At 46.5% G+C, this 57,671-nt stretch carries 58 protein-coding genes; 24 read left to right on the top strand and 34 right to left on the bottom strand.

Annotated elements, in window-relative coordinates:
- Positions 1-237: 237 nt before the first annotated feature.
- Together bamC and dapA are read right to left on the bottom strand one after the other, a co-directional pair.
- Positions 238-1,302, bottom strand: coding sequence for an outer membrane protein assembly factor BamC (bamC, locus tag EK374_RS08240; protein ID WP_164731842.1), 1,065 nt, complete (start codon positions 1,300-1,302; stop codon positions 238-240).
- 10 nt (positions 1,303-1,312) lie between these two features.
- Positions 1,313-2,194 (bottom strand): 4-hydroxy-tetrahydrodipicolinate synthase, encoded by an 882-nt coding sequence (gene dapA / locus EK374_RS08235; protein ID WP_127021868.1) that lies wholly within the window; start codon positions 2,192-2,194, stop codon positions 1,313-1,315.
- A gap of 142 nt (positions 2,195-2,336) precedes the next feature.
- Here dapA and EK374_RS08230 point away from each other — a divergent pair, with 142 nt between their 5' ends.
- The 9 genes from EK374_RS08230 (at position 2,337) to EK374_RS08190 (ending at position 10,419) form a co-directional block, all read left to right on the top strand.
- The gene (locus EK374_RS08230) at positions 2,337-2,864 is read left to right on the top strand and encodes a glycine cleavage system protein R (protein WP_127021866.1); all 528 of its coding nucleotides are present in this window, start codon (positions 2,337-2,339) and stop codon (positions 2,862-2,864) included.
- Between the two features lie 34 nt (positions 2,865-2,898).
- Complete coding sequence (gene bcp / locus EK374_RS08225) at positions 2,899-3,372, top strand: thioredoxin-dependent thiol peroxidase (protein WP_127021864.1); 474 nt, start codon at positions 2,899-2,901, stop codon at positions 3,370-3,372.
- A gap of 105 nt (positions 3,373-3,477) precedes the next feature.
- Positions 3,478-4,590 (top strand): PQQ-dependent sugar dehydrogenase, encoded by a 1,113-nt coding sequence (locus tag EK374_RS08220; RefSeq protein WP_127021862.1) that lies wholly within the window; start codon positions 3,478-3,480, stop codon positions 4,588-4,590.
- Positions 4,591-4,605: 15 nt separating this feature from the next.
- The gene (locus tag EK374_RS08215; RefSeq protein WP_127021860.1) at positions 4,606-6,636 is read left to right on the top strand and encodes a TonB-dependent receptor family protein; all 2,031 of its coding nucleotides are present in this window, start codon (positions 4,606-4,608) and stop codon (positions 6,634-6,636) included.
- A 302-nt stretch (positions 6,637-6,938) separates the two neighbouring features.
- On the top strand, positions 6,939-8,396 hold the full coding sequence (gene bepA / locus EK374_RS08210) for a beta-barrel assembly-enhancing protease (RefSeq protein ID WP_127021858.1): 1,458 nt from the start codon (positions 6,939-6,941) through the stop codon (positions 8,394-8,396).
- 20 nt (positions 8,397-8,416) lie between these two features.
- Positions 8,417-8,764 carry an arsenate reductase (glutaredoxin) gene (gene arsC, locus EK374_RS08205; RefSeq protein ID WP_127021856.1) on the top strand — a complete coding sequence of 116 codons (348 nt, stop codon included), beginning with the start codon at positions 8,417-8,419 and terminating at the stop codon, positions 8,762-8,764.
- Positions 8,761-9,348, top strand: a complete 588-nt coding sequence (gene wrbA / locus EK374_RS08200) for an NAD(P)H:quinone oxidoreductase (RefSeq protein ID WP_127021854.1) — start codon at positions 8,761-8,763, stop codon at positions 9,346-9,348. The genes arsC and wrbA overlap by 4 nt, the downstream gene beginning before the upstream one ends.
- Complete coding sequence (locus tag EK374_RS08195; protein WP_127021852.1) at positions 9,345-9,773, top strand: DUF2069 domain-containing protein; 429 nt, start codon at positions 9,345-9,347, stop codon at positions 9,771-9,773. Before wrbA ends, EK374_RS08195 begins: the two co-directional genes overlap by 4 nt.
- 55 nt (positions 9,774-9,828) lie before the next feature.
- A complete protein-coding gene (locus EK374_RS08190; RefSeq protein WP_127021850.1) occupies positions 9,829-10,419 on the top strand; it encodes an LON peptidase substrate-binding domain-containing protein in 591 nt (196 codons plus the stop codon).
- A 4-nt stretch (positions 10,420-10,423) separates the two neighbouring features.
- On the opposite strand, the gene queE is transcribed toward EK374_RS08190, so the two are convergent.
- Positions 10,424-11,089, bottom strand: coding sequence for a 7-carboxy-7-deazaguanine synthase QueE (gene queE / locus EK374_RS08185; RefSeq protein ID WP_127021848.1), 666 nt, complete (start codon positions 11,087-11,089; stop codon positions 10,424-10,426).
- A gap of 87 nt (positions 11,090-11,176) precedes the next feature.
- Here queE and queC point away from each other — a divergent pair, with 87 nt between their 5' ends.
- Entirely contained in the window at positions 11,177-11,854 is a 678-nt protein-coding gene (gene queC / locus EK374_RS08180; RefSeq protein ID WP_127021846.1) for a 7-cyano-7-deazaguanine synthase QueC, read from the top strand.
- Here queC and EK374_RS08175 read toward each other — a convergent pair.
- Both EK374_RS08175 and cysB read right to left on the bottom strand, forming a co-directional pair.
- Entirely contained in the window at positions 11,842-12,720 is an 879-nt protein-coding gene (locus EK374_RS08175; protein WP_127021844.1) for a LysR substrate-binding domain-containing protein, read from the bottom strand. The genes queC and EK374_RS08175 overlap by 13 nt on opposite strands.
- A gap of 187 nt (positions 12,721-12,907) precedes the next feature.
- On the bottom strand, positions 12,908-13,885 hold the full coding sequence (gene cysB / locus EK374_RS08170; protein ID WP_127021842.1) for an HTH-type transcriptional regulator CysB: 978 nt from the start codon (positions 13,883-13,885) through the stop codon (positions 12,908-12,910).
- Positions 13,886-14,043: 158 nt separating this feature from the next.
- Between cysB and EK374_RS08165 the strand changes: the two genes are divergently transcribed.
- Positions 14,044-14,736 carry a sensor histidine kinase gene (locus tag EK374_RS08165; protein WP_127021840.1) on the top strand — a complete coding sequence of 231 codons (693 nt, stop codon included), beginning with the start codon at positions 14,044-14,046 and terminating at the stop codon, positions 14,734-14,736.
- A gap of 87 nt (positions 14,737-14,823) precedes the next feature.
- Complete coding sequence (locus EK374_RS08160; protein WP_127021838.1) at positions 14,824-15,585, top strand: hypothetical protein; 762 nt, start codon at positions 14,824-14,826, stop codon at positions 15,583-15,585.
- A 220-nt stretch (positions 15,586-15,805) separates the two neighbouring features.
- Here EK374_RS08160 and topA read toward each other — a convergent pair whose 3' ends face one another.
- Positions 15,806-18,403 (bottom strand): type I DNA topoisomerase, encoded by a 2,598-nt coding sequence (gene topA / locus EK374_RS08155; protein ID WP_127021836.1) that lies wholly within the window; start codon positions 18,401-18,403, stop codon positions 15,806-15,808.
- Positions 18,404-18,766: 363 nt separating this feature from the next.
- On the opposite strand from topA, the gene astB reads away from it, so the two are divergent.
- Positions 18,767-20,110, top strand: coding sequence for an N-succinylarginine dihydrolase (gene astB / locus EK374_RS08150; RefSeq protein WP_127021834.1), 1,344 nt, complete (start codon positions 18,767-18,769; stop codon positions 20,108-20,110).
- An 87-nt stretch (positions 20,111-20,197) separates the two neighbouring features.
- Here astB and EK374_RS08145 read toward each other — a convergent pair whose 3' ends face one another.
- Positions 20,198-22,405, bottom strand: coding sequence for an Ig-like domain-containing protein (locus tag EK374_RS08145; RefSeq protein ID WP_127021833.1), 2,208 nt, complete (start codon positions 22,403-22,405; stop codon positions 20,198-20,200).
- A 167-nt stretch (positions 22,406-22,572) separates the two neighbouring features.
- Between EK374_RS08145 and EK374_RS08140 the strand changes: the two genes are divergently transcribed.
- Complete coding sequence (locus EK374_RS08140; protein WP_127021831.1) at positions 22,573-23,880, top strand: dicarboxylate/amino acid:cation symporter; 1,308 nt, start codon at positions 22,573-22,575, stop codon at positions 23,878-23,880.
- A gap of 54 nt (positions 23,881-23,934) precedes the next feature.
- On the opposite strand, the gene tmpT is transcribed toward EK374_RS08140, so the two are convergent.
- The 3 genes from tmpT to EK374_RS08125 all read right to left on the bottom strand — a co-directional run bounded on the left by tmpT (position 23,935) and on the right by EK374_RS08125 (position 28,101).
- The gene (gene tmpT / locus EK374_RS08135; RefSeq protein WP_127021829.1) at positions 23,935-24,585 is read right to left on the bottom strand and encodes a thiopurine S-methyltransferase; all 651 of its coding nucleotides are present in this window, start codon (positions 24,583-24,585) and stop codon (positions 23,935-23,937) included.
- Positions 24,586-24,588: 3 nt separating this feature from the next.
- Positions 24,589-25,572 carry a protease SohB gene (gene sohB / locus EK374_RS08130; RefSeq protein WP_127021827.1) on the bottom strand — a complete coding sequence of 328 codons (984 nt, stop codon included), beginning with the start codon at positions 25,570-25,572 and terminating at the stop codon, positions 24,589-24,591.
- Positions 25,573-25,665: 93 nt separating this feature from the next.
- Positions 25,666-28,101, bottom strand: coding sequence for a VolA/Pla-1 family phospholipase (locus tag EK374_RS08125; protein ID WP_127021825.1), 2,436 nt, complete (start codon positions 28,099-28,101; stop codon positions 25,666-25,668).
- Positions 28,102-28,321: 220 nt separating this feature from the next.
- Here EK374_RS08125 and EK374_RS08120 point away from each other — a divergent pair, with 220 nt between their 5' ends.
- Entirely contained in the window at positions 28,322-29,065 is a 744-nt protein-coding gene (locus tag EK374_RS08120) for a YciK family oxidoreductase (protein ID WP_206099309.1), read from the top strand.
- Between the two features lie 83 nt (positions 29,066-29,148).
- Here EK374_RS08120 and EK374_RS08115 read toward each other — a convergent pair whose 3' ends face one another.
- Positions 29,149-29,676, bottom strand: coding sequence for an H-NS family histone-like protein (locus EK374_RS08115; protein WP_127021823.1), 528 nt, complete (start codon positions 29,674-29,676; stop codon positions 29,149-29,151).
- 194 nt (positions 29,677-29,870) lie between these two features.
- Positions 29,871-30,776 carry a UTP--glucose-1-phosphate uridylyltransferase GalU gene (gene galU, locus EK374_RS08110; RefSeq protein ID WP_127021821.1) on the bottom strand — a complete coding sequence of 302 codons (906 nt, stop codon included), beginning with the start codon at positions 30,774-30,776 and terminating at the stop codon, positions 29,871-29,873.
- 188 nt (positions 30,777-30,964) lie between these two features.
- Between galU and can the strand changes: the two genes are divergently transcribed.
- A complete protein-coding gene (gene can, locus EK374_RS08105) occupies positions 30,965-31,621 on the top strand; it encodes a carbonate dehydratase (protein WP_127021820.1) in 657 nt (218 codons plus the stop codon).
- Positions 31,622-31,627: 6 nt separating this feature from the next.
- On the opposite strand, the gene EK374_RS08100 is transcribed toward can, so the two are convergent.
- Genes EK374_RS08100 through purU form a run of 3 tightly spaced genes read right to left on the bottom strand, consistent with a single transcriptional unit; the run spans position 31,628 to position 33,553 of the window.
- Positions 31,628-32,155 carry a hypothetical protein gene (locus EK374_RS08100; protein WP_127021818.1) on the bottom strand — a complete coding sequence of 176 codons (528 nt, stop codon included), beginning with the start codon at positions 32,153-32,155 and terminating at the stop codon, positions 31,628-31,630.
- The gene (locus EK374_RS08095) at positions 32,152-32,670 is read right to left on the bottom strand and encodes an acyl-CoA thioesterase (RefSeq protein WP_233280373.1); all 519 of its coding nucleotides are present in this window, start codon (positions 32,668-32,670) and stop codon (positions 32,152-32,154) included. Before EK374_RS08095 ends, EK374_RS08100 begins: the two co-directional genes overlap by 4 nt.
- A gap of 49 nt (positions 32,671-32,719) precedes the next feature.
- Entirely contained in the window at positions 32,720-33,553 is an 834-nt protein-coding gene (purU, locus tag EK374_RS08090; protein ID WP_127021816.1) for a formyltetrahydrofolate deformylase, read from the bottom strand.
- Positions 33,554-33,847: 294 nt separating this feature from the next.
- Here purU and tsaA point away from each other — a divergent pair, with 294 nt between their 5' ends.
- The 6 genes from tsaA (at position 33,848) to EK374_RS08060 (ending at position 39,650) form a co-directional block, all read left to right on the top strand.
- Complete coding sequence (gene tsaA / locus EK374_RS08085) at positions 33,848-34,597, top strand: tRNA (N6-threonylcarbamoyladenosine(37)-N6)-methyltransferase TrmO (protein WP_206099308.1); 750 nt, start codon at positions 33,848-33,850, stop codon at positions 34,595-34,597.
- Positions 34,545-35,624 (top strand): Kelch repeat-containing protein, encoded by a 1,080-nt coding sequence (locus tag EK374_RS08080; protein WP_233280372.1) that lies wholly within the window; start codon positions 34,545-34,547, stop codon positions 35,622-35,624. Before tsaA ends, EK374_RS08080 begins: the two co-directional genes overlap by 53 nt.
- An 87-nt stretch (positions 35,625-35,711) precedes the next feature.
- A complete protein-coding gene (locus EK374_RS08075) occupies positions 35,712-37,430 on the top strand; it encodes a proline--tRNA ligase (protein WP_127021810.1) in 1,719 nt (572 codons plus the stop codon).
- 186 nt (positions 37,431-37,616) lie between these two features.
- A complete protein-coding gene (locus EK374_RS08070) occupies positions 37,617-37,910 on the top strand; it encodes a DUF6170 family protein (RefSeq protein ID WP_127021808.1) in 294 nt (97 codons plus the stop codon).
- 24 nt (positions 37,911-37,934) lie between these two features.
- Positions 37,935-38,738 (top strand): TetR/AcrR family transcriptional regulator, encoded by an 804-nt coding sequence (locus EK374_RS08065; RefSeq protein WP_127021806.1) that lies wholly within the window; start codon positions 37,935-37,937, stop codon positions 38,736-38,738.
- A 159-nt stretch (positions 38,739-38,897) separates the two neighbouring features.
- The gene (locus tag EK374_RS08060) at positions 38,898-39,650 is read left to right on the top strand and encodes an MlaA family lipoprotein (protein WP_233280371.1); all 753 of its coding nucleotides are present in this window, start codon (positions 38,898-38,900) and stop codon (positions 39,648-39,650) included.
- 38 nt (positions 39,651-39,688) lie between these two features.
- Here the strand turns inward: EK374_RS08060 and EK374_RS08055 are convergent, their stop codons facing one another.
- From EK374_RS08055 to ccmA, 11 genes are all read right to left on the bottom strand, one after another.
- Complete coding sequence (locus EK374_RS08055; RefSeq protein ID WP_127021802.1) at positions 39,689-40,675, bottom strand: Kelch repeat-containing protein; 987 nt, start codon at positions 40,673-40,675, stop codon at positions 39,689-39,691.
- A 70-nt stretch (positions 40,676-40,745) separates the two neighbouring features.
- The gene (locus EK374_RS08050) at positions 40,746-42,164 is read right to left on the bottom strand and encodes a peptide MFS transporter (RefSeq protein WP_127021800.1); all 1,419 of its coding nucleotides are present in this window, start codon (positions 42,162-42,164) and stop codon (positions 40,746-40,748) included.
- Positions 42,165-42,407: 243 nt separating this feature from the next.
- Positions 42,408-43,634 carry a c-type cytochrome biogenesis protein CcmI gene (gene ccmI / locus EK374_RS08045; protein WP_127021798.1) on the bottom strand — a complete coding sequence of 409 codons (1,227 nt, stop codon included), beginning with the start codon at positions 43,632-43,634 and terminating at the stop codon, positions 42,408-42,410.
- The gene (locus tag EK374_RS08040) at positions 43,634-44,116 is read right to left on the bottom strand and encodes a cytochrome c-type biogenesis protein (RefSeq protein ID WP_127021796.1); all 483 of its coding nucleotides are present in this window, start codon (positions 44,114-44,116) and stop codon (positions 43,634-43,636) included. The genes ccmI and EK374_RS08040 overlap by 1 nt, the downstream gene beginning before the upstream one ends.
- Before the next feature lie 3 nt (positions 44,117-44,119).
- Entirely contained in the window at positions 44,120-44,689 is a 570-nt protein-coding gene (locus tag EK374_RS08035; protein WP_127021794.1) for a DsbE family thiol:disulfide interchange protein, read from the bottom strand.
- Entirely contained in the window at positions 44,682-46,658 is a 1,977-nt protein-coding gene (locus tag EK374_RS08030) for a heme lyase CcmF/NrfE family subunit (RefSeq protein ID WP_127021792.1), read from the bottom strand. The genes EK374_RS08035 and EK374_RS08030 overlap by 8 nt, the downstream gene beginning before the upstream one ends.
- A complete protein-coding gene (ccmE, locus tag EK374_RS08025) occupies positions 46,655-47,158 on the bottom strand; it encodes a cytochrome c maturation protein CcmE (protein WP_127021790.1) in 504 nt (167 codons plus the stop codon). Before ccmE ends, EK374_RS08030 begins: the two co-directional genes overlap by 4 nt.
- Entirely contained in the window at positions 47,159-47,359 is a 201-nt protein-coding gene (ccmD, locus tag EK374_RS08020) for a heme exporter protein CcmD (RefSeq protein ID WP_127021788.1), read from the bottom strand. It lies immediately after the preceding gene.
- Positions 47,359-48,111 (bottom strand): heme ABC transporter permease, encoded by a 753-nt coding sequence (locus EK374_RS08015; protein WP_127021786.1) that lies wholly within the window; start codon positions 48,109-48,111, stop codon positions 47,359-47,361. Before EK374_RS08015 ends, ccmD begins: the two co-directional genes overlap by 1 nt.
- A gap of 1 nt (position 48,112) precedes the next feature.
- Positions 48,113-48,778 (bottom strand): heme exporter protein CcmB, encoded by a 666-nt coding sequence (ccmB, locus tag EK374_RS08010; protein ID WP_127021784.1) that lies wholly within the window; start codon positions 48,776-48,778, stop codon positions 48,113-48,115.
- The gene (gene ccmA / locus EK374_RS08005) at positions 48,772-49,398 is read right to left on the bottom strand and encodes a cytochrome c biogenesis heme-transporting ATPase CcmA (protein WP_206099307.1); all 627 of its coding nucleotides are present in this window, start codon (positions 49,396-49,398) and stop codon (positions 48,772-48,774) included. The genes ccmB and ccmA overlap by 7 nt, the downstream gene beginning before the upstream one ends.
- Positions 49,399-49,570: 172 nt before the next feature.
- On the opposite strand from ccmA, the gene EK374_RS08000 reads away from it, so the two are divergent.
- Positions 49,571-51,643: a hypothetical protein gene (locus EK374_RS08000; RefSeq protein WP_127021780.1), complete on the top strand. Its 2,073-nt coding sequence runs from the start codon at positions 49,571-49,573 to the stop codon at positions 51,641-51,643.
- A 9-nt stretch (positions 51,644-51,652) separates the two neighbouring features.
- Positions 51,653-51,982 (top strand): EscU/YscU/HrcU family type III secretion system export apparatus switch protein, encoded by a 330-nt coding sequence (locus EK374_RS07995; protein WP_127021778.1) that lies wholly within the window; start codon positions 51,653-51,655, stop codon positions 51,980-51,982.
- Between the two features lie 12 nt (positions 51,983-51,994).
- Here EK374_RS07995 and EK374_RS07990 read toward each other — a convergent pair whose 3' ends face one another.
- The 8 genes from EK374_RS07990 to rnm form a co-directional block, all read right to left on the bottom strand.
- Complete coding sequence (locus tag EK374_RS07990) at positions 51,995-52,273, bottom strand: hypothetical protein (protein WP_127021776.1); 279 nt, start codon at positions 52,271-52,273, stop codon at positions 51,995-51,997.
- Between the two features lie 22 nt (positions 52,274-52,295).
- Entirely contained in the window at positions 52,296-52,988 is a 693-nt protein-coding gene (locus tag EK374_RS07985) for an aspartate/glutamate racemase family protein (RefSeq protein ID WP_127021774.1), read from the bottom strand.
- A gap of 112 nt (positions 52,989-53,100) precedes the next feature.
- A complete protein-coding gene (locus tag EK374_RS07980) occupies positions 53,101-53,295 on the bottom strand; it encodes a hypothetical protein (RefSeq protein WP_053424663.1) in 195 nt (64 codons plus the stop codon).
- Between the two features lie 159 nt (positions 53,296-53,454).
- Positions 53,455-54,396, bottom strand: a complete 942-nt coding sequence (rluB, locus tag EK374_RS07975) for a 23S rRNA pseudouridine(2605) synthase RluB (RefSeq protein WP_127021772.1) — start codon at positions 54,394-54,396, stop codon at positions 53,455-53,457.
- Positions 54,397-54,399: 3 nt separating this feature from the next.
- Positions 54,400-54,981, bottom strand: a complete 582-nt coding sequence (gene scpB, locus EK374_RS07970; RefSeq protein ID WP_127021770.1) for an SMC-Scp complex subunit ScpB — start codon at positions 54,979-54,981, stop codon at positions 54,400-54,402.
- A 163-nt stretch (positions 54,982-55,144) separates the two neighbouring features.
- Positions 55,145-55,966 carry a segregation and condensation protein A gene (locus EK374_RS07965; RefSeq protein ID WP_127021767.1) on the bottom strand — a complete coding sequence of 274 codons (822 nt, stop codon included), beginning with the start codon at positions 55,964-55,966 and terminating at the stop codon, positions 55,145-55,147.
- Positions 55,967-56,013: 47 nt separating this feature from the next.
- A complete protein-coding gene (locus tag EK374_RS07960) occupies positions 56,014-56,634 on the bottom strand; it encodes an L-threonylcarbamoyladenylate synthase (protein WP_127021765.1) in 621 nt (206 codons plus the stop codon).
- Between the two features lie 58 nt (positions 56,635-56,692).
- A complete protein-coding gene (gene rnm / locus EK374_RS07955) occupies positions 56,693-57,556 on the bottom strand; it encodes an RNase RNM (RefSeq protein WP_127021763.1) in 864 nt (287 codons plus the stop codon).
- Between the last annotated feature and the right edge of the window lie 115 nt (positions 57,557-57,671).

Genomic DNA, 57,671 nt, shown 5'->3' with positions numbered 1-57,671 from the left:
TTCGATAGCAACTTCTATTTACTTTGAGTTTTTTTAGTTCAGACAGTGAATAAAAAACCACCCGCAGGTGGTTTTTCGACTATCACTCTGGCTTAGCCCAGTTGCACACTCAAACGAAGAACTTCAACTTGTCATTTAAAACTAACGCAGAGCTGAGCACTGCACTTTAGCTCAGTTCACTTCAGTTCAAAAACAGGCGCAAACAGAATTACTTTGCGCCTGCCCGAATATAGCTTCTTACAACTCTATATTATCTTTCCTGATAATTTGCACCAAAGCCTGATGCAAAGCACTGATCTGGTCGGCAGATAATATTTTGCCCGAACTGTCACGCCAGCTCAGACTGGTTCCAATTTCAGCTTTTGACAGAACTAATTGATAATCGCCTTCTGTTAATGGCACAACAATGGCTTCTTTATCTGCCCACAGCGAGTCCCAAAAACCAGTCTCTGGTTCTTTATAGGTCAGGAAGAAGCTGTATTTGGTTCTGTCCAAATCATTAACAACAAAGCCATTTTGTTCAAACATTAATTCCAACTGTGACCAGGCTACATCAATGGACTGCCCTGTGATCATCGCCGCATTGCCTTGTGCATCAAATCCTGTAGTCAGAGTGATCTGACGTGATTGAGCTTTTTTCAGCTTAATCTGAGCCAATTCTACGGTCGCGACTTTGTCCACCAGACGGTTCAGGAAATACACTTCCTCACGCTTTTGCGCTATTGCCGATAACTTTGTATCGTTTTCAATGTAACGATGTTCCAGCAATTGCACTCTGACGCCTACAGAACGGCCATGAGTTTTAGGTTCAAACACCACTAGAAAACGGCTTTGTTCTTTCTCTACCAGGTCTTTCCATAACCAGAAACCTTCTTCTTCAAAACGACTGACCCAGCCCGTCTCAAAAACCAATCCTTGCTGGTCTTTTTGTGTGATTTCGATTTGCTTTTCTGCACCAAAATCCAGCACGTTCTTTTTCAGGTAAGGTAATAACTCACCTGTATATTCTGAACGTTCGAACCAAATCCGCGCTTCTTTTTCTTCTTCTTCAACCCGGCTATTGGTCGCCAGCGCCAATACCTGCATAGGTGATTTCAGTTCAACTTCAGTCACTGGCGCATTAGGGGCCGGTGGAATATCAAATTGAGTCGGCTTTTTCGCAGCCGATAATCCGGCAGGAACTTTTAATTCTGCAACAGGTTTGGCCTCCACCTTACCTTGCTCTACAACGTCTTTAGGGAACAAAGAGCAACCAGAAATAAACAATGAGGCAACTAAGCTTGCCGGGATCCAATACTGCACTATAAAACTCCTACACATTAATCTGGGCTTGTTTCAGCGCTTGTTCGATTACGCTTTGGTGAATTGGTTCCAACCGGGTCAAAGGTAATCTTGCCATATCATCAGCAATTAACCCCATCTTCAGCAGTGCCCACTTACTCGGAATAGGATTGGCTTCAATAAACAGCTGGTGATGTAAGCCTTGTAGCTGCTGATCGAGTTGTTGTGCCAATTCTGTATTTTTTTCTATCGCCGCTTTCGACATTTGAGCCATTAAAGCAGGTGCTATGTTGGTAGTCACCGAAATGACGCCGTGGCCACCTTTTAACATAAATTCGCAGCAACTGGCATCGTCACCGCTTAATAATAAAAAATCTGCCGGGCATAAGGCCTGCAATTGTGCCAGTCGCTCCATAGAACCTGTGGCTTCTTTAATGCCAACAATATTCGGCACTTTTGCCAGCTCAGCTACTGTTTCAGCCTTTAAATCAACACCTGTCCGGCCTGGCACGTTGTATAAAATAACAGGTTTGTCTGTTGCCGCAGCAACGGCCTGATAATGTGCCAGCATGCCTTTTTGCATTGGCTTGTTGTAATAAGGAGTAACGGTTAAAAAACCTGCAATGGGCAAAGCAGATAATGTTTTGGTTTTTTCTACTGCATCAGCTGTTGAATTTGAACCATTACCAGCGATCACCGGAATACGGCCATCTACTTGTGCCAAAACAGCTTCAAGCACCTGGACTTGTTCAGAAAAACTTAAAGTGACCGACTCACCTGTGGTGCCCATAATCACCAAAGCGTCGGTCTGATTGCTTAGATGGAAATCTACCAACCGCTTGAGGCTGCCGTAATCTACAGCACCATCTGGATCCATCGGGGTGATCAAAGCAACAATACTTCCGCTAAACATGCTAAAGGCTCCATAATTTTCAGGCTGCCTATGGTAATGACGCACGACAACAAACACAAGCAAGGGACTGTCACACAGGTGAAATTTACGCTAAATATGCTAAACTTCGCAGCCGTTTTTCATTCAGAGACATCAACTTAGCATGCCACAACAATTGGTCGTCACTGCAATAGGTGCAGACAGAACAGGGCTGGTTAGCCGTCTTGCACGGCTGGTTACAGATTGTAACTGCAACATAGTCGATAGCCGAATGGCTATTTTTGGCAATGAATTCACTTTTATCATGTTGTTATCCGGTGATGCAGTGGCTATCAGTCGAATTGAGCATTTATTGCCTGGGCTAGGTTATGAACTTGATCTGCTTACGATGACCAAACGTACATCAGCCAATCATACTGCAGAGGTCAGCGCACATTACGTGTTGGAATACACCGGAAAAGATAAAGTGGGTACCTTGGGCGCTATCGCTACTTTGCTGGCGAATCATCAGATTTATATAGGTGCTTTGCGCACTGAAACTCTGACGGATGCTACCACTCAGCAGCTGTTAAACCACTGCACAATGACGGTCCAACTGCCCCAAGGTGCGCAGCTTGAAGTGATTAAGCAGGAAGTTTCAGCTTTGCTTGACCAGCTTCAATTGACCGGACGTTTTGAAGCACAGCTCTGAATCAGAAGCCAAACTCTCATCAAAAGGAAAAACAATGAACAGATTAACCGCAGGACAACAAGCTCCGGATTTTAGTTTGCCAGATCAAACAGGCAAAGTTGTACAGTTGAGTGAGCTACTAAAACAAAGCCGCGTACTGCTGTATTTTTATCCTAAAGCCATGACACCAGGCTGCACAGTGCAAGCCTGCGGTTTACGCGACAGCAAAACGCAACTTGCGGAATACAAAGTTCAGGTTGTAGGGATCAGTATTGACGCCCCTGCCCGTCTGGCGAAGTTTGAACAAAAAGAACAATTAAACTTTACCTTGTTAGGTGATGAAGAGCACAAAGCCGCAGAAGCTTTTGGCGTCTGGGGCGAAAAGAAATTTATGGGCAAAATTTACGACGGTATCCATAGAATCAGTTTTCTGATTGAGCAAGATGGTACTGTCAGTAAAGTCTTTGATGACTTCAAAACCAGCAATCACCATGATGTGGTGTTGGCTTACCTGAAAAGCGCCAATTAATCTCCATTAATCCCAACAAAGTGGATACCAGCCGCATTTTCACTACTTTTTTATGGTATCTATTATGCTCAGTTTTTTTATTGCGCTAAAAAAAGGACCTGTTGTATGCATAAACTATCCCTGCTCAGCCTGATTGTCGGCCTTGGTCTGGCGACTCATCCCCTGTTGGCCGAATCGTTAAAAACCGAAAAAGCCACTTTGGAGATGCAAACGCTTTCTTCCGGATTAAATCATCCGTGGGCCATGCAGTTTTTACCAGACGGCACTTTACTGGTGACAGAACGCGCAGGCTTTATGCGTTATATCAGCAAAACCGGTGAAAAAAGTGAAGCCATTGCTGGTGTACCCGCTGTGCATGCGAAAGGTCAGGGTGGTTTATTAGGTCTGGTACTGGATCCAGACTTTGCAAAAAACAAAACCATTTACTTTAGTTTCAGTGAGCCCCGCGATGGTGGTACCAATGCCACAGCAGTGGCCAGCGCCATTCTGGATGGACAAACATTAAAGCAAGTGAAGGTTATTTTCCGTCAGGCCGAAGCCATTGACAGTAACTACCACTACGGCGGCCGTTTGGTGTTTAACCCTGCTGGTGAATTGTTTATTACCTTGGGTGATCGCGGTTCACGCCGTGATGATGCGCAAAAACTGTCAGGTCACTTTGGTAAAGTGGTAAAAGTAAATAAAGACGGTTCTGCAGCCGCAGGCAATCCATTTGCCGCACAAGCAGAAGCAAAAGCCGATGTCTGGTCTTATGGCCATCGTAACTTGCAAGGCGCTGCGATTCACCCTCAAACCGGCATGTTATGGACTCATGAACATGGTCCTCAGGGTGGCGATGAAATCAATATAGCCACTGCAGGTAAAAACTATGGCTGGCCTGTGATTACCTATGGTGAAGAATACGGTGGTGGTGTCATAGGCAACAAATCCAAAGCAGGTTTAGAACAGCCGCTGCATTACTGGGTGCCTTCTATTGCTCCAAGTGGTATGAGTTTTTATACCGGCACTCAAATTAATGGTTGGCAAAACAATCTGCTAGTCGGATCACTAAAATTTGGCCAGTTAGTGCGCTTAGAACTAACTGGCGATAAAGTCAGTCACGAAGAACGTATCCGTATTGGCGCTCGCATCCGTGATGTGCAGGCTGGCCCTGATGGCGCAGTCTATCTGCTGACCGACGAAGATGACGGTAAGTTATTACGTTTATCACCGCAATAAGAGTAATTTCTCTCAATGAACTATTTACCTTTTAAACTGAGCGCTTTAGCGCTCAGTTTTTTTTCTGCCGCACTTGCCGCAGAAGACAATAGCATTGCAGTTCAAATCCCGGACGAAATCATAGTAGTCACAGCTCAAGGCCAGCAATCCCCCTGGTTGGGTAGCGCGGCCAGCAGCTTTCGCAGAAGCTTTGATCAACCCCCCCTGCAGATAGATGCCGCCAGTTTATTGCAGCATATTCCCGGCATTCAGGCCGACAGTCGAGCAAACTATGCTCAAGACAGCCGTTTAAGTGCCCGTGGTTTTGGCAGTCGTAGCAGTTTTGGCATTCGGGGTATTCGCCTGTTACAAGATGGTATTCCGCTGTCGAGTCCGGACGGTCAGGGCCAATTCAGTTCAGTATTGCTGGATCAACTCGCCTCTGTTGAAGTGTTAACTGGTCCACTTGCGGTGTTGTATGGCAATGCAGCAGGAGGTGTCGTGTTGCTGCAAAGCCGTTGGCCTACAGAGAATTCGGCCTCAGTACAACTGAGTCACAGCCAGTTTGCCCGCCAGCAACTGCTCTCGGCTGCTGTGGTCAAAGGCAATCATGCAACCTCTGTTAGCCTGAAAAACGCAGAGTTACAAAGCCAGCGCGCGCACAGTGATGCAAAAAAACAACAAGCTCAGTGGTTATGGCAAAGTGCGTTTGAAAACGATCTAAAGCTGCAGTTGCGATACGACTGGTCTTACGATCCGCTGCTGCAAGACCCATTGGGTTTAACTGCACAGGAATGGCAGGCCAACCCGCACCAGACAGCCGCCAATGCAGAAACTTTTGATACCCGTAAATTTACCAAACAGCAGCAATGGAGCATGAACCTGTCACAGCAGCTTGCAGATCAAAGCTGGCGTCTGGCAGCCTGGTTTGGCCAACGTGATGTAGGCCAGTATTTAGGCTTTGATGGTGTTGCTGCGACATCAGCCGGTGGTGTTGTAGATTTAAGCCGGCCTTATCAGGGCCTGGATGCGTCCTACAGCTGGCAATTTGACACTGTTCGCCTGAGTTTAGGTGGTGCGCTTGAGCAAAGCACAGATGAGCGCCGCGGTTATGTTAATAATCAGGGCGTTCAGGGTGATTTACGCCGTGATGAAGAAGGCGAAGTGCAGTCTGCTGATTTGTATAGCCGTTTTGTCTGGGACTTAAGTTCAACATGGCAATTCAGTGGTGGTGTTCGCCACTCAGAGCTGGATTTTGATGTCACTGATTTTTACATCACTGCACAAAACCCGAACGACAGTGGTTCCACTTCTTTTGCGAAAACCTCTGCAGCTCTGGCATTAAATTTTGCTCAGTCTGACCATTTGTCCTGGTATATCAGTGCCGGTCGCGGTTTTGAGACCCCAACCTTTAGCGAGATGGCGTACCAAAGCAAGGGTGATGGCCTGAATCTGGGGCTAAAAGAGAGTACCAACCAGCAATGGGAGTTAGGCAATAAATGGCAATTGGCTAACTGGCGATCCAGTGTCGCGGTATTTTTAGTTGAAAGTGAAAATGAGTTGGTGGTCGATCAATCCATTGGCGGTCGCACCAGTTATCGCAACGCCAGTGAAACCAAACGCACTGGTGCGGAAGTATCTGCCTTATGGCTGGCATCTGCTTCATGGCAACATCAATGGACACTTACTCAGCTCAATGCCCGTTTTACAGAGGGCGCCCCTGATGGCAAGTTACTTCCTGGTGTGGCCAAGCAGCAGGCACAATGGCAAATCAGCTGGATGCCGTTGCAAAGCTCTGAATGGATGGTGCAGTTTGATACCTTGTATCGCAGCAAAATAGCCACCAGCGACCAAAACCTGCTATTTGCGCCCTCTGCTACTGTCTATCACATGAAACTGGTTGCAGAGTCTACGCTGTCCAATATGCAGCTGCGCTACTGGCTGGGTGTGGATAACCTGACCGATAAAAACTATGTTGGAGCTGTGGTGGTGAATCAAGCCAATGGCCGAGCTTTTGAGCCAGCCTTGCCACGGTCCGTAACTTTGGGACTTAGTCTGAATTTTTAACTCTTTCACAGGGGGGATTGCTGCGGCAATCCTCGCTGGCTTCGGCTAAAAAGTGGATCAGGTTGAACTTCATCCAATTTATTTTGCCAAAGACACTGAAATTAATCAGTGGCTTAACAACATTTAACTGAACCACTGTACACTCTGCTTTACCTTTGCTTTGCGAAAGGCAACAGTGCGCCATAAAGATCATCTATCTCTTTGCTGCTGTTGCATATTTATCAAAAAAAGCTGGGGTAAGCGGGCCAAGTGAATTAAAATTGCCTGTGTTTAAAGCCGGTATGACTGAGTTCAAAAAATAAATGAAGCAATTTGCAGTAAAAACACAACTCATTAAACTGAGCCTGTTCAGTATCTGTCTGGCTCTGACTAGTGCCTCAGTTCAGGCAAATAATGCGCTACCTGATATAGGTGGCAATGCTTTTTCAACCCTAACGCCTGACAAAGAAAAACAGTTGGGCGACGTGATGATGCGTCAAACCAAAGGCCAGTTGCCTATGGTGTACGACCCTTTACTGGATGAATACCTGAACACTATGGGTAATCAGATGGTTGCTAAAGCTCAGGACGTTAAATTTCCATTCCGCTTTTATTGGGTCAATGACAAAAACATCAACGCTTTTGCGACGCTGGGCGGCAATATAGTGTCTCATACCGGCACTTTAGCTGTATCAGACAGTGAAAGTGAATTTGCCTCTGTTATAGCGCACGAAATATCTCACGTGACTCAACGTCACATCGCCCGTTCTGTTGAAGCACGCTCTGAAAATGGTCCACTCACGCTTGCAGGTATTCTGGGTTCTATTTTGTTGGCAACAGTCAATCCGGAAGCAGGTATGGCTGGTATCATGGCCTCACAGGGCCTGGCACAACAAAGTGCGATTAACTTTACCCGTAGTAACGAGCAGGAAGCTGACCGTATTGGTATTCAACTGATGGCGGATGCCGGCTACAACCCTTATGCAGTGCCAGAGTTTTTTAATAAACTGGCGGAAAAAAGCCGCTTTGCCAATACTCAACTGGCCTTCTTGTATACCCACCCCTTGTCACAATCCCGGGTCGCTGACTCACGTTTAAGGGCGGAACAATTTCCTAAACGTTTTGTTGCTGACAGTCAGGATTATGCGTTGGTAAAAGCCCGTGTTATGGCTCGATACCACTATCAAAGCAAAGATGCTCAAAGCTATTTTTTACGTAAACTGGCTGAACCTGGTGGCAACACGAAAGCCAACCAGTACGGTTTGGCTTTAGCATACTTTGATGACAAGCAAGTGGATAAAGCAGAGCAGATCATCACAAAATTACGTCAGCAAGAACCTGACAATTTGTATTACATCGATGCCTATACCGACATATTGCTGGCGCAAGGTAAGGCTGAGCAGGCCATGACTATGCTTGAGCAGCAGTACTTACTGAAACCCAATAATCAGGTCATTACGCTGAACTATGCCAATGCTGCGGTTCAGGGCAAAGCCTACCGCCTCGCCATTCATTTGCTCAGAAATTTACTTTATTACAAAAATGATATTTTTATGGCTTATGAAATGCTGGCTGACACCTATAAAGCAATGGAAGACTATGCACACTATTACGAGGCCAGAGCTGATTTATATTACCAAATGGCTATCTACCCCAAAGCTATTGATGATTTAAATGAAGCTTTAAACCATATTGGTGCAAACAACACCTTAGAGAATCGACGGATTGAGGCGAAGAAAAAGCAATGGCAAACCGAATTAAACCGTCTGAAACGCTTGTAAAATAAAGGCTCAATTTATTTATGATTACGCTTTATCACAATAACCGTTGCTCTAAAAGCCGTGAAGCTTTGGCACTCTTAGAACAAAGCGGCAAAGCTTTTACTGTGCGTTATTATCTGGATCAGCCTTTGTCTGCGGCCGAGTTGATGACGTTACTAAACGCATTACAGCTGCCCGCCCGTGAATTACTGCGCAGTAAAGAAGATGAATACAAAGCGCTGGATCTGGCAAATACTCTGTTGTCTGAACAACAGTTGATTGAAGCTATGGTGCAACACCCGAAGCTGATGGAAAGACCCATACTGCAGGTAGATGGCAAAGCCGTGATAGCCCGTCCTGCCGATAAAATGCTGGCGCTGCTGGCATGAGTGCTCAGTTATTAATTCTGTATTATTCCCGTCATGGCTCTGTTGCAGCTTTAGCTGAAAAAATTGCTATTGGTGCCCAGCAAGCTGGTGCAGAAGTGATGCTACGCACTGTGCCCGCTTTGGATGGTTCTGCGGTCGGTATGCATCCGCATGTCACAGAGCAGGATTTACTCATAGCTGATGGCTTTGCCTTTGGCAGCCCTGTGCGCTTTGGCAATATGGCGGCACCGCTAAAAGCATTTTGGGATAACACCAGTAGTTTGTGGCTTAAAGGGGCGTTAATGGATAAACCCGCCGGTGTTTTTACTTCATCCGGTAGCATGCATGGCGGTAACGAGGCCAATTTACTCAGTATGATGTTGCCTTTGTTGCACCACGGTATGCTGGTGATCGGCCTGCCCTATCTGGAGCCTGAACTGCACCATACCCAAACGGGCGGCACGCCTTATGGCCCAAGTCATGTCAGTGGTTTATCAGCTGAAACCAGTTTAAGCAAAGATGAACATCAACTGGCCATTCAATTTGGTAAACGTTTAGCTTTAGCGGCTATCGCTTTAAAAACTTCCGGATTCACTACTGTATGAACGAGATTTCTGTGCCTATGGCCCCTTCTACCCGTCTTTACCTATGGCTTGGCCGTATAGGCTTCAGTGGTCTTTTTATGCTGATACCACTTTGGGTTTTATGGTTAGCACCACCAGAATTGGGCAGTGCTAAGGTTCTGCTTGCGTTGTTGTGGACGCCTTTGTGGTTCCCGCTCTGGGGCATGATCACAGGCAAAGCTTATACCTTTGCCTGGGCTAATTTTATTGTCATGCTGTATATGATCCACAGTCTGACGCATTTGTGGGTCAGCTCTGGCACAGAGTTTTTGCTGGCTTTGCTTGAACTGCTGTTTTCCTGCCTGATGTTTGTTGGCTGTACTTATTATGCCCGTAACAGGGGTAAAGAACTGGGTTTAAAAATACCTAAACTGAAAGATGATCCAATAAGAACAGCGAAAGACTAATCTAAACCTTCTATGAAAGCGTACATAACCGCAGAGTAGTTAACGACATGCGGTTATGAACCCAACAATAGCTTTATTTCCACTGAATACCCTGCTGCTGCCTCAAGGCAGAATGCGTTTGCGTTTATTTGAACCACGTTATTTAAGGCTGATGAAAGAAGCCAGTAGCGGTGTGCGCCCTTTTGCGATGGCAAGCCTTAATCCACTGGTTAGTCTGCAGCATGCTGACCGTATTTGCCCTGAAGTGACACTAGTGTCTATTGTCGATTTTGAACAATTGCCCGATGGTTTGTTGGGTATTACAGTCGAAGGATTAGGACGTCATCGAATTACGAAAAGATGGCAGGAGCAGGATCAGCTGCATGTAGCAGAACTGGAGCCTATGCCATTTTGGACTGCTGAAAATACCACTGCAGAACAGCAGCAACTCTGGCACAAATTGCAGCTGGTGTTTAAGCAATATCCGGAGTTGGCCAGCCTTTACCCTGAACCTGAACATCAGAATTTATGCTGGTTGGTGTCACGCTGGATGGAACTGCTGCCACTGACCCCCCACTTGAAACGCCAGTGGTTAAAGCAGGATTTAAACGACACAGCCAGAGCTTTAACGCTCTGGCTGGAGGACAGTCTGGAAGAAATCAGCTGAGTGATTAATTAATGCCAAGATACTTATGCACTTGCACACTTAAACGCCAGTTGTGCTGTTTACAAAATTCAATAGCCAGCTGCGTTGCTTTGGCTTTTTGACTGATCGGCTGCAGATAGACCAGTTTGTTTGTTAAATCCAGGCCTTGCAGCAACTCGAGCAGCTCATCGATATGCTTTTCCATGGCTACAGGGTGCTTAATTTCGTTGGCGCGATCCAGCGCTGTACGCAGCACTTCATAGCCCCCTTTCATATTCACTTTAGGCGATACCGTCACCCAGGTCTTACCCGGTGCCAGAATTTCAAAAGTGCCACTGGTTTCAATTTGCGTTGAAAATCCCTGCGCATGCAACAGCTCACACAAAGGCCGTAAGTCATACATACAAGGCTCGCCCCCGGTGATCACCACATGTTTAGCGCGGTAGCCTTTGTCGGCAAACAACTGCATTATTTCTGCTGACGATAAGCTGCACCAGTGATCCGAATCGGCTTTTTTCTCCAAAATAGCCGCAGGGCTTAATTGCAGATCCGGGTCTATATCCCAGGTCTGCTTGGTATCACACCAGGAACAGCCAACAGGGCAGCCTTGTAAACGCAGAAAAATAGCAGGAGTACCGGTGTAACTGCCTTCACCCTGAATGGTCTCGAAAATCTCGTTTACTTTATACACTTTATGGGGTTTTCCTTTAGCTACAGGCTCAGATACAGTACAATGCGCGCCCGAAATTTTGCCTATTATAGCGAGAGAGCCTGACAGATGCCGCAAAAAGTTGTTGTGATCTATTCCGGCGGTATGGATTCATTTACCGTGTTGCATAAAGCCATTGCCGATGGTCATGAAGTTTATGCCCTGTCTTTTAACTATGGTCAGCGCCATGTCAAAGAACTGGTCTGCGCCAAGAGCGTCTGTGAAGAATTAGGCGTTGCGCATAAAGTGGTGGATATTTCTGCGATTAATCAGTTACTGGCAGGTTCCAGCCTGATGGCGCCGGACAGCACCCACGAAGATATTCAGATCCCTGAGGGCCATTACGCTGCTGATACCATGAAATCTACAGTAGTGCCAAACCGCAATATGATTTTATTGTCGTTGGCCGTAGGTTATGCCGTATCGCTGAATGCCCGTGCTGTATATTACGGTGCTCACTCTGGTGATCATTTTATCTATCCGGATTGCCGTCCTGAGTTTGTGCATAAAATGAATGAAGTTTGTCAGGTGGCTAACTACGAGCCAGTAGACATTGTCAGCCCTTATTTAAGCCAAACCAAAATTGAGATTTTGCGCGATGGTTTAGCTATGGGGCTGGATTACAGCAAAACCTGGACCTGCTACAACGGTCGTGAAAAAGCCTGTGGCAAATGTGGCTCTTGTCAGGAACGGCTGGAAGCTTTTGAGCTAAACCAAGCAACAGATCCATTAGCTTACGAAGGCTGATGCAGGCTGATTTGCTCTAACAACTGTCGCAGTGGGTTAGCCTCTTGCTGCCCCTGCCGACAGGCTGCGTACATAGTTCTGAATAAACCTTGCTCTCCTATAGGGATAACCGCCAGCAGGCCCTGAGCCCGATAAGGCTCCATCAGCCAACGAGGCAACAACGCCACCCCCTGCCCCGCAGCAATCAACTGCAAAATCTGGCTGCTTTGCGCCACAGCTCGGAATTTTGCTTCCAAACCCGCTGGAGCCAGTACATAACGATATAAATCCTGCCGGTCCAAAGGCAATGGATAACCTAATAAAGTGTCCTGCTTTAACTGCTGTGCTGTTACAAAAGGTTGCTGCGCCAGTGGATGATCTGTGCTGACTCCCAGACACAACTCCATTTCAAATAAAGCTGAAAAATAACAACCTGCAAGAGCACGTTTGTCTGTCGTCAGCACCAGATCCAGCTCATCGCTTAATAACGCATCCAGCGCATTGTGTTCAATTTCAGCAGAAAACTCGACCGGGCAGTCAGGCTGTAACCCTCCAAAAGCTTTGACAGCAGGCATCAGCCAATGAAAGCAAGCATGGCATTCCACAGCCAATCGAATCCGGTTTAAAGCTTTACCTTTGAGCTGTGCTTCCGCCTGCGCCACCAAAGGCAGCACTTGTGCAGCTAAATCCAACAGCAACTGACCTTGTGTACTAAAACTCACAGGCTGGCTTTTACGCAGGTAAAGTGCAGCCCCCAGATAAGACTCTGCCTCCTTGAGCTGGTGCGATAAAGCCGACTGTGTCAAACACAGCTGCTCAGCTGCAGCAACTAAAGTACCTGTCTGTTGCAACGCTTGTAAGGTGCGCAGCAGCTTTAAATCAATCATCTCCCAATTCCTTTACAACCAATTTCCTGATAACACGAGCCCTGTTCATACGAAAGCATGCTGTCTTTGTTTGGCATAACCCCTTTTGGGCAAGCTTTTATGAAAGCACGTCAGGAACTGCGGCAGGAGTTTGCTCCCTTCATCTGCAGATGAAGGGCCATATTGGCCCTTTATTTAACCAGGTCATTTACTTAACCGGCAGCTCAAACTTGGCAAACATTCGGTCTATATCGTCCTGGTTACGCAGCATATTGGCTTTTTCTACCACTTCACGGGTTAAATGTGGGGCAAAACGCTCAATAAAATCATACATGTAAGTACGAAGGAAAGTGCCTTTTCTAAAACCAATTTTGGTGGTGGATGCAGCAAATAAATGACTGGCATCGATAGACACCAAATCCTTATCTAAATCCTTATCCATAGCCATTGAAGCAATCACCCCGACACCTAAACCCAAACGTACGTAGGTTTTAATCACATCGGCGTCAGTGGCAGTAAAGACGATTTTAGGCTCCAGGCCTTTTTCGCCAAAAGCGCGGTCCAGTTCAGAACGCCCCGTAAAACCAAACACATAGGTGACTATAGGGTGTTCAGCCACATCTTCTACCGCAATTTTACGGCTTAAGGTTGCCAACGGGTGGTCGTGACGAACGATCACGCTGCGATTCCAGTGGTAACAAGGCAACATCACTAAATCGTTAAATAAATGCATAGCCTCTGTGGCAATTGCAAAATCCGCATCTCCACGCGAAGCGGCTTCTGCAATTTGTGAAGGCGTGCCCTGATGCATATGCAAAGACACTTTAGGAAATTTTTTCATAAAACCACTGATCACCGGAGGCAGTGCATAACGCGCCTGAGTGTGAGTTGTGGCTATGTTCAGCTTGCCTTGATCTGGCAAGGTATGTTCTTTGGCAACTGCCTTAATGCTCTCAACTTTTCCTAGTATTTGTTGAGCTATTTCAATAACATCTCTGCCAGCTGGTGTAACATGGGTCAGGTGTTTGCCGGAGCGCCCAAAAACCTGGATACCCAGCTCATCTTCCAGCATCCGCACCTGTTTACTGATGCCGGGTTGTGAAGTGTATAAACTCTCCGCAGTTGCAGAGACATTCAGGTTGTGATTGAGAACTTCAACAATATAACGTAGCTGTTGTAATTTCATGTGTCAGTGATCCGTTCTTGGCATATGATATAAACACTATACATATTCATCTGGATATTCCAACTTATTTTGATTTACTTGGAATATATAACCAATAGTAACTAAAAAGACTGCTGTTTTTGTGTCATTGGCAGTACAACGGGATCATCGGGGACAGTATGTCAGGTTCAGACTCATCCATCGACTTTGCAACAGTGCTGGCATCTGCAGCACATGATATGAAAAACTCTTTGTGCTTATTGATCCAGTCCATTGATAACCTGCAACAAGAGCAACAACAGCTGGATACCAATGGCCGGGAGGAATTGTCCCGAATTCACTATGAAGCCAACAGGCTGAATATCAATTTGCTGCAATTATTGTCCTTGTACCGCATTGAAAAAAATCAACTTCCTTTACAAATAGATCAGTTTTACATCTCTGATTTATTCGAAGAAGTCCTGCTGAAAAATGAAATGTACAGCACTCAAAAAAACATTCAGGTTGAAGTGCAGGAAAGCAGCGAATTACTTTGGTATTTTGACAGCGATCTGGTTAGTAACCTGCTGAACGACATGTTTGTCAATGCATTGCGTTATACAAAAAGTAGATTGTTACTACGGGCAGAACTGACCGAATATGGCCTCGCTATTGAATTACACGATGACGGCCCTGGCTATCCTGAATTTATGCTGGAAAATGCCGATACCCTAATGAAAAATTTAAATTTGGCAGCAGGCCGCACAGGTTTAGGCCTGTTTTTTGCAGGGTTAATAGCCAAAGCGCATAAAAATCATGGTAAAACTGGTTTTATTCGCTTAAGTAATGGTGGTCTGTATGGCGGTGCCATGTTTAGTCTGTATTTACCCTGACCTTACTGTAGATATGTTTCATGGCCCGCCTTAAAATCAGGCCTTAGCTGAAATCCCCTCTTAGAATCTGGGGGCAACGGAGTTTAGATGCTTTTTACTATTATCATTGTACTGGTTGTTGCACTGGTGGTTATCGCCGTGATTGTCAACGCAGTGCAGCAACATAAAGAGCGGCTGGCATCGCTGAAACGCGCTGAGTTTTCGAAACTCAGATCGCTGCTCGAAGATACAGAAGACATTCTGTTGAATGCGGCCAATGTGCCTATTACCAAAGGCATCACACAAATGCTGCTAAAACGTATAGTAGTCACTCTCAAAGCTATGCTTGAGTTAGAGCCTACTTCAAAAGACCTTAAAAAGCGTATTGGTGAAACAGAATCGCGTTTGCAGGAAACGGCAACAGGTGATCTGACCGTCGAAGGCTTAACCATGCCAGACAACGATAAGCAAATTATCGGTATGATCCAGGGGATAAAGAAACTGCGCACAATTTTGCGCTCGGAACATGCCCGCGGCAATATTGATACACAAACCGTAGTACAGGAAGACAGACGGCTGGAGATGCTGCAGCTACGTATTAATGTTGAAAGCCAGGTGAAGCGTGGCCATCAGGCTCGTTCAAGCAATATGTTGGGGTCTGCACGTCAATGCTACGAAAAAGCGCTCGCTACTTTATCGAACTGTGCTCATATAGATGACTATGTAACAAATCGTAAAAGTGAAGTGATGACCATACTGGAAGATATTGCCACTGAACTGAAAGATGGTAACCTGCGCGACAGGCAGAAAAAAGCAGAGCAGGAAAACAACGATTTGGATGTACTATTTGCCCCGAAACGAAAGTGGTAACTATCCCTGCGTACTTGAAGCTATAGCTTTGTTGACTGCGTGCTCTCGCCCCAGACATATAGAGAAAATATCTACTTAGCGTTGCGTGCGCATTCTCGCCTCAATCCAATTGCACATAGGACTTCTATGCTCCTGGGGCCTCCCTGCAATTCCAATTACTTTGGGTATAGTGCTCAGACATTAAAAAAGGCGCCTCAGCGCCTTCTTTATTACAGTGAAATCACTTCTCTTTTTCTTTGGTGACTACCCAGCGGCCATTTTCGAACCAGGCAGACCAGCCTGTGGCTTTGCCGTCTTTCTCCGTCATCACATACTGCTGCTTTGTTTTGCGACTCCAGCGGATGATGGTCGGATTACCAGAAGCATCAGCTGCAGGAGCTTCTGCCAAATAGTGGAACTTCGGCATAATACGATCTTTAAAGCGAGCCAGTTCAGACACCAGAGGCGCTCGTGTTTCCCTGGATTTAGGGAAAGTCGCGGCAGCGAGGAATAAACCTGCGGCACCATCACGCAACACAAAATAGGTATCTGACTTTTCGCATTTGAGCTCAGGCAAATGCACCGGATCTTCTTTTGGCGGCGCAGCTTCACCATTTTTCAGCAGCTTACGGGTGTTTTTACAGGCGTCATTGGTACAACCAAAGTACTTACCAAAACGGCCTGATTTGAGCTGCATATCGCTGCCACACTTTTCACATTCGATCAGCGGGCCGTCATAACCTTTGAGCTTAAACACACCGGATTCAACCAGATAACCATCACAACCCGGGTTATTACCACAGACATAAAGCTTACGCTGCTCGTCTATCAGGTAATGATCCATGGCAGTGCCACATTTAGCACAACGCTTTTTATGACGCAGTACTTCGGTTTCCAGTTCGTCATCGTCGGCTACTTCAACCGCATCATCACCTGGTGTCAGGTTCATGGTGGTGGTACAACGCTCTTTCGGCGGCAGGTTGTAGCCTGAACAGCCCAAAAACACCCCGGTAGAGGCGGTACGAATACCCATCTGACGGCCACAAGTCGGGCAGGCAATGTCAGTCAGCACAAACTGATTGGTGCGCATGCCACCTTGCTCAGGATCAGATTCTGCGGTTTTTAACTGATGAGAAAAATCACCGTAGAATTGGTCCAGAACCTTCTTCCACTGCAGTTCGCCCTGAGCTATATCATCCAGCCGGACTTCCATATTAGCGGTGAAGTCGTAACTCATTAAATCGCTGAAGTTTTCGACTAAACGGTCTGTAACAATTTCACCCATTTTCTCAGCATAGAAACGACGGTTGTCTACTTTGACATAACCACGTTCCTGAATAGTGGAAATAATGGCTGCGTAAGTCGAAGGACGGCCTATACCGCGTTTTTCCAGTTCTTTTACTAAACTGGCTTCGCTAAAACGTGCCGGTGGTTTGGTAAAATGCTGAGCAGGAGCTAACTGTTCCAGCGTTAAGGTTTCGCCCGGTTTGACATCCGGCAGTTCCAGCTCTTCTTCGTCTTTGCGTTTTTGCGCAGGCTGCACTTTGGTCCAGCCGTCAAAACGTAATACACGGCCTTTAGCTTTTAATTCAAAGTCAGCTGCGGTGACAGTGATGGTCGTCACATCATATTGAGCTGATGGCATTTGGCAGGCAACAAACTGGCGCCAAATCAGCTCGTAAAGCTTACGGGCATCGGCTTCCATATCCTGCAGACTGCTGGCTAAAACAAACACATCAGATGGACGAATGGCTTCGTGCGCTTCCTGAGCATTGGCTTTGCTGCCATAACTTAAGGGTTGTTCCGGCAGATACTTAGCACCAAAACTTTGTTCAATATAATCGCGACAAGCGGTAAGTGCATCCACACTTAAGTTGGTCGAGTCGGTACGCATATAGGTAATGTGACCGGCTTCGTACAAGCGCTGCGCCAGCATCATGGTTTTTTTCACACCATAACCTAAACGGGTACTGGCAGCTTGTTGTAAGGTCGAGGTGATAAAAGGCGCCTGAGCTTTACTGCTCGATGGCTTATCTTCGCGCTCAGTGACCTGATAGCTGGCTTTTTGCAACACAGCCACAGCAGCATCAGTCTGAGCTTTATTTTCCGGTCTGAAGGCTTTTCCGGCCTGTTTAGCCACATCCAGTTGCAGGTTTACACCCGTTTTGGTCAGGGTGTCTGCGGCAACAGTCCAGTATTCTTCCGGCACAAAAGCTTTAATTTCACGCTCACGCTCTACCACTAAACGCACAGCGACAGACTGTACACGGCCAGCAGATAAGCCACGGGCGACTTTTTTCCACAACAATGGCGACACCATAAAGCCAACAACCCGGTCTAAAAAGCGACGGGCTTGCTGCGCATTTACACGGTGCTGATTCACTTCACCTGGTTCAACGAAAGCATTTTTAATGGCGTTTTGAGTGATCTCGTTAAACACCACACGTTTAAACTTCTGATGTTCGCCACCAATAATTTCCTGAAGGTGCCAGGCTATCGCCTCCCCTTCCCGGTCTAAGTCCGTTGCCAGATAAACAGTGTCTGCTTTTTCAGCCAGAGCTTTCAGCTCTTTGACGACTTTTTCTTTGCCAGGCAAAATTTCATAGCGGGCCTGCCAGTTGTTGTTTGGATCTATACCCATACGTTCAACCAGAGCCTGATACTCTTTTTGCTCTTTGCTGAGCTTCGTCTTGTCTTCTTTGACTTTATCTTTGTTGCTGCTCGTTGGCAGATCGCGGATATGGCCTACGCTGGATTTGACGATAAAGTCATTTCCAAGGTACTTATTGATAGTTTTAGCTTTCGCTGGTGATTCGACTATGACTAGTGATTTCGCCATTTTATGATTGAGATCCCTGACCTTTTAGCGTGCCGGCGGGCACTTCTTTTTTAACGTATATCCGTAAACTCAAGTTGTGACAAGAGAATAAGTTCATTATTATGCCAGAAGGTCACAATTTAGTGACTTTTCGCTGAATAAATCAGCGGCTCCTGCATAAAGTAAAAAAGTCACAGCAAAGAGGCAAGCTCAACGGCTGACTATCTGGCTATGGCTATAACTACGGGGGTTAGTTTCCCAGAGTCACTGCAGTTACGGCCGGTAAAGCTGTGATTTTCAGTGCCAGCGGAAAAAAAATGAAGCAACGGCCGCAATAATAATAAAAGCAGTGCCCCTTCCCAAAAATGAAGGAATAAAGCAAAAATGAAGTTCTTTGAAGCAAACTTTGACGGCCTCGTCGGGCCGACACACAACTATGCCGGATTATCCATCGGCAACGTTGCCTCTCTCAATAACGCCAAAAATACCTCCAGTCCGAAACAAGCTGCTAAGCAGGGCTTGCAGAAGATGAAATCTCTGTCTGAACTGGGGTTAATACAAGGCGTACTGGCGCCACAGGAAAGACCTGATGTCTATACCTTAAGACGTTTAGGTTTTACCGGCACTGACAGTGAAGTGATTAGTAAAGCAGCAAAACAAGCACCCGCTGTACTGAAGGCCGTTTGTTCGGCCTCCAGTATGTGGACAGCCAACGCCGCCACTATTTCGCCCAGTGCAGATACGGCGGATGGTAAGATTCATTTTACGCCGGCGAACTTAACCAATAAGTTTCACCGCTCACTGGAACCTGTCACCACAGGTCGTATTCTCAAAGCCATGTTCAGTGATGACAAACATTTTGCGCATCACCAGCATCTGCCGGACAACGATCACTTTGGTGATGAAGGTGCAGCCAATCATACCCGTTTATGCAGTGACTACGGTAAGTCAGGTGTCGAGCTGTTTGTATACGGCCGCTACGCCTTTGACTCATCTAAACCTGCGCCTAAACGCTTCCCTGCCCGGCATACGCTGGAAGCCTGTGAAGCAGTAGCCCGTCTGCACGGTTTATCCGAGAACGGTGCTGTGATGATGCAACAAAACCCGGACGTGATTGATCAGGGTGTGTTTCATAACGATGTGATAGCAGTGGGTAACCAGAATGTGCTGTTTTTCCACGAACAGGCTTTTGTTGACACCCAAAACAAGCTGGACGAAATTCGTCGTAAGTTTGGCTCTGCTGCTGATCTGCATTTTATTGAAGTCAAAACCTCTGAGGTGTCGGTCGCAGAAGCCGTGAAAACCTATTTGTTTAACACTCAACTGGTCACTTTACCCAATGGTGATATGGCGATTATCGCACCAACAGAATGCCGTGACAGTGCTACGGTTTCTGCATATCTGGAGCAGCTGACAGGCCGTGGTACTCCGGTGCGCCAGGTGCATTATTTTGATGTCAAACAAAGTATGCAAAATGGCGGTGGTCCGGCGTGCTTACGCTTGCGTGTGGCCATGAGCGACGCAGAACATCAGGCTGTTAATCCGGCCGTGCTGATGAACAACAGCTTGTTTATCCACTTAAATCAGTGGGTAGACACGCACTATCGTGACGAGATCAGCGAAGCCGATTTAGCCGATCCTCAGCTGCTGGTTGAAAGCCGTCAGGCATTGGATGAGCTGACAAAAATCCTGAAACTCGGTTCTGTTTATCAGTTCCAGCGTAATTGACAAATTAACGGACAGATTAACAACATAAGGCGGATAAACATTCCGCCTTTTTTATGCCACGGTACAGACAACAGCTGCAGCTTAGCTTTAATTGGTATTGCTGCACAAAGCGCCGCTACCAAAAGGATTACTTGCCGGTTTAGCGGTCTCATCTGAGACATACTCACCCGAAACCAAAATCCGATATTCCCGGCTTGCAATGTTTTCAGTTCCATCGGCAAAACCTGTCACAGACAATAATACTCTGGTCCATGGGGCAAAATCTCTGGTATAGGTTAAATCAAAGGTAGCAATACCATTGTCATCAGCTTGCACTGTACGGGGAACCGAAGCCACATTACCCGGCGTTAGCTGACCATTTCCATTGAGGTCTTCACCCGGATCCAAAATACCATTGTTATTCACATCTTCACTTGCACAGTCAGGGCTGGTGATCACGGAATCCCAATACTCAAAATCAATTAGATCGGGAACTGCCATCCAAAAGCCTTTGTTATAGCTTAAAGGCACTACAGAAACGTTCAACTCCTGCCCCGCCACAGGATTACCTGAAGAATCCGTGACCAAAATCGAAAACTCCTGTGCAAACAAAGAATTACTTGGAGCGATGATGCTATTGCCTGTACCAAAGCGGAAAAACAAAGTCCTGGATCCGACAGATACAGGAGTGTTCCCCCTGACCACTGGCGTCGTATTAAGTACTGTAGCTAAAACGTTTAAATTCGCACCTGTCCCAGCCCCAGTCGTATTGTCAGCCGTAAAGACTGTACTGGCGAGCCCCTGAGAATCGGTGATCGCCACTGCCGGATTAATTTGGCCACCAGGAGCGCCATCCAGAGTAAAGGCCACTGAGCGGTTTTTCACAGGATTATTATTCTTATCACGCACGACAGAGCGAACAACACTTTGTTCACCTGGGCCTAACTGAGCAGGAAAAGCGGACACGGCTATGGTATCCGGCACTGTGGCAATAAACTCTATCTGAGTTTGAGTGGTCAATAAATCCGTGGCTCCGGACCGAACTTCAGTCGCTGCAATATTGGCAAAACCAGCAAAATTGGAGGCAACCAAAACCGAAGCCTGACCTTGCGCATTCGTTGTTTGATCCACAGAAACCTGAGTAACATTTCCTGTCAGTAATCCCAAAGTTCCTCTGGTGGTAGTGAAGTTAAGCGCTTTGCCGGCATTAGGTAAATTGTTCACCAGCCATTCCGCGGTAAGTGACTGCTCAATGCCAAGTGGGACTTCTATGACGTCCGTATTTAAAAAGCGGAACTGATCTGCCTGAATGCTGATAGTAGCAACAGCCGTAGCGCCCAGCCCCACAACAGTCAGTTCATCTGTACCGCCCTGGACGGCTCTGTAGGTGAAGGAAACCCGACCGCTATTGCCAGCTGTGACCAGTGAAGTACTGCTGACAGGATTACCTAAAGCTGATGTCACAGTTAAAGTTCTACCCTGAATACCTTTGCCATCAAAGTCAGTTAAATCTGCGGTAATGGAGACTTCGTCAGACAACACCATCGAGCGTGGCGCACTGATCAGAATGGCTGTGCCTATGACGTTAATATCTAATGTAGCGAGTTTATCTCCCACCGCTGCCGTGACAGTGATAGTCCGTAGTGAAGGGTCTATACTGCTGGACAGGTTGGCTTTGGCTACGCCGTCCGATTCTGTCACAGCACTCACTACCTCCAGTTGACCGGAACTGGTACTGAATTGCACAGTCACTCCGGGCTGCAGTACATTGTTGGCATCGAGAACGACCGCTGACACCGCCACCTTTGCTGTATTGCCTGAGCCTAATTGCAGGCTGTCTGCAATGAGACGAAGTGAGCCCACAGGCTTTTCAGGTTCCACATCATCAGCATCTCCGGCTGAAGCAAAACTGATGGTCGCAGATTGTCCGCCGGTTAAAGTGGCGGCTATTGTGCCGGCGCCACTTTTGGTACCAACAACAACCCCGATTACCGCAATACCACTGCTATTTGTCTGCGCTGTGCCGGCTTCGTTATTAAAACTGGCCAGAAGCGCGTCATTAAAACTAAAAGTGACCAACTGACCCGCCATAGAACGACCGGTTGAAGAAGTTAAAGTCGCAGTTAAGGTCAGAGGCTGGGCTTTACTCACTTCTGAGGACACCACAGCAGATGCGCTTGTTAACGCCAGACTGATGCTTATCACTTCGGTAGAGCCGCCACCGTCATCGTCGTCACTAATGGTGCCTCCACCACCGCCACAGGATGCCAACAGAAACAAAAGAATGATGACAAAGTAGCACCGGACTCTAAGCATCTGGACTCTCCATTGGATGCGCTAACTTATTGTAATTATTCTAGCTTAGTCGAAACTTTCAGATGGGGTTAAGCCAAAGCGTAAAATAATTCAGTTCGTTGTGGTTTTTCTTTTGACTCACAAACTGTTAGGCTTAGCGACATTTTCTGGTCTGATAAAAAATAGAAATGACGTCTAAAAAGAAATTGGGTCTAACTCCACGTATTCTGATCGGTATGGCACTGGGTATCCTGGTCGGTGCATTGTTTAAATTTCTGTTAGCAGGTGAAGCCGAACGGACCTTGAGTTTATTTGGCGTTGAATTAGGTCTGCGGGCATTTTTTGTTGACGGCATTTTTCATGCTGGCGGGCAAATTTTTGTCGCAAGCTTAAAAATGCTGGTGGTTCCTTTAGTTTTTGTCTCTTTGGTCTGTGGGACCAGTTCGTTAAGTGATGGCAGTACACTTGGGCGCCTGGGTGGCAAGTCTGTAGGTTTGTATATTCTCACTACAGCCATCGCCATCGCCATCGCCATCTTTTTTGCACTGCTGGTGTCTCCAGGTACTGGTGTACAAATGACGGCAGATGCAAATTTTAGCGTGCAACAAGCACCGTCTATTACTCAAGTCTTTATCAACATGTTCCCAAGTAACCCGGTTGAAGCCATGGCGAAAGGAGAAATGCTGCAAATTATCGTCTTCTCAGTGCTATTCGGATTAGCAGTTGCACTCACTGGTGAAGCAGGCGCCAGAGTTCGGGCTTTGTTTACTGACTTAAATGAAGTAGTGATGAAGCTGGTTGGCTTTATGATGGCTTTAGCGCCTTATGGCGTATTTTTTCTGATGGCCAAACTTTTTACCAGTTTAGATTTGAAAGATCTGGAAAGCCTCGGCTGGTATTTCAGCACTGTACTTTTTGTATTGTTTTTCCATGGTTTCATTGTCTACGGTTTGTTTATCGGGGTCTTCGGCGGTTTAAATCCACTGATGTTTTTCCGGAAAATGAAAGATGCTGCTTTGTTTGGTTTTAGCATGTCCAGCAGCAACGCGACTATTCCAGTTAACATGGAAACTACTACAAAAAAACTGGGGGTCAGTAACAATATTGCCTCCTTCACTATTCCTTTGGGCGCAACCATCAATATGGATGGAACCGCCATTATGCAGGGTGTTGCCACTGTATTTATTGCACAGGTATTTCAGGTTGATTTAACCACTATGGACTATCTGATGGTTATTTTGACAGCCACTTTAGCCTCTGTAGGTACTGCTGGAGTGCCTGGCGTAGGTTTGATTATGTTGGCTATGGTTTTGCAGCAAGTCGGTTTGCCTGTCGAAGGTATAGCGCTGATTATTGGTGTAGACCGTCTATTAGATATGACCCGCACTGCTGTGAATATCACAGGTGATGCCATGGTATCCTGCCTTATCGCCAAAAGCGAAAATCAGTTTGATGCAGAATGTTTTAACAACCCCGATGCCGGTAGAAACAGTTAAAACTTCAGTGATAAAAAACGCCGCATAATGCGGCGTTTTTTATGGCATTCACAGCTACCAGCGGATCCAATACGCTTTTTCAACAAGCTTACTGACGTTAAACTGCCGCTGTGCAAAAGGCCGTCCCGTCAGATTTCGCAGCGCTACTAACTCCACAGAGGCCGAATAATCAAACAACTGCCTAACTTCCTGCTCAGTCACTGAAAATGGTGGGCCGGACATTTCTTCTTGTGGATACTCCAAACTCAACAGCAACAAAGAAACGGGTCCAGTACATAGTTTTTTTAATTGCTTTACGTAGTCAATGCGCATCTGCGAAGGTAAGGCAATCAGTGCTGCTCTGTCATAAATCAGCCCAATTTCGTCTAGTTGTTCTGGCTTTAAAGCAAAGTAGTCACCTTGCCAGATATCCACAGACTGATGACTAAAGTACTGAAAATCGCCTTGTGCTGAAACAGAGAACTTTTGCTCCTGCTGCTGATAAAACTGCTGGCAGGCCAATTCAGACAGCTCCGCACCTATCACTTTTCCCTGCTGAGATAACCACCACAGATCCAGGCTTTTGCCGCACAAAGGCGCAAAAACAGTCTTAGAGCGATCCCAACTCAGTTGAGATACCAGTACAGGCAACAGCGGGTGAACATCATATTGATGAAAACCTATTCGTTGTTGTTGCCAACAGTTATGCCAAAATTCCGAATGCATCAGTTAACGCCAGAAACTAAGTTGCGACAATTTATGCAAACTGCTGCTTAGCGCCGTGCTTGCTGCCAAACCCACTTTTTCTGCCAGTTTAAGCTTAAGCTGATACTTCACCTGCACTACCTTTTTACTGTGAAATTGCTGCACTAAATAATCATCACTGGTTTGAAGTTGGTCGATTAAATGTAAATCCAGCGCCTGATAACCAAACCAATGCTCACCTGTTGCAACCTGATCTATATCAAGTACAGGTCTGTGTTTATGCACAAAGTCTTTAAACAACACATGAGTTTGTTCCAGTTCCTGCTGAAACTTCTCGCGGCCCTTGTCCGTATTCTCGGCAAAGACTGTGACTGTGCGTTTAAATTCGCCTGCAGTGAATTGTTCTACATCTATATGGTTCTTCTTCAACAGCTTATGGAAGTTAGGCAACTGAGCAACCACACCAATAGAGCCAACAACAGCAAAAGGTGCTGCTAAAATGCGATCGGCAATACAGGCCATCATATAACCACCACTGGCCGCTACTTTGTCGACAGCCACTGTCAGGCGAATATTGTGCTGTTTTATCCTATCAAGCTGAGACGCAGCCAAGCCATACCCATGCACCACCCCACCTGGGCTTTCCAGCCGGAGCAATACTTCATCTGTGGCCGTTGCAACAGCTAACACAGCTGTTACTTCTTCGCGCAAGGCGTCCACTTCATGCGCATCCATACTGCCATTAAAATCCAATACAAAAAGCCGTTCTTTTGGCTCATCTTTTTGTTTTTGACTTTTTGTCCAGGCTTTATAGGCTTTTTTATCCAGCAGTTGTTGTTGTAAATCGGCGGTCAATTCGCTGTAATCTTCTGACAGGTCGCTAAACTCCAGCTCACCTTTTTTCGTCTTTTGTCTGGCGGAAACCACCAGAACGATAATCACAGCGACAGCTATCACCACAGTGGCGGTTTTCGCCAGAAATAAACCATATTGATATAAAAATTCCATTTTTATTCCTTTTCGAGAAAAACTACAGGCATTGTAGCTTGATAGTCATAAAAAAAGCCCAGCAAGCTGGGCTTTTTATAGGTGGTGGGACCTCTAGTTAGCAGGAGCCATCACAGCGCCGTTAGTAACTACAACACCAGCACCACGCCCCATAAAGAAGCTAACGCTTTGGCTTTGCATTTCTGTAGTAGCAGCACTACTAGCAGCAGGGCTTAGAATTGAGCTATGACCACCGGCAATAAAGCGGCTTAATGCAGTGCCGGTCACTGGATAAGTACCAGCAACGTTATTCACCGCTGATGCGCCTAATAACGCAGCCAAAGGTTCAGTACCAGCCAGAGGCATAGCTGCAGCACGGTTTGGTATCACCTGATCCGGTAACTGTCCTGCCTGATCACCAACAACTTCAATGATATAGGTAGGAGTTGCGGACGCAACAAGCATTGAAGCGTAGTTATTTGGGTCACCCGCATCTGTCACTGTTTGTGCAGCAAAGGCAAAAGAAGCGAAAGAGGCGTTTAATGCAGCCAAAGCTGTTGGGTTTGTAGCACTCAAGGCCTGAACAAAAGAGTTAAAGCAAGCAGCATAAGGAGCAGCTTGGCCTGTACCACAAGTATTGGATGCAGCAAACTGGGTGTAAGCCGCAGCAGTAGTACCCCCTGCACCTAACAATACACTGGCTTTAATAGTTGGACCAAAAGACGCTGATTCCAGCAGGAAGTTGGCTACAGCACCACCAGGCATAGCTAAAGTTGCAGAACGGATTTTATATAAAGCATCCAGTTGAGCACTGCCTGTTGTAGTGTTGGCCAAAGCCACCATAGAAGTCCCAGAGATAGCGCCTAACGAGTGACCTAAGAACTGTACATCCTGAGTATTCAACAAACCAGGCTGGTTATTAAAGTTCATGCCTAAACGTAAGCCGAGCATGTCCGCAATACTTTGACGCAGGTTGTCACGAGTGACCAACAGGTTTGAAAGATTCATATAATCAGTAGCGCTATTGGTCGAAGCGTTAATGACTAAATCTTTCACTACACCATTCGCATCTTGTACTGGAAATTTGAAGCCACGACTGCCGTGTAACGGATGGTCAATAGCGATAGTGGCAAAACCACGGGCAGACAAGGCGCCGGTGATAGCTAACATATCTTCTTTTTTGGACGTAATACCATGTTGCAATATCACGACAGGCCAGCCCGCCGCTGGTTTGACTAAACCTAAGGCGGCACCACGAACTTCATCCGGCACGGTAACCTGCACGGCCACGGTTTGAGTGCTGTTTGTTTTAGGAATAACATTAAACTTGGTCAGGTGACGTTGTTTGTCTAAACCAAAGTCACGTAAAGCACCGCCTGATGCAGCTTTACAATACGCGTCATTAGCCAATTGCGCCGGATCAGTAATACCTGATTCAAGAGCAGTTTTCTGAGCATCAGACAATGACGCAATAATAGCGCCTGAGTCACAACGAGCAACCCAGCGGGTACTCAAAGGCGATGCTGGATTTCCTGCCGTTGCAGCTTTCAAATAATACGGCAGATTGATGGTACCAGTGTAGAGTTTCGCCAGTTTAAAAATAAAACGCGGATCAGCCGGGCTGTCCGCTACTGTTTGTCCTTGGAATAAAACATCAGATACCACTGCGCCAGTATCAGTCAGCATTACAGATGGAGGGGTGTTGTTGTTTAATGGGCTTGGCGCCATTAACTTCTTAATGCTGGCAAATACCGGAGCAGTAGACTGAGTAGTAATAGCTGCGGTGTATATAATGTCAGCTTTATTGATAGACTCTACCGAAACTGCATTTTCAAAACTATTGATCACTCCTTGTAATGCCAGTTGAGCCGCTGTACCTAATGGCTTAGTGGTAATATCCTGTTTAACCAACTCATAGGTGACGGAAGGTGCGACAGAACGGCCTTCACTGTCTTTTAAGGCGTTCGTGACTACCAGGATATAGGTAGTGGCTGGTTTTAAAGGCTTTAACGGGATAACGGCAACGTTATTGCCACTGGCGCGGGTAATGTAATCCACACCATAACGCAGGCTGCCTACAGGCTTACAGGCTGCACCACGAGGGACTACACGGCAATCTGCGTCAGGCGAAGCTGGGTCGCCCATCAGAGTTTCAACTAAATAAACAGCACCTGCTTGCTGTACACTGGCCGCATCCAAAGTCACACCAGAGGCAAAGCTCAGAGCTAAAGTGAATGGGTTTTGAGTCGACCAACCATCCAGTGCTCCGAGGGCAGTGCTTGGATCTGCATAATTTGGATAGTTTAAATGCGCGCCAGAGGCGTTTTTCTCACCGGGCATAAACAAGGTGCCGTCAGTGGTCCCTTGTAACAATAAATCGTTTGGTGGTGATAACACACCATTGGCAGGGTCATACACTACACGTGATAAAGGGATCTGAACCTCACCACCTGTCTGAGTATCTTCTTTAATTTCGTCCAGTGATTCGCCACCACAACCGGCTAAACCTAATGCACTGGCAATAGCAAAGCTAAGCAACAGCTTGTTCATATCTTCTCCCCGTGTCCTGTATTTTTCTTATTCCGCCCCGATAGTTACCTAAAGGAGTCGTTCGTTTTTGTGATATTAGCTTTTAACAGCTACGACCAGTTAAACTTAACCCAATCAGGAAAAATTCGCTAGCTCAAAATCAAGCTTGTTGAAGAAAGGTGCAAAATTAGTACAGAGCAGGTATGCTGCCGCCGTTTTTCAACGGCTGGGACCCCTATCTATGTTCAATTATCAAGCAAGCCCACAGACACTGGCAGACAAAGTTATTATGGTTACCGGTGCTGGCGACGGCATAGGAAAGGCTGCGGCGCTTTGTTACGCTAAACATGGTGCTACTGTTATATTGTTAGGTAAAACCACATCCAAACTGACAGCAGTCTACGATGAAATCATGGCCGCTGGCTGGCCAGAACCCGCTATAGTTCCGCTGGATTTAAAAGGTGCGACAGCCAAACATTATCAGGATATGGCTGCGACTATTAAAGCTGAGTTTGGCAAACTGGATGGAGTACTTCACAACGCTGGAATGCTGGGCGTTTTAAGTCCGTTTGAACATCTGGATTTACCGACCTGGCAGGATATCCTTCAGGTGAATGTTACTGCTGCCATGCTAATGAGCCAGGCACTTATTCCCGTCTTAAAACTGGCGCCACAAAGTTCTGTTGTCTTTACTTCGTCTGGAGTGGGCCGCAAAGCCAAAGCCTACTGGGGTGGGTATGCAGTGTCAAAGTTTGCCACTGAAGGATTAATGCAATTGATGGCCGCGGAATACGAAGGTTCAACGGTTCGGGTCAATGCCATTAACCCAGGTGCCACCCGCACTAAAATGCGCAGTAAAGCCTATCCGGGTGAAGATCAGTTAAGTTTGCCAACTGCTGAACAAATCATGCCTGTGTATCTTTATTTAATGAGTGATGACAGCAAAGCCGTGAATGGCCAATCGCTGGATGCCCAGCAGAAGTAAGCAGCTTCGCTGGTCCTGCAACTCTTTTTCAAAGCATAAAAAACCGGCTCAAAAATGGCCGGTTTTTTCTACTGCTGCGAAAATTACTTCTTCGACAATATTTCTTCGCCGTTTGCCTGCGCCCACAGATTCCAGACGTCTACTTTACTATTGAAATTCTCGACAGCCTGTGTGCCTGCTTCCGCTAATAAAGCTTCGATATCTTTGCTGTATTTGCTATCGACTTTATGGAATGGCACCACTTTAACACCACGGTCAACTAAAGCCTTTTTCATGGTGTGAGTTTTCAGCAAATTTAATTTGCCTGCGTCTACATAAAAAAACTGACTTTCTTTATTGATGGTTTTAAATTTAGGTTTAACCGGACGCTTACCTTTTGATTCGTTGTCATCTTCGTGGCTGACAACTACATCGGCATTCAGTTGATAACCCAGTTGCTCCAGAGTAAAACCCTGAGCCTTAGCTAAAGCTCTGATCTGAGATAACACTTCAGTTTCTTTTTGGCGTTCAACTAATACTGAATTTAACGTTTCAATCACTTCATGTAATTTAACCGTCGTAATTTCTTTAGCGGCTTTTTTCAGTTCTTTTTTATCAAGTAACAATGACATGAAAATCTCCCGTGGATAAATACTATTGATGATAGTACAGAATCATTTTGATAAATTAAAGCTTAAATACAATCTTATTTAGTAAATAAGATTGTAGGCCGAAAAGCAGAGACCAAATCAACTGAACCTGGTCACTCACTGATATTTAATGAAAAAACTTATAAGCCAAACAAAGTACAGCTTCATCTTGAGCATTATTGGTCTTTTAGTAAATATAAATCTTTCAGATAAGTACGGAACTCATCTGATAGCTTTTTATCCTGCAGCGCATACTCTACAACAGCCTTCAGATAACCTATTTTACTGCCACAGTCATGTGACTTACCTTGTAAATGATAAGCCTCAATTTTCTCAATTAATAATAAATGATGTAAAGCATCTGTCAGCTGAATTTCGCCACCTGCGCCTGGTGCTGTATGGCGTAACAAATCCCATACTTTGGCAGACAATACATAACGTCCGGTAATAGCCAAATTAGAAGGAGCATCCTCAACCTCTGGTTTTTCCACCATAGTACGAATTAAAGCGGATTGTCCCTGAACCAGAGTCTCACCAGCAATATCCACAATACCGTATTTATTCACTTCAAGCGCTGGCACTGGCTCAACCATAATCTGGCTTGCGCCAGTTGTTTCAAAGCGCTCAATCATAGCTTTTAAATTATGAATACGGGCGTCAGCATGGTACTTATCAATCAATACATCGGGCAAAATCACCGCAAAAGGCTCATTGCCTACCACAGGGGCTGCACACAACACCGCATGACCTAAACCCAAAGCCACAGGCTGGCGCACTGAAATGACAGTGACATTTTTTGGGTTGATAGAACGAACATCATCCAGTAATGAGCGCTTGACGCGTTTTTCCAACTGGTTTTCCAGTTCAAAACTGGTATCAAAATGGTTTTCTATTGAATTTTTACTGGAGTGGGTCACCAGTACTATTTCAGTAATTCCAGCGGCAGCAGCTTCCTCTACTACATATTGGATCAAAGGTTTATCGACGACCGGCAACATTTCTTTTGGAATAGCTTTAGTTGCAGGCAACATTCTCGTGCCTAAACCTGCAACTGGGATCACTGCTTTTTTTAATTTCACCATAGAATCATGGTTCCTTTAGAAGAATCTTAACTTATTGTTCTATCATACCCTGAGCCACAGTGAGCAGCCAAACAGATTTACCACCGCTGAATATGTTGGTCTGATAGTCTGGTATAGTGGTGGCTGGTCGGTGTTCCCCTCGGGGTAAGATCTGTTATCGTAGCTCCAGTTCTTTATAAGGTGATTCAATGCGTTCCATAAAACAACTATTTGCCAATAACAGGGCGTGGGCTGAGCGGGTTGAGCAGGAAGCTCCGGGGTTTTTCAAGCAGCTCTCCGAACAACAGGCGCCTGAATATTTATGGATTGGCTGCTCTGACAGCCGGGTTCCTGCCAATGAAATTGTAGGCCTGCTGCCGGGCGAGCTCTTTGTTCACCGTAATGTAGCCAATCTGGTTTTGCATTCCGACATCAATTGTTTATCTGTGCTGCAGTACGCTATCGATATCTTAAAAATCAAACACATTATTGTCTGCGGCCATTATGGTTGTGGCGGTGTAGCTGCGGCTATGAACAAACAACGTATTGGTTTTGTTGATAACTGGCTACGTAATATTAAAGATGTGTATGCGCTGCACAGAGAAGAATTGGACAGTTTTGAAGACGAAGGTCAACGAGTCAACCGCTTGTGTGAGCTCAATGTGATGGAACAGGTGCGTAATGTGTGTCACACCAGCTTTGTGCAAGACGCCTGGGAGCGTGGTCAGCCTCTGACAGTTCATGGTTGGGTCTACAGTTTACGCAACGGCCATATTAAAGACTTAAGAGTCAGTCACTCCAGTGCGACACAGATAGACAATATCTACGCACTGGAGCCGACTGAAGAGTTTATTATCGAAAAGTAACAGCCTTTAGTAAAACTTCACTTCGGTGTGGGGCACACGTTTATACTGAGCGCTGTGCCCTTTTACCCATTGACCATTTTGCAAATACTCTGAACTGACCTCAAGCTTGCCACTTTTATCCAGCACTGAATGTGAACGCACCTGCGTGATGCCTTGCGCGTTATTCTCTACGTTTTCCAGTGCTTCGATGCTTTGAGTGTCAGGGTTGTAGGTCATAGTGCCATGGGTATAAAAGCCTGCTGTGGTGAAATAATAGTACGCGATTTTTTTCTGTTTCTGATCCCAGAAAATCATGGTCTCACCACCATACTCGCCATCATTAATGGAGTGCACAGTTTTAATAGCCTGACCATTTAACGCCCTGCTCCAGATGGACCGATCAATCATTTTTTTCTCTTTGCCAGCTTCTGTTAAATCTCCTTCCCAGTGGCTATTTAAAAAAGGGCGGAAGATTTCCAGTTGTGGATGCAGCACAGGTTCAGCTGAAAAAGAGGCAAAACTAAAAAAAGCAATGATTGACCAGAGCAGTTTCATTCGGTTTTCTCCTGATAATAATCCAGCATATCCTGCTCAACCTGTTGCGAAAAAGCTTTGGTTTTAACAGCATATTGCTGCAAAAACCGGTCTTCCTCGGTCTGTGGCACCCAAGCCGGCACAGCGGCTGTATTACCTTCTGCATCCAAAGCCACAAAACTGATAATGCAGTGGTTGGTTTCCAGCATTTCATCGCCTTTGGTGTCACCTGAGCGCACCTGTACCAGTACGTGCATACTGGTGGTGCCTGTGTAAACAATACGGGCAATCAATTCAACCTGATGCCCTACCAGAATAGGACGACGAAACCTGATAGTACCTACAGACACAGTGACACAATATAAGCCACTCCAACCCGCGGCACAGGCGTAAGCCACCTGATCAATCCATTTCATCACCATGCCGCCATGCACTTTGCCACCGAAGTTGACATGAGTAGGTTCGGCCAGAAAACGAAATTCAACAGCCCTTTTACCAGACATAAAGTTTTTACCTTTAGTGTTTTTAATCAGCATAGTTCGTTTTCTGAAAAAATCGAACCAAGCCCCTGATCTGAATGATTTTTTACAGGATTACTGTTTTATTGCCATGCACAAAAACCCGGTCTTCCAACACCAGTTGCAAGGCTTTGCTCAGCACATTTTTTTCAACATCCCGACCGGCTTTGACCATATCCATAGCGCTGTAGGTATGATCCACAGGAGTCACCAGCTGTTTAATAATAGGGCCCTCATCCAGATCGTCAGTGACGAAATGTGCTGTGGCACCAATAATTTTGACACCTCTTTTATGCGCCTGATGATAAGGATTAGCACCGATAAAGGCAGGCAAAAAGCTATGGTGGATATTGATAATACGTTCTTTGTAATGCGCGACAAAAGCCGGGCTTAACACCCGCATAAACTTAGCCAGCACTAAATAATCAGCCTGATACGGGTCTATCACCTGCTGCAGTGCCGCCTCATGCTGTTCACGACTTAAGTTGATATGACTGACAAAATGGTAAGGAATATCAAATTTTTCGGCCAGACTTTGTAAATCCGGATGATTGCCCACTACTGCAGCTATATCCAGTTTTAATGAGCCGTCATAGACCTTCATTAAAATATCACCCAGGCAATGCGCTTCTTTAGTCACCAGTATCACTACTTTTTTCCGCCCTGCAGCGACCAACTGCCGACTGCTACCATGTGGCAAGGCTCTGTCTAAATCCAGCATCAGGGTTTTGTCGTTAAAAATCCCTTCAAGCTGAGTACGCATAAAAAACTGACCTGAATCCGGGTCAACATATTCTGTATTACGAATTATATTCAGCTGGTGTTTGTAGCAAATATTGGTAATTTGAGCAATCAACCCTTTTGAATCCGGGCATTCAATCAATAAAACTTTCTTTTCCATCATAAACTCTCGTCAAGCCATAGCAAAAACACAGCAAGGATGCTGCATAGATTAAGGTGGATTCACGTGGTTTGGTTCTTTTTAATATGGTGGTTTGTTACCACTCTTGGATGCTTGCTGTAAGAATGTGGGCCAACATAAAGCAGCGTCCTGCTATTAATCCCAAGTTTTCACTCTGTTGTAAAGTGTTTTCAGTCTGGAGTGCTTTTGGGCTTTGCTTGTCCTTTGAGGATGCTAACGCCATAATAGAACTCATTTTTCGCCTTCCGTTGGCTTTTATCTTCTGAGGAACTGATGCCCTCTTATCAAATGCAGGTGCTGGGCACCATCCGCTCACCCTATAAACAAAAGTTCGCGATTCCCCGTCAGCCAGGTTTGATAGCCGAAGCCAAAGCTGAACTGGTTTTGGAACCAGGCTATGACGATGACGCTATTGTCCGCGGTATTGAAGCCTTTAGTCATTTATGGCTGGTGTTTGTATTTCATGAAACAGCAGACAGAGGCTGGTCACCGCTGGTGCGGCCACCACGCTTAGGTGGCAATGAGAAAAAAGGGGTTTTTGCGACCCGAGCTACCTTCAGACCAAACCCAATTGGCCTTTCTGTCGTAAAACTTGAAGGCGTAGTACGTAAACAAGGCCGTTTGATTATTCTGTTGTCCGGCATTGATCTGTTGGATGGCACGCCAATATTGGATATTAAACCTTATCTGCCCTATGCAGATGCCTTACCAGATGCAGCAGGTGGTTTTGCTGACGCCGCACCTGAAACTGATATGACAGTCAGTTTTGAACCTGCAGTGCTGGAATTTTGTCAGCGGCAGAAAGATCAGCCTGAATTAGCAGTTTTGATAGAAAAAGTGTTAAAACAAGACCCGCGCCCTCCGTATAAAAAGCAAAAAGCGGAGCAACAGAGCTATGGCATGACGCTGTATCACTTTAATATCAAATGGACAGTGAATGGAGTACACAATCATGTTACAGAAATCAGGCATGTCCCAAAAAATAAGCAAACTGCTGAAATACAGCCTCAGCCTGAGTCTTAGCGCGCCTGTGCTGGCTGGCGCAGCACAACTACCCGCCTTACCCGAAGCTGTTAGCAATAATCTGGTCATGAGTACCAGCGTGGCAGGCCGCACTTATGTCACCAGCTTTATGGGGCTCTCTTCAGGTAAAACCCATGCCGATGTGCACAACAGAGTATGGCAATGGACAGTGGGTGAGCCGACCTGGCTGAAGGCCCCTGCCGTACCAAGCCGTCAGCGTTTAAGTGGCAGGCTGGCAAGTTCAGGTGTCACCTTACAAAATCATTTTTTTGTGTTTGGTGGCTACACAGTTGCAGCCAATGGCACTGAAGTATCAAGCGCCGAAGGTTATCGCTACAGCCCTGTCACTAAAGCTTACAACAAGCTGCCGGATATGCCTGTGGCTGTCGATGACAGTGTGGCCCTGGCTTACAACAACAGATACATTTATCTGACCAGCGGCTGGTCACAAGATGGCAATGTTAATCTGGTGCAGTTATTTGATAATTTCACGCAGAAATGGAGTCAGGCTACGCCTTTTCCAGGCACACCTACTTTTGGTTTAGCAGGTGCTTTATCAGGCCAGCATATGCTGCTCTGTGATGGTGTAAAAGTCAGTTACCAGACCCTACCCCGCCAATACGAATCTGTGGCTCAGTGCTGGCTAGGTGAAATCAGTAAAACCGATGCCAATAGGATCAGCTGGCAACAAATACAGCATCCAACAGGCAAAGCCCGTTATCGGATGGCGGCTGCCGCGGTAAACCAAGATGGCAAAGATCTGATTGTATTTATTGGTGGCAGTGAAACGGCTTATAACTACAACGGTATAGGTTATAACGGCACGCCGGCCGAGCCTTCAGCTGAAGTCTGGGCGTATTCAATTACGGATAAAAGCTGGCTAAAAGCTGAAAACACCACTGCAGTGATGGATTTACGCACACTGGTGAGCATGAACAACGAGCTTTACAGCTTAGGTGGCATGGTGTCAGGGCAAAATCTGACGACAGAATGGATAAAACATCAGATTAAACTTCTGCCAAACTAGTTGCCTTGATACACTATCGGCAAATTTATTAGAGTACAGCGGCCAATTTAAGGCGCAATTAAACTTAAAACACGGAACTATTTATTTATGCGGACAAGTCAGTATTTACTCTCCACTATGAAAGAAACCCCGGCCGATGCCGAAATTATCAGCCATCAATTGATGTTACGTGCCGGTATGGTGCGTCGTCTGGCGTCAGGTTTATACACCTGGTTGCCCAGTGGCCTGCGGGTTTTACGTAAGGTAGAGAACATTGTCCGCGAAGAAATGAACAAAGCAGGCGCCATCGAAATACTGATGCCTGTGGTTCAACATGCAGAACTGTGGCAGGAATCTGGTCGCTGGGAAAAGATGGACGCTGAACTGCTGCGTTTTAAAGACCGTCACCAGCGTGATTTTGTGTTAGGCCCAACCCACGAAGAAGTAGTGACAGATTTAGTCCGTAAAGAAATCAGCAGCTACAAACAGCTGCCTATTAATTTATACCAAATTCAGACCAAGTTCCGTGACGAACGTCGTCCACGTTTTGGTGTGATGCGTGCCCGCGAATTCTTAATGAAAGACGCCTACTCTTTCCACTTAAGTCAGGAAAGTTTGCAGCAAACCTATGACGCTATGTACCAAGCCTACTGCAATATCTTTACCCGCCTGGGTTTAGATTTCCGTCCTGTATTGGCGGACACTGGCGCCATTGGTGGCAGCATGTCGCACGAGTTCCATGTGCTGGCCGCCTCAGGTGAAGATGCAATCGTATTCTCTGATGGCAGCGATTACGCCGCCAATATTGAAAAAGCCGAAGCTCTGCCCCCTCAAGGTGCCCGCCCAGCTGCGACACAAGCCAAGACAGAAGTTGCAACTCCAGACGCAAAGACTATCGATGAAGTTTCAGCCTTTTTAAAGGTAGAAGCATCTGCTATCGCCAAAACCTTAATTGTTTATGCCCGTAAAGCCGACGAAAAAGCAGCTCAGACACTGGTTGCTTTGGTGCTGCGTGGCGATCACGAGTTAAACGAAATCAAAGCTGAAAAACATCCTCTGGTGGCTTCTCCACTGCAGTTTGCATCAGAAGAAGATGTGCTGGCTGTGACTGGTGCGAAGCCAGGTTCTGTTGGCCCTGTTGGCTTAACTATTCCTGTGGTTGTCGACCATGCCGCAGCTCATTTAGCTGACTTTGTCACTGGTGCAAACAAAGACGGTTTCCACTTCACTGGTGTGAATTTCGACCGTGATATCACTACGTATCAGGTGGCTGATTTACGTAACGTGGTTGAAGGTGACCCAAGCCCTTGTGGCAAAGGCCATTTAGTTATTCGCCGTGGTATTGAAGTAGGCCATATTTTCCAGTTAGGTGACCGTTATTCGTCAGCGATGAAAGCAGGCGTGTTAAACGAAGAAGGCAAACACCAAATTATGACCATGGGTTGTTATGGTGTAGGCGTGTCCCGTATTGTCGCAGCTGCTATTGAGCAAAACCATGACGAATATGGCATCAAATGGCCAGCAGCTATAGCGCCGTTTCAGGTGGCCATAGTGCCGATGAATATGCACAAGTCGGTGCGTATTCAGGACGCAGCAGAGCAACTGTATAAAGATCTGACAGCGGCAGGCTTTGAAGTGCTGTTTGACGATAGGAAAGAGCGCCCTGGTGTGATGTTTGCTGATATGGAGCTGGTTGGTGTGCCTTATCACATCATCGTAGGCGAACGTAATCTGGATGAGCAGAAAGTTGAGCTGAAAAACCGTCTGACCGGTGAGAAGTTAATGCTGTCGTTGTCGGATGTAGTAGCTCAGCTCAAGTCTTTCTGAGTAGGTTGGTAGCATATACCCAAAGTAATTGGAGTTGCAGCGAGGCGACAAGAGCGTGAGCCCCCAGGAGCATAGTTGTCCTATGTGACTGGGGCGAACGAACGCAGTCAACAAAGCTGTAGCTTCAAGAACGATGGGGATAAAAGGCCCTGCTCTGACGGGGCCTATTTTTTTAAGGAGTTTTTGATGTATTTTGGCAGCCATTCCATTCCGGAGCTTGCAGGTTTGAAGTTTGCAGAGCGGATGCAAGTGATCCGCACGGCCACAGAGCAGGTGCCTACTCCACAAAAACTGCTGTTAAATTTGCTGAAACTGGCCATTTTAATCCCGCTGTTTTTAGTGATAGCCCAATGGGATTCATGGCAAAGCACTGTCACTATTCTTGTGTTGCTGGCCGCCTACCCGCTGCTGACCCGACCTCTGACGTTTGCCTTATGTCGCCCCCACTTGCAGCAAGCCCGCACTAAGCTAAAGCTTTAGCTTAATGAGCAGGAAACGACCTTTATGTTGAAGTTTTTGTGTGACATTGCGAATAAAGAGCTGCGTAGCTGCCCTTTAGAGCACAGGTTTAGTAAAAAACAGCAAGCCATAGCCGATCGTGAGCAGGAATTACTGCAGATTGCCCACCAGTTGGTCAAAGCCGAAGGCTACGCCAATTTGACTATGGATAAATTGACCGCCGCCAGCCCTTATTCTAAAGGCACTATCTACAATCATTTTTCCAGCAAAGAAGACGTGATCACCGCCCTGTGTAACACGGCTTTACGTCATGAAATCAGTTTGTTTAAAAAAGCCGGATTGTTTAATGGCAGCAGCAGGGAAAAAGCACTGGCCTTGCATCAGGCCTATTTCTTATCTGCCAAAATGCAGCCTATTTTATTTAACTGTGTACTGATCGCCAAATCCCCCTGGGTGCAGGAGAAAAGCTCGCCAGCACGAATTACAGTGCAGCAGGAATTGGAAAAAGAAGTGACACAGATGGTCGACTTGTTGTTGCAACAGGCTATAGATGCCAATGAACTACAACCTAAGGCCGGAGCTACAGTAGATTTAATGGCTTTTGCCAACTGGGCTATATCGTTTGGTAGTATTGCGCTGTTAAGCAGTGCCAGTGAAACCTATAGTGTAGAACGCTTACTCGGAGCACATCCCTTTCTGTTCAATTTAAACTGTGTGCTGGATGGCATGAATTGGTTACCTCTCAGCACAGACTGGGACTATTGCCAAAGCTGGCTGCGCATTGAAAAAGAAATCTTTAGTGCTGAGCAACAGCAATTGGCCAGTGCTTTACCGCCCGTCTTGAGATAGTTTTTGTTCCCCTCTCGCTATATTTTTAACCTGATGCAACTTTTTTCAACTATTTAACACAAATCAATGCAGCAAAGCAGATGATCCAAATCATGCTTTACCAGTATAATAATCAACGTGTTATTTCCCTCAAACGGATGCAAACTTATGGTCTTACGCATGAAGCCTGTTTTAGTGTCGTGCCTGTTATTGTTAACGGTGAGTGGCTGCGCCAGTAAAAAAGCAGCTGATGAGCAACAAGCACAAACGAACTATCAGGACCCACGGGATCCAATTGAATCTGTAAACCGGGATATCTGGGATTTTAACTACGACATACTGGATGCTTATGTACTGCGCCCTGCCGCCATAGGTTATATGGTAGTGGTACCAAAACCAGCGCGTACCGGCATAGCGAATGTGATTAGTAACCTGGATGAACCAACTAATTTCGTCAACGGTGTATTGCAGGCTAAACCGAAAAGCGCGGCGATAAGCTTAGGCCGTTTTGTGCTGAACAGCACTGTAGGTTTATTTGGTTTGTTTGACGTAGCCACCCGTATTGATTTAAAAGATCAGGACGAGGATTTTAACCAGACGTTAGCGACCTGGGGTGTCGGAGACGGCCCTTATCTGATGCTGCCGGCTTTAGGACCTTCCACGGTGCGCGATACGACAGGTACTGTAGTCGATAATCTGTATTTTCCATCCACTTGGATCAACACACCTTTAACTATCACCAAAGCTGTGTTGGGCGCCTTAGATGGACGTGTACAGATGCTGCGGATGGAACAGTTACTGAACGAATCTGTAGACCCATACGCCTTTATTAAAGAAGCCTATTACCAACGTAAAGAGTTTCAGATTTACGATGGCAATCCACCGAAAAAAGCTGAAGAAGACGAAGCTTATCTGGATGAATACCTGCCTTAAACCGCAGAAAAGACCAAGGCCAGCATTGCTGGCCTTTTTTATTGAATAACGACTTTCTCCAGCACTGCACTGGTCTGCTTTAAACCCGCAGCTGTAGCCCCGCCTATGATGTAAATGGCATCATCCAATGTGACTGCACCTAACCCATGACGTGGTAGTGGCATTTCCCCTTGCTGCTGCCAGCTGTTGTCCAGAGGTGAATAAGACCAGACCTTGCTGAACACTCCTCCGCCTTGCTGAAAAAACTCACCGCCAAAAACCCAGAGCTGCTGGTTAAGCACTGCAACAGCTAAACCAGCCTGAGCATCAGGCATAGTTTTTTGTAGTGTCCATTGCTGGTTTTGTGTATTAAAACTATAAACATCTGCTTTGTTGCCGCCTTTGACCTGCCGGCCCCCGAACAGATAGCCCATGTTATTAAATACAGTACCAGCTGCGCTATTTTTCGCTTCAGGCAACGCTGGCGCCACTTCGGTTTTTAACGACTTTAGGTCAAAAATCCAGTGAGTTGCCACATCAGCCTGATCTTGCCACTGTGCATTCGCTGAGGTTGCAGGAGAGCGACCAGAGACCAGATGAATGTTGTGATCCAGTACCCAACTGACGGTTTCGCTTAATGGCGCAGGCAAGCTTGCTACTTTTAACCAGCGCTGCTGATCAAGATCTAATTGCAGTACATCAGCACTAGCACTCCAATGACCTCCATTGGCCTGAATAAAACCACCCACTAAAAATAACTGCTCATTCACCGCAACCAGTTGGCCATGGTGACGCCCTTCAGGTAAAGCAGGTCCATACCGCCATTGATCAGTTTTTGGATTGTAGATCTGAACTTGCGCTGTCATTTGGCCTTGTTGTTTTGGCAGTTCAGAACTCAAACCACCGGCGACGTAAATCTCGCCCTGAAAAACAGCAGGGTAAATTTCCTGTACTGGTATAAGCAAATCGGCTTTTTTTTGCCAATTCAGTGATCCCGCCGTCAGTTGAAAGCTAATACAACACAGCACCACACTAATAAATTTCATGTTTGTCTCCACAGAATATAAAAAAGGCCAGCGGATTACTCCAGCTGGCCTTTTAAAGCGATTAAACCGCTTAGCTTTGCGCGCGCTCTGCGCCATGCATCCAGCGTACTAAAGTACCGGATAACATCCACAGCACAGCAGCAAACACCACCAGTGCTACAGCTATACCACCAAACACCACCAGTAAACCAGCGTGAGCGGCCTGTACACCAAAGGATGCGGCAAATTCAACTACTGCAGGGTTATCACCTGCAGTATCAGAATAAGCACCAACAAAACCAGCCAGATAGTGAGCAACGGCAGGCATCAGGAACCAGACCCCCATAATAAGCGACGCCAGTTTCACCGGAGCCAGCTTAGTCATTAATGACAAGCCCACAGGAGAAATACACAACTCACCTAAAGTATGGAATAAAAACGCTAAAGTTAACCACATCATGCTGGATTTGGCTGAAGGGTTTACCTGCATCTCAAATACACCCACGATCAGGAACAGGAAACCAATAGAAGTTAACAGCATACCGAATAAAATTTTGATCGGTGCATCTGGCTGTTTGTTCATCGCATTCAGCTTCACCCATAACCAGGCAAACACAGGCGCAAACATCAGAATAAACAGCGGGTTTAACGACTGGAACCAGCCAGCAGGAACTTCAAAAGAACCGACCATACGGTCAGTGTGTTCAGAAGCAAACAAGCTCATTAAGCCACCAGCCTGCTCAAAGGCCAACCAGAACATAGTGACGAAGATAAACAGGAATAACACCACTCGCAGGCGATCAAATTCAACCTTAGTGAGCGGCGTTGGAGTGCCAGAGGCACTACGTGACGAAATACGGCCAGGAACCTTACCTAAATCACCTAAGTACTTTTGCGCAAACAATAACTGGATCACCACAGATAAAGTCATACCAATACCAGCCGCTAAATAACCATAGCGCCAGCCGAAGGCATCACTTTCACCTAAAGAGGACGTCACTAAAGGCGCGATAAAAGCACCTAAGTTAATACCCATGTAGAAAATAGTAAAACCACCGTCACGACGGGCATCACCTTGTGGATACAAGTCACCGACTATGGCAGAGATATTTGGTTTAAATAAACCGTTACCGGCAATAATAAAACCTAAACCTACATAAAACAGCGACATACTGTGTGGTGTGGCAGCAAACAAAGTGTACTGACCAATGGCCATTAAAGCGCCACCCAGAATAATAGATTTACGCTGACCTAACAGGTTATCGGCAATCAAACCACCAAACAAAGTCGCGGCATACACCAGACCTGTGTAATAACCGTAAAGCAATAACGCATCGCCATGGCCTAAGCCAAAACCAGGGTTAGTGGATTCAGTAGCAGCAACTAAGGTAAGAATAAGTAAAGCGCGCATCCCGTAGTAGGAAAAACGCTCCCACATTTCCGTGGAAAATAGCAGGAAGAGTCCTTTCGGATGACCAAACAAAGTCCCCGAAGCTGGCGGTTGATTCATAACGTGATCCTAGATTGTGGGTTTATTTTAATTATGGTTGAAGGTACTAGACTGACAGATGCAGACCGCAAATTGCAGGCCCAAACACCGGACAGACTTCTCAAAGTTGCCGTGTTATAGCCTATTGGGCATCAAATGAAAAGAGGCAAAGGGGTAGAACGCCGAAGCAAAAGGCCAGAGCATGACCTTTTGCTTATTTAATCGACAATTTCAGGTTTTTTAGCTGTGCTGCTTCAGGGCCGGTTAAGGCTGCAAGCTAAGGCTCAGACGCAGTTTTGGCTCATTAAAACTAAGCACATCAGACTGCACTTGTGGGCCATTCTCGTCATTCAGCACTTGCCCGGATAAAGACAAACGAGCACTGATTTGAATACGCTCTGCGTTAGCTAAGGTCCAGCCTGGCTGCATGGCCTGAGCTTCGCTTAGCTCTATGGTTTGAGTGCCATTAAACACTGCAAGTTTTTGCACTGCTAAAGGCAAAGGCGGACCATCCACAGCTTTGGCAAACACAAACAAGGTACCGGTTTTGTACTGTGCTGCCAGCTCTGGGCTGATAGTTAACTGCACAGACACCTGACGGCCAGACACAGCCGCTGTCGCTGCTTGTTCTGTAGTTGTGGCTTGCTCTGGTGTAGAAGCTAACCCCAGCTTCTGTTGCACTAACTCGTAGCGTGGGTCGGTTTTATCCAGCTTCGGCAATAACAACTGCCAGGCTTGCTGAGCTTGTTCTTTATCGCCACGCTCTTCGGCGACCATCGCCAACATCGACAAAGCGTCCGGGTTTTCCGGTTCCTGTTGCAGCACTTTGGCTAAACTCAAGGCAGCTTTGGCAAGGTTCTCTTCCCCACCAGCTACCAATAACGCCTGACTGTAGCTGATCAAGACATTGACACGCTTTGGAGTTAATGCCAGGGCTTTTTCAAAAGCTTCAATAGCATCATCCAGCATGCCCTTAGATAACCAGATACGACCAATCACAAACCAGGCCACAGCATCATCGCCTTCTTTGCTGATTTTAGTGCGCAGTGCCAGCGCAAAGAGTTCTATTTCGTCTTCCGTCAGCGGCTCGCCCTGATTTAACAGCGCTCGTTCGCCATAAGTCGGTAACTGCTGCTGCGCAGTTTGCCAGTTCTGCAATGCAGTGAAATGGCCCGTTTTGGCATAAAGCCCGAGGGTTCCAACCAGAATAAATGCAGAGGTAACCAGCACCCAGCCTGTGGCGGAACTTGCAGTCGATTGCTGATGTTGCTGCGACTGCAGGTACTGAGTTTTCAATTCAGTGGCAGCAAGGACAAAATCCTGCTCAGCTAATTCGCCATTATCCCGCGCCTGTGACAGCAGCCTTAATTTATCTTCAAACTGCAGTACCGGATTTAACAGTACATCTTCGCCTTTACGACGGCAAAACAACAACAAAAGCAGAATAAGCACCAGCATTAAAGCTGCTGCAAAACTTAACGACATCAGCATCAGCTTTTTCTCCTGTACTGCTCAATCAGTTGATCAAGTTGCTGTTCTAACTGCGGTTCGGCTTGAAGCTGAGCTGTATCCACTGGCTCTGCCGCCATTACCTTGCGCTCAGCTTTTCGACGCATAACAAGTAACAGCATTAGCCCAAACACCATCAGCGCTGGCAATAACCATAAAACAAAGGTGAATTTATTCAGTGGTGGCTGGTAATGTACAAAGTCACCGTAACGACTTTTCATGTAGTCCAGCACCTGTTCTTTGCTTTGTCCCTGCTGCACCAGCTCCAGTGTTTTGTTGCGCATATCCACCGCCACTACTGCATTGGAATCGGCAATATTCTGGTTCTGGCATTTAGGGCAACGTAATTCGTGGGTCAGCTCTTTGAATAACGCTTGTTGCTCCGGGCTTTTAAACTCTATTAAGGCCTGCGTCGCCTGCACTGCGCCAGTGAGGAGCAACAGGCTGAAAAAAAAGTATTTCATGCCCTACTCCTGCAAACTTTGGTAGGCAGCCGCCAGCTTTTGCTGCCACACCTGCGGATTAATATCACCTATATGGTGCTGACGAATGATGCCCTGAGCGTCGATCAGGAAAGTTTCAGGTGCACCAGTCACCCCTAAATCAAAAATAAGGGTGCGGTCTTTATCCAGAATATTCCACTGATAGGGGTTGCCTTGTTGCTCCAGCTTCAGCGCCACTTCCTGTTGCAAAGCCGTAAGGTCAAACACTTCACCAAAGGCCGCGTCAGCCGGCTGTTGATAATACAACCCTACTATCATCACACCTTGCTCACGCAGCTCTGTTAAATAGGCCAGCTCAGCGTTACAGGTCACACACCAGGTGCCCCAGACATTCAGTAAAAACGGCTTGCCTTTGACGCTGTCTGGTGTCCAGATTTTTTCCGGTTGCTGTAAATCAGGCAAGGCAAAAGCTGGCAACGGCTGGTTAATCACAGAAGATTCACGCTCCATCGGATTGGAGAATAAACCACTGAATAAAAACACCGACAGGCCAATAAAAAGCACGAAAGGAATAAAAAATGCCAGTTTACGCATCTGCTGTATCCTTTTGTTTCAGGGCTTCTTTTTGAGAAGCGCCACGTCGGTAGCGTTTATCACAGAGCGCTATGAAACCGCCCAGCGCCATCAATAAGCCACCCAGCCAAATCCAGCGCACAAAAGGCTTCACATACAAACTTAAAGCCCAGCTGTTGTCATTCAATGACTCACCCAAAGCCACATACAAATCACGGCTTAAACGGGCATGCACAGCAGCTTCTGTCATCACGCTACGCTGCACTGTGTAAAAACGTTTTTCGGCGTGCAGATGGGTGACATAGTCGCCCTTGTAACTGACATCCAGTTCAGCCGCTTCGCCTTTGTAATTCGGGCCATTGAGTGGATAAACTTCAACTAACATAAACTGGTAACCCGCCAGCTCTACCTGCTCACCAGCTTTCATTCTGACTTGAGTCTCCACACTGTAGGTTTTAGTCATAGCCACACCAATCACCAGCACAGCAAAACCTATATGCGCCAGCGTCATTCCAAAATGGCTGGCATTGAGCTTAGTTAAACCTTGTTTAACAGAGCCAAACTGCTGCAGTCGTTGCAGCAATTCGAAAATGGCGGAAGATCCCACCCAGGCGCCTAATAACAAACCGAGCAGGGCTAAGTTAGCCTGAATGCTTTGCATTGCAGCCAAAGTACCTAAGGCCAGTATTAATGTCGCTATGGCGATCAAACTCATAGGTTTTAACAGAGGTTGCACCTGTTGTTGTTTCCAGCGCACCCAGGGGCCTAAACCTAATAACAAGGCAAAAGGGATCACCAGATAATAAAACAGCTGATTAAAAAACGGCTCACCAATGGAGATAGAACCTAAGCCCAGCTCTTTGTGCACCAGTGGGAATAAAGTACCCAGCAGCACCACCAAGGTCGCTGTTAACAGGAAAATATTATTGCCCCACAGCAATACTTCGCGGGAAAAAAGCTCGTAACGGGCCTGACTACGCACTGAGTTCATCCGAAGTGCGTACAGCAGCAAAGAACCACCGACCACCACCAGCAAAAACGCCAGTAAATACAATCCTCTGTCCGGATCGGCAGCAAAAGAATGCACAGAGACTAAAACGCCTGAACGTACTAAAAAAGCACCCAATAAACTCAGTGAAAAGGCCGCTATCGCCAGCAGTACTGTCCAGGATTTAAAAGTGCCGCGTTTTTCAGTCACGGCCAAAGAGTGAATAAGCGCAGTGCCAACCAACCAAGGCATAAAAGATGCGTTTTCGACCGGATCCCAGAACCACCAGCCGCCCCAGCCTAATTCGTTATAAGCCCACCAGCTACCGAGCATAATTCCCAGGGTTAAAAACAACCAGGCGGCTAAAGTCCAGGGTCTGGCCCAACGCGCCCAGGTGCTGTCAAACTTACCACCCATTAAGGCGGCTATCGCAAAAGCAAAAGACACAGCAAAACCTACGTAGCCCATATACAACATAGGTGGGTGAATGATCATGCCAAAATCTTGCAAAAGCGGATTTAAATCACGGCCATCAACAGGGAAATACGGCAAACTACGCATAAATGGGTTAGACATAAAAAGCACAAAGGCATAAAAACCTACGGCAATTAAGCCCATTACCCCTAAGATCCGGCCCTGAAACTGCAGAGGCAAACTACGGGAAAACATAGCAACAGCCGCAATCCAGCCAGATAAGGTTAACAGCCACAATAACATCGAGCCTTCATGTCCACCCCAAACCGCGGTTAAACGGTAATACCATGGCAATAAAGAGTTGGAGTTGGTGGCGACATAAACCACAGTGAAGTCATTGATCCAGAAGGCGTAGGACAAAGCCCAGAACGAAAAAGCCGTTAGCAAAAACAAAGCATAAGACAGTGGATTACCGAGTTGCAAAGCGGTTTGTTGGCCTTTAAAACTGCCATACAAAGGCACTATGGCCAAAGCCAAAGAAATACAAAGCGCAAAGGTCAGCGCCAATTGACCATATTCTGCAATCATGGCTGCTGACCCGCTTCTGGTTTTTTAGTCTCTGGCTGATAATTTTTGGGGGCTACATGTTTAATGCCTTTGACGGCCTCAGCCACTTCAGGAGGCATATATTCTTCGTCGTGTTTCGCCAGCACTTCAGAGGCCAGTATGGTGGTTGCATCCACTAACACCCCCTGAGCTACTATACCCTGCCCTTCACGGAATAAATCCGGCAATATGCCTTCGTATTCCACTGTAACTATAGGGCCTGTATCAACTAAATCGAAGCTGACTTTCAGTGAATCAGAGGCCCGGCGCACAGAACCTTTGACGACCATACCGCCGATACGCAGGCGCTGGCCTATTTCAGGTTTTACCTTGTCATCGCCCATGCCTTCAATCAGTTGGCTTGGCGTATAAAACAAGTCAATATTTTGCTGCAATGCATACAACATGGCGCCAATAGCACCACCTAACAACAACACAAAGGCTACTACAGCCACTAAGCGTTTCTGACGTCTCGGATTCATCTACTTCTCACTCTCCTGATGTTGCCGCACCCGTTGCTCCCGCGCTGCTTTGGCGCGGATTTGTTGTTGTATCTCTTTATGCTGCCGTTTGCTGTACCACCACAACCCCAGCAGCAACAGATAAGTAGTACCAAAGGATAACCAGACAAAAAGCGCGTAACCGCCCATAGCCCAAAAGTCTGCCCAGGATGTAAACGCCATTAGTTCTGCTCCTTCTGACTTGAGTCAACCAATTGCCGGACCCAGGGTCTGTGCTGTTCAAAAATTAAAATCTGACTACGTAAACGTAAGCAGGTTAAAGCCGCCAGCAGCAGCGCAAAACCTAAAATACTGATCAGCAGTGGCCATAACATGGAAGGGTCTATCGAAGGTTTGGCAAATTTTGTGATTGTCGCGCCCTGATGCAATGTGTTCCACCACTCCACTGAGTAATGAATGATAGGCAGATTCACCACTCCCACTATCGCCAGCAAAGATGCGACCTTGATGCCACGAGCCGCTTCTGAAAAAGCACCAGAGAGGGCAATTACACCTAAGTATAAAAATAGCAGCACTAACTCAGAGGTTAAACGCGCGTCCCACACCCACCAGGTGCCCCACATTGGCTTGCCCCAGGCTGCGCCTGTAAACAATGCAATAACGGTATAAACAGCACCTATAGGAGCTATGGCCAATACAGCCCACTGCGCAACCCGAATTTGCCAAACCAGTCCAATAAAAGCCGCAATCGCCATGCTACTGTAAGCGCCCATAGACCAGATAGCCGAAGGCACATGAATATAAATAATGCGGTAGCTATCACCTTGCTGATAATCCGAAGGGCTAAAAGCCAGGCCCCAGATATTGCCCAGCAGCAGCGTTAATACAGCCAGTCCCATCAGATAAGGCAACAAGCGGCTACACAGATGATACAAAGTTTCTGGTTTGGCGTAAGGATCTAACCAACGGAACATACTACCCCACATTCATTCGAAGCGCCTGACGCACGGCCAGAGGCACCAGCGCTAAGGCAAATAATAAAAAAGCTAATAATACAGCCAACTGGCCAGTGTAAGGCAAAGCAGTAGCTGCGGCTTCCATAGCACCACTGGCAAAAATCAGCAGTGGAATATACAAAGGTAAAATAATCAGTGCCTGTAATATACCGCCTTTATCTGCGGCCATAGTCAGTGCAGCACCGAGCACACTTAATAAACTTAATACGGGCGTACCCAGTATCAGGGTCACGACTAACACCTGCCAACTTTGCCAGTCCAGTCCAAGCAACACAGCAATAAGAGGCGACACCAGAATTAATGGCACACCGGTTGATAACCAGTGGCAACAAATTTTTGCTGTAACATAACTAAATAGCCCCTGACGCCCAGCTACCAGTTGCTCAATCACACCATAACGGTAATCGTCTTTAAATAAGCGTTCAGCAGATAACAACACACTCAATAGCGCAGCTATCCAGACCAGACCTGGTGCTATTTGTTTTAGCATACCGGGTTCAGGGCCAATACCCAGAGGAAACAAGCTCAGGACCAGTAAAAAGAACACCAGCGGATTAAGCCAATCAGCTTTTTGCCTGCCTAACAACTGCAGTTCACGTTTAACCAAAGCTAGCCACATCACCATCTGTACTCCAGTTCAACCGCCTGAAGGGCCGGATAAGAGGCAGACAAAGCCTGATGACTGGTCAAGACAATAACGCCACCTGCTGACAGATGCTGTAAAAAATGCGTTTCCAGTTTGGCAATCAACTGCTGATCCAACGAGGTAAAAGGCTCGTCCAGTATCCACAGTGATTTATTGGTAAACCATAAACGAGCTAAAGATACGCGGCGCTGCTGGCCTGCAGAGAGCATAAAACAAGGAATATCTTCGAGTCCTGCCAAACCTAAAGCGCCCAACAACTGATAGGGATCAGCTATAGCTTGTTCAGATAAAGCAGACCAGAACGCCAGGTTTTGTAATGCGGTCAGCTGAGGATGAATGCCACTTTGATGGCCGATAAACAGCAATTGTTCGGCAAAAAATTCAGTTTGCTGCTGCAGAGGTTTACCGTGGAATAAAATCTGACCGTCTTCAGGCAAAGTCAAACCCGCCAGCAGTCGCAACAGCGAACTTTTACCGGCACCGTTTTTTCCTTGAATATAAAGCACTTGCCCTGCACTTAACTGAAAATTTAAGTTTTCAAATAACACTCTGTCCTGGCGGACACAGCTTAATGCTTCGGCGGCCAAAATTATCGACAAAGGGCAAACTCCCAAAAAAAGTCGCGGCATCTTAGCATATTGGCAATAGAATACGAATGCGCTATAACCTTGAAACAGCGGGCTTTGTAGAAATTAATGTTTCAGATCAAAGCCACAGCTGCCGATAAAGCGATGTCGTTATCTCCGATGCTAGCAATGGACGTAAAAATAAGTGAACCAGATTACTGTAGATAGCGCGTTAAGTGCCCAAACCAAAGGGTCTGTGCCCGCTGCTGTGCTGGTGGAAGAACACAACTATCAGGCGCTGTTGAATATTGGTAAAGATGGTTTGGGTCAATTAAAGCTGCAGACCGCTGCTGGTATGGTGCTTATTCAGGACGCCAAACTGAATTTACCGGCCTTGCAGGGCCAGCTAACGGTGCAATTAAGCCAAGCCTTATCCGGGCAAATACAATTAAAACTCAGCCAAAATGGCCCTCCGCCTATGCCGGTGCAACTGACTCAGCCTCAGTTGCAACAGCTGGTGACACAGCTGAATAGTCAGCAGTCATCTCCGCACTCTACTAGTGTCGCTGCAACAATCGCATCCACATCCGTTGCTACGGTCACCGCTGCACTAACGGCTACAGTTTCTTCTCAGCAGCAAGCGTCACAATCTCCTCAATTGATGCCCCAGCTGAACACTCAGGCCAGTACTGATCCGGCCAAAATAGTGCAGGTGCAGGTACAAATACAGCGCCAGGAGCAGCAACTGATTGTGCAGCTTGGGCAAAACAAAGTGCAGTTGGCTTTACCCGCTGTTTTACAAAGTTTACCGGCAAGCCAATGGCTTGAAGCAAAGCTACAACTCAAAGCGGGGCAATTAAGTCTGATCCTGCCAAAAGCCGCTTTGCAACCAGAGCTCAAGGTTACTAAAACGCCGGCTAATACCAATCCAGCAAAAAATACAGTTCAGGTTCAAGGAGAAAGTACAACTCAGCTCCAGGGAAAAACCACAGAGTTGCTTACTGTGCCTCTTAAAAACGAAACCATTCAAAGCAGTATAAAAAATCAGCAGCAAACTATTGCTGCGGCACCAGCTACAACACAGCTAAAAACACCAGCTGCGACTTCAGCGCAGTCTCAAACTGTTATCCCTTTACCTGCGGCTGTGCAACAACGCATTTTACCTTTGGTTTTGCCTGCGCTGACAAAAGCAGTATCTGGTGTGGTATTAAGTTTAAATGAGTTAAAACAACTGCCTTTGCCCGCTGCAACAAAACAGCAACTGGCCGATCCGCAGTATCAACTGCAGCTCACTCCTCAAGGCCAGTTACAACTAAAAGCTATACCAGAACAAAAAACCATAGTGATTGACGCACAGCCTAAAGTGTTGCAGCTGCAAAGTTCTAAAACAGAACCAAGCCAGGCCCTGGCCAGCGCAGTGGAAGCAGTAAAATTTATAAAACCACAGATTGAACCTGCAGTACTGAATCAGGCCTGGCGCCAGTTATTACCGATGCTTAATCCTCAGTGGGAAAATCTGGCGGAAGTGCCGGAACTACCGGAAGCGGTCAAAGCTATCTTGCAGTTAGTACGCCAAAGTCAGCCCGATGCCAGCAAACTTACAAATCTGGCACAATTGCCCGCTCAGTTGCAGGCTTTGTTGCAGTTTAATCCGCTACAAAATGTCACAATGCCGCAAACTGCAGCCGGAACTTTGGCGGTCGCTATTCAGTTGTTATTAGGACGTTTAGGCCAAAGCCTGCCGCAAAATGACAAGGGGCCCAATAAAGATCACAAGCTAAAAGAGTTTGTTGCACAGCTTGATCAATCCCAAAGCAGCCAGTTATTAAAACAACTGTCCAGCCAAAGCTCGTCGATGCAACATGCGCAGTTATCGACGCTGGAGCAGCAAAGCAAAGACCCGTTGCAGCAGATCTTCTTAACCTTGCCCATTCAAAACCAGCAAGTTTCGGATTTTTGCCAAATCGCCATTACGCAACAGGAAGAAGAGCAGGAAAAAGGCAAAGGTAAATCTGTGTCCTGGCAATTGTCGATGAAGTTTGATTTAAAACAGCTGGGACAATTATTAGCCATCAGTAAGTTATCCGGCTCTTCCTTGTCGTTGCAGCTGTATACCGACACGACCATGCTTAAACTGCTGGCAGAAAAATATCTACCGCTATTAAAAGACAGATGCAAAGCTCAAGGCATTGATGTCAAAGAGGTCCATTGCCAGTTGGGCAAAATTCCGGACAGTTTAATGCCTAAAACCACCAGCTTGCTGGCTATTCGGGTGTAGAGGATACAGATGAAAGACTTGACTAAACACCTTGCTGGTAAAGACATAGACACCAGCGCTGTCGCATTGGCCTATGATGGCAAAAACGCACCACAAATAGTCGCTAAAGGGCATGGTGAACTGGCGCAGGATATTATTGCCACAGCCAAAGAGCATGGCGTACTGGTGCATGAAGATGAAGAGCTGGTCAAAGTGCTGCAACGCATTGAACTGGGTACTGATATCCCAAAAGAGCTCTATATTATTATCGCCGAGCTCATTGCCTTTTCTTATGTGCTACAGGGGAAATTCCCGGACGAGTGGCACAATATTCACCAGCGTATCGATTTAAAAAGCTAACTGGTTCAGAGCCTAAGCTCTGACCCAGACAGTGCGGCTGGAGGATACAGCAGGGTGCGAAATCTGCACCTGGATTTCGCTGATCAACTGATGCAACTCCGACTCGGCAATGGCCTGTTTCATCTGCAGCTGAAACTCCAGACAGGCATGACCATGCCAGTTGGTTACACCTAACAGATCCCAGTCTGAAAGTTGTGGGTGACTCAGCGTATGACCACAGTCCCGTGCGACTTCGTCTAAGTCTGCATCGTCATCCGATAAATCCACTTCGAGGTATAAATACAACATCATCAATTCCTTCAGCTGTAACATTCTATCGCAGAGCGAAATCTGCAGACTTTTGCGCATGCAAGGCCGTAGTGTCAAATAAGGGCACAGAGCAATCTTCGCTACTCACCAATAAACCTATTTCAGTGCAGCCTAAAATAATAGCTTCTGCGCCTTGTGCCACCAAATCAGCCATGATCTGTTGATACAGCAGCCGTGAATTGGGATTCACCACACCCAAACACAATTCCTGATAAATCACCTGATGCACCAGGGCCCTGCCCTCTTCGTCAGGCACCAGCACTTCTAAACCATAAGACTCTGTCAGGCGCTTTTTGTAAAAATCCTGCTCCATGGTAAAACGTGTGCCTAATAAGGCAACTTTGTGAAGACCAGCAGCTTGTATAGCTTCGGCCGTGGCATCGGCAATATGCAACAGCGGAATAGTCACTGCGGTTTCAATAACAGCGGCAACCTTATGCATGGTATTGGTACAAAGCACTAAGCAATCAGCACCAGCAGTCTGTAACTTAAATGCAGCTTCTGCTAACAACTCACCTGCTTTATCCCAGTCGCCACTGCGCTGAAATTCTTCAATTTGTGCAAAATCCACACTGTATAAAATAATCTTGGCGCTGTGCAGGCCACCTAACTGTTGTTTGATATGCTGGTTGATCTGACGGTAATAAGGAATAGTCGACTCCCAGCTCATGCCGCCTATTAAGCCGATGGTTTTCATTCAGATGTCTCTACGGGGATGAAGCAATTACAGTATCAAGGCATGCCGATATAAACAACAAAACCCGTGACGATTGCAACGGGTTTTGTTGTGTAACAAAGGGAGAGCAAGCTCAGTAATAAATATCGGCTTTTTGATGCAACTGAGGTTCGTCCTGCAGATCATCAAAAGACACAGCAATGTGCTGATCTTTATTATCCAAATCAGACAAATACACAGCTCTGTCCTGTGCATCAATCCAACTCACTACGCCTATGCCTTTTTTGGTTTGGCAAACCATGCCTAATTTCAGCTCAAGTACATTCATCTTACTTCTCCTCAGGCTCAATAACTTAACGTCAGTACTAAGTTAGACGCCCAAAGATGTCATTTTGATGTCCGACCAGATAAATTAATGCTAACTGAATGAAATAAAGCAGAATTTAGTTTGGGTCAGAGTGTTTACTCTGACCCAAACAGGACTGGATTAGATGCGGGTACGTTTTTTCTGGGTTTGTTTTGGTTTTTTCGCTTTGGCTTTGTCCGCAGCCGCCGCTTTTTCAGCTTTCACCACTTCAGGTTTAACGCCTGATTGCACCATAATCTGATGCTTACGTACCGCACGTTTAATACCAGCCATACGACGGCGACGTTCGTCACGGTCTTCGGGTTTCATTAAGCTTTCCGTCTCAGCCGGCATCTGTACCAGCTTACGCAGGTAGTTCACTTCTTCCAGCGGGTACTCAGCATAACCACCGGCTGGTAAATGTTTAGGCAATAACAAATCACCGTAACGAATACGAATTAAGCGGCTGACCACAGCGCCTTGCGATTCCCACATCCGGCGAACTTCACGGTTGCGACCTTCAGTCAGCACCACATGGAACCAGCGGTTAATGCCTTCACCGCCCATAGATTTCACTTTTTTGAAGTTGGCTTTACCATCTTCCAGCTCAACGCCGGTGCGTAGTTTTTGGATCATCGCATCGTTCACATCACCAAACACCCGTACCGCGTATTCACGTTCCACTTCAAATTTCGGGTGCATCAAGCGGTTGGCCAGTTCACCATCTGTAGTAAACAGCAATAAACCACTGGTATTGATATCCAGACGACCAATCGCAATCCAGCGTGAGTCTTTAATTTTTGGCAGGCGATCAAATACAGTCGGACGACCTTCAGGATCGGTACGGGAACAAATTTCACCTTCAGGTTTATGATAGGCAATAACACGGCAAACCTGCTCAGCTTCAGCAGCAATTTTGACCGGATGGCCGTCAACCCGCACCTGTTGGTTGGCATGAATACGGTCGCCTAAATGCGCCACTTTGCCATCCACAGTCACACGTCCAGCACTGATGTACTCTTCCATCTCGCGGCGGGATCCAACACCGGATCGCGCCAGCACTTTCTGTAGTTTTTCACTCATGATTTAATGTATCTCTTCAGTCATCACGACTGGGTTAAAAAAATCCGGCGTTGCCTGAAACTCGGCCAGAGCAGGTAAATCGCTTAAATCCTTTAAGCCAAAATAATCTAAAAATGTCGGCGTCGTGGCATACAAACCAGGACGACCAGGTACTTCTTTATGCCCTACCACTTTGACCCAACCCCGGTCGAGCAAAGTACGCATAATCTGGCTGCTGACCGTCACTCCCCGCACTTCTTCAATTTCGCCGCGGGTAATAGGCTGACGATAGGCAATAAGCGCCAAAGTCTCCAACACGGCACGGGAATAACGGGGTGAACGTTCTGGCCAGAGTAAAGCCAGATATTCACTTAAATCAGCGCGGGTCTGAAACCGAAAACCAGAGGCGGTTTCAATCAATTGAATACCCCGGCCTAAATAATCTTGTTGCAACTGCGCTAATGCCTGCTGCAAACGCTTGCGGCTTAGATCAAAACTTTCCAGCACAGTGCTTTGCAAGTCATTGACAGACAAAGGTTTATCAGAGGCAAAAATAGCGGCTTCGACTAACTGCAGCAGTTGTTGCTCGTTAATTTTTTTCGCCATTCCAATCCCTTTTATCTGTCAGACCGTTATCAAAACCAATAACCAAGTAGTGAATGATACAGCAAGGCGACCAATTATTGAGTTCCCATGAGCATAGACCACTATGTGATTGGGGCGAGCAAACGCGGTCAACAAAGCTGCGGCTTCAAGTACGAAGGGCATATTATGCCAATTTGACATGGATCTGACCATAAGCTTCTACTTGTATCACTTGGATCAGCTTTTCTTTCACCAGCTCCAAAATAGCCAAAAAGCTGACAACTACACCCTGTCGCCCTTCGGCTAACTCAAAACATTCGGCAAATTCAAGGTAGTGGCTGCGCCCACGCAATAACCCCAAAATTTTACTCATGCGTTCGCGGGTGGATAAATGCTCTTTTTTGATCTGATGATGCTGAAAATCTTTGGCGCGTTTGGCTATATCTTTTAGTGCCAGCAAAATCTCCTGCAACGACACTTCAGGCAAAATCACATAAGGTTCAAAGTTATCATCTAAGCCTGCTTTGGCAGGAAAATAATCCCGCTCCTGGCGTGGCAATAAATCCACGTCAGTGGCTGCTTTGCGGATAATTTCGTATTCCTGCAAGCGCCTGACTAAATCTGCTCTGGGGTCGGTTTCGTCATCTGATTTATGGTCGTGCTGCGGCAGTAATAAACGTGATTTAATCTCTGCCAGCATAGCCGCCATTAGCAAATACTCAGCAGCCAGTTCAAAGTTCATATCCTGCATTAAATCAATGTATTCCATATACTGCAGGGTTATTTCGTTAATCGGCAAATCGACAATATCAAAGCGGTGACGACGAATTAAATACAACAGAAAATCGAGCGGGCCTTCAAAACTTTCCAACAATACCGACAGTGCTTCAGGCGGAATATACAAATCTTCCGGCTTATCCAGCACAGCCTCGCCGCGAACAAAAGCCAGCGGCAAAGGCTGCTGTATAGTCAGGCTGGCAAAGCTGTCGGCGAGTGGCTCAGACATGCACTGTGCATCCTTTCAACAAAGCTGCAGCTTCACCTACCAAGGGTTTAGACAAAAGCACTGCTATCGCCCGCGCCCTGCCGCACCAGCACTGGGTAATCTTCCGATAAATCAATGACGGTAGTATGGTTTTCAGCAATCACACCACCGTGCAATATCACATCAACCTGACGCTCCAGTTGGTCGCGCATTTCTTCCGGATCGGACTCGGCAAAGTCATTGCCTGGCAACACCAAAGAGCTCGACATTAAAGGTTCACCCAACTCTTCCAGTAAGGCCAGCGCCACTTTATTTTCCGGAATACGCAAACCTACAGTCTTTTTCTTTTCGTTGAGCAAACGCTTAGGCACTTCTTTTGTACCTTTTAAAATAAAGGTATAAGCACCAGGCGTGTGGTTTTTGATTAAGCGAAAGGCGGTATTCTCGACTTTGGCATACACAGAGAGTTCAGACAAATCGCGGCACATCAGCGTAAAGTGGTGTTCTGAGCTGATTTGGCGAATTTGTAAAATCCGCTCCATAGCCGCCTTGTCTCCTATATGACAACCCAGCGCATAACCAGAATCTGTAGGGTAAATTACTACTCCACCTTGCTTGATAATATGCACAGCCTGTTTAATTAAACGTTGCTGTGGATTGTCCGGATGAACATAAAAAAACTGGCTCATAAAACTCTTCTTATTCTCTGTGCATTTACTTAAGCAATAGCAATAAATTTGTTAAAAATCAAGATGAAAGCTCAGCCATCCTAGGCTCTGGCAAGATCCAGTCCTGCCATACCGGAATGACGTCTTCGGTAAAATACAACTGCCTGCCCAGTTCATTCCAGGGGGTTTCCTGATGAAAATCAGAACCAGCTGACGCCGTTAAACCAAACTTCTGGCACAGCATCCAGACCTGACGTTTTTGCACTGGTGTCATTTGGGCAGATGCCACTTCCATGGCTTTACCTCCTGCTGCTGCAAACTCTTCAGCTAAACGGGTCAGCCAACGGCCATTCAGTTTGTATTTCAGTGGATGCGCCAGTACCGGTGTACCACCTGCGGCTAAAATCCATTGCACCGCCTCTTGCATAGGCACCCAGTTGTTCGGCACATAACCGGTATTACCGCGGCTTAAATACTTTTTAAATACAGTATTCATCGAGCTGGCTTTACCAATCTGCACCAGATAACGGGCAAAGTGTGTGCGGGTTAAAGCTGCGCCATTGGCAATTTTTAATACGTTTTCCAGCACGTCCGGTATTTTGTTTTTCTCAAGACGACGCGCCATTTCTTCGGCACGTTCAACCCGACGCTGCTGCTGAGACGCCAAATGCTGTAAAAACACCGGACAATCGGCATTGATATGTAAACCAACAATATGAATTTCAAACTCGTACCAACTGGTCGAGATTTCCACACCTGGGATCAAAGTCAAAGGCAGCTTTTTTTCAGCAATAGCGGCACGGGCTTCACAGAGGCCTGCAATAGTGTCGTGATCGGTAATAGCAAGCACATCCACGCCTTTGCTAACGGCTCGCTCAACCAGTTCAGTTGGGCTTAATACGCCATCTGAGCAATAAGTGTGGCTGTGTAAATCAATTTTCATGGGAAGGGCTGCCTGACTAAACGGCCGTCATTGTGCCATACAATGCCCTCTGCGACCAGAAAGACTCTGACAGCAGCCTTTAGCTTTTATTATCAAAGCAAAAGCTAAAGGACTT

Source organism: Rheinheimera mangrovi, assembly GCF_003990335.1.
Classification (GTDB): Bacteria; Pseudomonadota; Gammaproteobacteria; order Enterobacterales; family Alteromonadaceae; genus Pararheinheimera; species Pararheinheimera mangrovi.
The sequence above is the reverse complement of the archived record's forward strand: the minus strand, read 5'-3'. Positions and strand labels throughout refer to the sequence as shown.

Coding starts and splice junctions, on each gene's coding strand:
- EK374_RS07990 (WP_127021776.1), bottom strand. CDS start 52,273: ATGATGTTGTATTTATACCTCGAAGTGGATTTATCGGATGACGATGCA.
- EK374_RS08125 (WP_127021825.1), bottom strand. CDS start 28,101: ATGAACAAGCTGTTGCTTAGCTTTGCTATTGCCAGTGCATTAGGTTTA.
- ccmD (WP_127021788.1), bottom strand. CDS start 47,359: ATGGCGTTTACATCCTGGGCAGACTTTTGGGCTATGGGCGGTTACGCG.
- EK374_RS08100 (WP_127021818.1), bottom strand. CDS start 32,155: ATGAAACTGCTCTGGTCAATCATTGCTTTTTTTAGTTTTGCCTCTTTT.
- sohB (WP_127021827.1), bottom strand. CDS start 25,572: ATGGAATTTTTATATCAATATGGTTTATTTCTGGCGAAAACCGCCACT.
- EK374_RS07980 (WP_053424663.1), bottom strand. CDS start 53,295: ATGAATGTACTTGAGCTGAAATTAGGCATGGTTTGCCAAACCAAAAAA.
- EK374_RS08040 (WP_127021796.1), bottom strand. CDS start 44,116: ATGAAATACTTTTTTTTCAGCCTGTTGCTCCTCACTGGCGCAGTGCAG.
- ccmI (WP_127021798.1), bottom strand. CDS start 43,634: ATGCTGATGTCGTTAAGTTTTGCAGCAGCTTTAATGCTGGTGCTTATT.
- EK374_RS07960 (WP_127021765.1), bottom strand. CDS start 56,634: ATGAGCCAGTTTTTTTATGTTCATCCGGACAATCCACAGCAACGTTTA.
- EK374_RS08145 (WP_127021833.1), bottom strand. CDS start 22,405: ATGCTTAGAGTCCGGTGCTACTTTGTCATCATTCTTTTGTTTCTGTTG.
- cysB (WP_127021842.1), bottom strand. CDS start 13,885: ATGAAATTACAACAGCTACGTTATATTGTTGAAGTTCTCAATCACAAC.
- EK374_RS07965 (WP_127021767.1), bottom strand. CDS start 55,966: ATGTCTGAGCCACTCGCCGACAGCTTTGCCAGCCTGACTATACAGCAG.
- tmpT (WP_127021829.1), bottom strand. CDS start 24,585: ATGCATTCGGAATTTTGGCATAACTGTTGGCAACAACAACGAATAGGT.
- EK374_RS08165 (WP_127021840.1), top strand. CDS start 14,044: ATGTCAGGTTCAGACTCATCCATCGACTTTGCAACAGTGCTGGCATCT.
- EK374_RS08030 (WP_127021792.1), bottom strand. CDS start 46,658: ATGATTGCAGAATATGGTCAATTGGCGCTGACCTTTGCGCTTTGTATT.
- dapA (WP_127021868.1), bottom strand. CDS start 2,194: ATGTTTAGCGGAAGTATTGTTGCTTTGATCACCCCGATGGATCCAGAT.
- galU (WP_127021821.1), bottom strand. CDS start 30,776: ATGGTGAAATTAAAAAAAGCAGTGATCCCAGTTGCAGGTTTAGGCACG.
- bepA (WP_127021858.1), top strand. CDS start 6,939: ATGAAGCAATTTGCAGTAAAAACACAACTCATTAAACTGAGCCTGTTC.
- EK374_RS08175 (WP_127021844.1), bottom strand. CDS start 12,720: ATGATTGATTTAAAGCTGCTGCGCACCTTACAAGCGTTGCAACAGACA.
- EK374_RS08055 (WP_127021802.1), bottom strand. CDS start 40,675: ATGAAATTTATTAGTGTGGTGCTGTGTTGTATTAGCTTTCAACTGACG.
- arsC (WP_127021856.1), top strand. CDS start 8,417: ATGATTACGCTTTATCACAATAACCGTTGCTCTAAAAGCCGTGAAGCT.
- wrbA (WP_127021854.1), top strand. CDS start 8,761: ATGAGTGCTCAGTTATTAATTCTGTATTATTCCCGTCATGGCTCTGTT.
- EK374_RS08140 (WP_127021831.1), top strand. CDS start 22,573: ATGACGTCTAAAAAGAAATTGGGTCTAACTCCACGTATTCTGATCGGT.
- ccmE (WP_127021790.1), bottom strand. CDS start 47,158: ATGAATCCGAGACGTCAGAAACGCTTAGTGGCTGTAGTAGCCTTTGTG.
- purU (WP_127021816.1), bottom strand. CDS start 33,553: ATGGAAAAGAAAGTTTTATTGATTGAATGCCCGGATTCAAAAGGGTTG.
- EK374_RS08120 (WP_206099309.1), top strand. CDS start 28,322: ATGTTCAATTATCAAGCAAGCCCACAGACACTGGCAGACAAAGTTATT.
- EK374_RS08070 (WP_127021808.1), top strand. CDS start 37,617: ATGTATTTTGGCAGCCATTCCATTCCGGAGCTTGCAGGTTTGAAGTTT.
- tsaA (WP_206099308.1), top strand. CDS start 33,848: ATGCCCTCTTATCAAATGCAGGTGCTGGGCACCATCCGCTCACCCTAT.
- rnm (WP_127021763.1), bottom strand. CDS start 57,556: ATGAAAATTGATTTACACAGCCACACTTATTGCTCAGATGGCGTATTA.
- EK374_RS08075 (WP_127021810.1), top strand. CDS start 35,712: ATGCGGACAAGTCAGTATTTACTCTCCACTATGAAAGAAACCCCGGCC.
- EK374_RS08080 (WP_233280372.1), top strand. CDS start 34,545: ATGTCCCAAAAAATAAGCAAACTGCTGAAATACAGCCTCAGCCTGAGT.
- EK374_RS08215 (WP_127021860.1), top strand. CDS start 4,606: ATGAACTATTTACCTTTTAAACTGAGCGCTTTAGCGCTCAGTTTTTTT.
- EK374_RS08015 (WP_127021786.1), bottom strand. CDS start 48,111: ATGTTCCGTTGGTTAGATCCTTACGCCAAACCAGAAACTTTGTATCAT.
- queC (WP_127021846.1), top strand. CDS start 11,177: ATGCCGCAAAAAGTTGTTGTGATCTATTCCGGCGGTATGGATTCATTT.
- EK374_RS08220 (WP_127021862.1), top strand. CDS start 3,478: ATGCATAAACTATCCCTGCTCAGCCTGATTGTCGGCCTTGGTCTGGCG.
- scpB (WP_127021770.1), bottom strand. CDS start 54,981: ATGGCGAAAAAAATTAACGAGCAACAACTGCTGCAGTTAGTCGAAGCC.
- EK374_RS08195 (WP_127021852.1), top strand. CDS start 9,345: ATGAACGAGATTTCTGTGCCTATGGCCCCTTCTACCCGTCTTTACCTA.
- EK374_RS08065 (WP_127021806.1), top strand. CDS start 37,935: ATGTTGAAGTTTTTGTGTGACATTGCGAATAAAGAGCTGCGTAGCTGC.
- EK374_RS08060 (WP_233280371.1), top strand. CDS start 38,898: ATGAAGCCTGTTTTAGTGTCGTGCCTGTTATTGTTAACGGTGAGTGGC.
- topA (WP_127021836.1), bottom strand. CDS start 18,403: ATGGCGAAATCACTAGTCATAGTCGAATCACCAGCGAAAGCTAAAACT.
- rluB (WP_127021772.1), bottom strand. CDS start 54,396: ATGAGTGAAAAACTACAGAAAGTGCTGGCGCGATCCGGTGTTGGATCC.
- EK374_RS07985 (WP_127021774.1), bottom strand. CDS start 52,988: ATGAAAACCATCGGCTTAATAGGCGGCATGAGCTGGGAGTCGACTATT.
- EK374_RS08160 (WP_127021838.1), top strand. CDS start 14,824: ATGCTTTTTACTATTATCATTGTACTGGTTGTTGCACTGGTGGTTATC.
- bcp (WP_127021864.1), top strand. CDS start 2,899: ATGAACAGATTAACCGCAGGACAACAAGCTCCGGATTTTAGTTTGCCA.
- EK374_RS08050 (WP_127021800.1), bottom strand. CDS start 42,164: ATGAATCAACCGCCAGCTTCGGGGACTTTGTTTGGTCATCCGAAAGGA.
- EK374_RS08115 (WP_127021823.1), bottom strand. CDS start 29,676: ATGTCATTGTTACTTGATAAAAAAGAACTGAAAAAAGCCGCTAAAGAA.
- can (WP_127021820.1), top strand. CDS start 30,965: ATGCGTTCCATAAAACAACTATTTGCCAATAACAGGGCGTGGGCTGAG.
- EK374_RS08035 (WP_127021794.1), bottom strand. CDS start 44,689: ATGCGTAAACTGGCATTTTTTATTCCTTTCGTGCTTTTTATTGGCCTG.
- astB (WP_127021834.1), top strand. CDS start 18,767: ATGAAGTTCTTTGAAGCAAACTTTGACGGCCTCGTCGGGCCGACACAC.
- ccmB (WP_127021784.1), bottom strand. CDS start 48,778: ATGGTGATGTGGCTAGCTTTGGTTAAACGTGAACTGCAGTTGTTAGGC.
- EK374_RS07995 (WP_127021778.1), top strand. CDS start 51,653: ATGAAAGACTTGACTAAACACCTTGCTGGTAAAGACATAGACACCAGC.
- EK374_RS08190 (WP_127021850.1), top strand. CDS start 9,829: ATGAACCCAACAATAGCTTTATTTCCACTGAATACCCTGCTGCTGCCT.
- EK374_RS08230 (WP_127021866.1), top strand. CDS start 2,337: ATGCCACAACAATTGGTCGTCACTGCAATAGGTGCAGACAGAACAGGG.
- EK374_RS08095 (WP_233280373.1), bottom strand. CDS start 32,670: ATGCTGATTAAAAACACTAAAGGTAAAAACTTTATGTCTGGTAAAAGG.